51 protein-coding genes and 1 pseudogene (2 of these 52 only partly in view) are annotated in these 56,653 nt (G+C 70.1%); 26 read left to right on the top strand and 26 right to left on the bottom strand.

Features of this window, described 5'->3' with window-relative positions:
- Positions 1-553, bottom strand: partial view of a hypothetical protein gene (locus AB0B96_RS20190; protein ID WP_362900647.1) — the 5' portion only. It extends 23 nt beyond the left edge of the window; 553 of the gene's 576 nt are visible here — the first part of the coding sequence; it begins with the start codon at positions 551-553; its stop codon lies beyond the left edge, outside the window.
- A gap of 327 nt (positions 554-880) precedes the next feature.
- Positions 881-1,249: a MerR family transcriptional regulator gene (locus AB0B96_RS20185; RefSeq protein ID WP_362900645.1), complete on the bottom strand. Its 369-nt coding sequence runs from the start codon at positions 1,247-1,249 to the stop codon at positions 881-883.
- Between the two features lie 127 nt (positions 1,250-1,376).
- Here AB0B96_RS20185 and AB0B96_RS20180 point away from each other — a divergent pair, with 127 nt between their 5' ends.
- Positions 1,377-2,450, top strand: a complete 1,074-nt coding sequence (locus AB0B96_RS20180; protein ID WP_362900643.1) for an alkene reductase — start codon at positions 1,377-1,379, stop codon at positions 2,448-2,450.
- A gap of 229 nt (positions 2,451-2,679) precedes the next feature.
- Here the strand turns inward: AB0B96_RS20180 and AB0B96_RS20175 are convergent, their stop codons facing one another.
- Positions 2,680-3,162: a hypothetical protein gene (locus AB0B96_RS20175; protein WP_362900641.1), complete on the bottom strand. Its 483-nt coding sequence runs from the start codon at positions 3,160-3,162 to the stop codon at positions 2,680-2,682.
- 168 nt (positions 3,163-3,330) lie between these two features.
- Between AB0B96_RS20175 and AB0B96_RS20170 the strand changes: the two genes are divergently transcribed.
- From AB0B96_RS20170 to AB0B96_RS20150, 5 genes are all read left to right on the top strand, one after another.
- On the top strand, positions 3,331-6,600 hold the full coding sequence (locus tag AB0B96_RS20170; RefSeq protein ID WP_362900639.1) for a BTAD domain-containing putative transcriptional regulator: 3,270 nt from the start codon (positions 3,331-3,333) through the stop codon (positions 6,598-6,600).
- Positions 6,601-6,911: 311 nt separating this feature from the next.
- The gene (locus tag AB0B96_RS20165) at positions 6,912-7,442 is read left to right on the top strand and encodes an EF-hand domain-containing protein (protein WP_362900637.1); all 531 of its coding nucleotides are present in this window, start codon (positions 6,912-6,914) and stop codon (positions 7,440-7,442) included.
- A gap of 50 nt (positions 7,443-7,492) precedes the next feature.
- Complete coding sequence (locus tag AB0B96_RS20160; protein WP_362900635.1) at positions 7,493-8,563, top strand: isocitrate/isopropylmalate family dehydrogenase; 1,071 nt, start codon at positions 7,493-7,495, stop codon at positions 8,561-8,563.
- Positions 8,560-9,183, top strand: a complete 624-nt coding sequence (locus tag AB0B96_RS20155) for a cysteine hydrolase (RefSeq protein ID WP_362900633.1) — start codon at positions 8,560-8,562, stop codon at positions 9,181-9,183. The genes AB0B96_RS20160 and AB0B96_RS20155 overlap by 4 nt, the downstream gene beginning before the upstream one ends.
- Complete coding sequence (locus AB0B96_RS20150) at positions 9,153-10,028, top strand: class I SAM-dependent methyltransferase (protein WP_362900631.1); 876 nt, start codon at positions 9,153-9,155, stop codon at positions 10,026-10,028. Before AB0B96_RS20155 ends, AB0B96_RS20150 begins: the two co-directional genes overlap by 31 nt.
- 2 nt (positions 10,029-10,030) lie before the next feature.
- Here the strand turns inward: AB0B96_RS20150 and AB0B96_RS20145 are convergent, their stop codons facing one another.
- The 5 genes from AB0B96_RS20145 to AB0B96_RS20125 form a co-directional block, all read right to left on the bottom strand.
- Entirely contained in the window at positions 10,031-12,400 is a 2,370-nt protein-coding gene (locus AB0B96_RS20145; protein ID WP_362900629.1) for an AAA family ATPase, read from the bottom strand.
- A gap of 223 nt (positions 12,401-12,623) precedes the next feature.
- A complete protein-coding gene (locus tag AB0B96_RS20140) occupies positions 12,624-12,908 on the bottom strand; it encodes a hypothetical protein (RefSeq protein WP_362900627.1) in 285 nt (94 codons plus the stop codon).
- Positions 12,905-13,363, bottom strand: a complete 459-nt coding sequence (locus AB0B96_RS20135) for a hypothetical protein (protein WP_362900625.1) — start codon at positions 13,361-13,363, stop codon at positions 12,905-12,907. Before AB0B96_RS20135 ends, AB0B96_RS20140 begins: the two co-directional genes overlap by 4 nt.
- Positions 13,364-13,386: 23 nt before the next feature.
- A complete protein-coding gene (locus tag AB0B96_RS20130; protein WP_362900623.1) occupies positions 13,387-13,704 on the bottom strand; it encodes a hypothetical protein in 318 nt (105 codons plus the stop codon).
- A gap of 42 nt (positions 13,705-13,746) precedes the next feature.
- Positions 13,747-14,406, bottom strand: coding sequence for a DJ-1/PfpI family protein (locus AB0B96_RS20125; protein ID WP_362900621.1), 660 nt, complete (start codon positions 14,404-14,406; stop codon positions 13,747-13,749).
- 121 nt (positions 14,407-14,527) lie between these two features.
- Between AB0B96_RS20125 and AB0B96_RS20120 the strand changes: the two genes are divergently transcribed.
- The gene (locus tag AB0B96_RS20120) at positions 14,528-15,481 is read left to right on the top strand and encodes a helix-turn-helix domain-containing protein (RefSeq protein WP_362900619.1); all 954 of its coding nucleotides are present in this window, start codon (positions 14,528-14,530) and stop codon (positions 15,479-15,481) included.
- A 462-nt stretch (positions 15,482-15,943) separates the two neighbouring features.
- On the opposite strand, the gene AB0B96_RS20115 is transcribed toward AB0B96_RS20120, so the two are convergent.
- From AB0B96_RS20115 to AB0B96_RS20100, 4 genes are all read right to left on the bottom strand, one after another.
- Positions 15,944-16,441: an HAD domain-containing protein gene (locus AB0B96_RS20115; protein WP_362900617.1), complete on the bottom strand. Its 498-nt coding sequence runs from the start codon at positions 16,439-16,441 to the stop codon at positions 15,944-15,946.
- 100 nt (positions 16,442-16,541) lie between these two features.
- Entirely contained in the window at positions 16,542-17,234 is a 693-nt protein-coding gene (locus tag AB0B96_RS20110) for a hypothetical protein (RefSeq protein WP_362900615.1), read from the bottom strand.
- An 82-nt stretch (positions 17,235-17,316) separates the two neighbouring features.
- On the bottom strand, positions 17,317-17,601 hold the full coding sequence (locus AB0B96_RS20105) for a hypothetical protein (protein ID WP_362900613.1): 285 nt from the start codon (positions 17,599-17,601) through the stop codon (positions 17,317-17,319).
- A 245-nt stretch (positions 17,602-17,846) separates the two neighbouring features.
- Positions 17,847-19,142, bottom strand: a complete 1,296-nt coding sequence (locus tag AB0B96_RS20100; RefSeq protein WP_362900611.1) for a hypothetical protein — start codon at positions 19,140-19,142, stop codon at positions 17,847-17,849.
- Positions 19,143-19,856: 714 nt separating this feature from the next.
- Between AB0B96_RS20100 and AB0B96_RS20095 the strand changes: the two genes are divergently transcribed.
- From AB0B96_RS20095 to AB0B96_RS20080, 4 genes are all read left to right on the top strand, one after another.
- Positions 19,857-20,426: a GNAT family N-acetyltransferase gene (locus tag AB0B96_RS20095; protein WP_362900609.1), complete on the top strand. Its 570-nt coding sequence runs from the start codon at positions 19,857-19,859 to the stop codon at positions 20,424-20,426.
- A gap of 259 nt (positions 20,427-20,685) precedes the next feature.
- Positions 20,686-21,234: a hypothetical protein gene (locus AB0B96_RS20090; RefSeq protein WP_362900607.1), complete on the top strand. Its 549-nt coding sequence runs from the start codon at positions 20,686-20,688 to the stop codon at positions 21,232-21,234.
- 904 nt (positions 21,235-22,138) lie between these two features.
- A complete protein-coding gene (locus AB0B96_RS20085) occupies positions 22,139-22,495 on the top strand; it encodes a hypothetical protein (protein ID WP_362900605.1) in 357 nt (118 codons plus the stop codon).
- Between the two features lie 58 nt (positions 22,496-22,553).
- Complete coding sequence (locus AB0B96_RS20080; protein WP_362900603.1) at positions 22,554-23,063, top strand: hypothetical protein; 510 nt, start codon at positions 22,554-22,556, stop codon at positions 23,061-23,063.
- A 194-nt stretch (positions 23,064-23,257) separates the two neighbouring features.
- On the opposite strand, the gene AB0B96_RS20075 is transcribed toward AB0B96_RS20080, so the two are convergent.
- The 3 genes from AB0B96_RS20075 to AB0B96_RS20065 all read right to left on the bottom strand — a co-directional run bounded on the left by AB0B96_RS20075 (position 23,258) and on the right by AB0B96_RS20065 (position 25,757).
- Positions 23,258-23,944, bottom strand: coding sequence for a response regulator transcription factor (locus AB0B96_RS20075; RefSeq protein ID WP_362900601.1), 687 nt, complete (start codon positions 23,942-23,944; stop codon positions 23,258-23,260).
- Positions 23,945-24,361: 417 nt separating this feature from the next.
- Positions 24,362-24,745 carry a hypothetical protein gene (locus AB0B96_RS20070; RefSeq protein WP_362900599.1) on the bottom strand — a complete coding sequence of 128 codons (384 nt, stop codon included), beginning with the start codon at positions 24,743-24,745 and terminating at the stop codon, positions 24,362-24,364.
- A gap of 157 nt (positions 24,746-24,902) precedes the next feature.
- Complete coding sequence (locus tag AB0B96_RS20065) at positions 24,903-25,757, bottom strand: helix-turn-helix transcriptional regulator (RefSeq protein WP_362900597.1); 855 nt, start codon at positions 25,755-25,757, stop codon at positions 24,903-24,905.
- A 558-nt stretch (positions 25,758-26,315) separates the two neighbouring features.
- On the opposite strand from AB0B96_RS20065, the gene iscB reads away from it, so the two are divergent.
- Genes iscB through AB0B96_RS20050 form a run of 3 tightly spaced genes read left to right on the top strand, consistent with a single transcriptional unit; the run spans position 26,316 to position 28,031 of the window.
- Positions 26,316-27,020, top strand: coding sequence for an RNA-guided endonuclease IscB (gene iscB / locus AB0B96_RS20060; protein ID WP_362900595.1), 705 nt, complete (start codon positions 26,316-26,318; stop codon positions 27,018-27,020).
- A complete protein-coding gene (locus tag AB0B96_RS20055) occupies positions 26,932-27,669 on the top strand; it encodes an HNH endonuclease (RefSeq protein ID WP_362900593.1) in 738 nt (245 codons plus the stop codon). The genes iscB and AB0B96_RS20055 overlap by 89 nt, the downstream gene beginning before the upstream one ends.
- Positions 27,670-27,671: 2 nt before the next feature.
- Complete coding sequence (locus AB0B96_RS20050; protein WP_362900591.1) at positions 27,672-28,031, top strand: nuclear transport factor 2 family protein; 360 nt, start codon at positions 27,672-27,674, stop codon at positions 28,029-28,031.
- 127 nt (positions 28,032-28,158) lie between these two features.
- Here the strand turns inward: AB0B96_RS20050 and deoC are convergent, their stop codons facing one another.
- Positions 28,159-28,902, bottom strand: coding sequence for a deoxyribose-phosphate aldolase (gene deoC / locus AB0B96_RS20045; RefSeq protein ID WP_362900589.1), 744 nt, complete (start codon positions 28,900-28,902; stop codon positions 28,159-28,161).
- Between the two features lie 123 nt (positions 28,903-29,025).
- Here deoC and AB0B96_RS20040 point away from each other — a divergent pair, with 123 nt between their 5' ends.
- The 4 genes from AB0B96_RS20040 (at position 29,026) to AB0B96_RS20025 (ending at position 36,127) form a co-directional block, all read left to right on the top strand.
- Positions 29,026-29,790, top strand: coding sequence for a GntR family transcriptional regulator (locus AB0B96_RS20040; protein WP_362900587.1), 765 nt, complete (start codon positions 29,026-29,028; stop codon positions 29,788-29,790).
- A gap of 155 nt (positions 29,791-29,945) precedes the next feature.
- Complete coding sequence (locus AB0B96_RS20035) at positions 29,946-31,163, top strand: hypothetical protein (protein ID WP_362900585.1); 1,218 nt, start codon at positions 29,946-29,948, stop codon at positions 31,161-31,163.
- Positions 31,153-32,505: a hypothetical protein gene (locus tag AB0B96_RS20030; protein WP_362900583.1), complete on the top strand. Its 1,353-nt coding sequence runs from the start codon at positions 31,153-31,155 to the stop codon at positions 32,503-32,505. Before AB0B96_RS20035 ends, AB0B96_RS20030 begins: the two co-directional genes overlap by 11 nt.
- Positions 32,506-32,659: 154 nt before the next feature.
- A complete protein-coding gene (locus AB0B96_RS20025; protein WP_362900581.1) occupies positions 32,660-36,127 on the top strand; it encodes a chromosome partitioning protein ParA in 3,468 nt (1,155 codons plus the stop codon).
- 114 nt (positions 36,128-36,241) lie between these two features.
- Here AB0B96_RS20025 and AB0B96_RS20020 read toward each other — a convergent pair whose 3' ends face one another.
- Positions 36,242-37,168 (bottom strand): NmrA/HSCARG family protein, encoded by a 927-nt coding sequence (locus AB0B96_RS20020; RefSeq protein ID WP_362900579.1) that lies wholly within the window; start codon positions 37,166-37,168, stop codon positions 36,242-36,244.
- Positions 37,169-37,272: 104 nt separating this feature from the next.
- On the opposite strand from AB0B96_RS20020, the gene AB0B96_RS20015 reads away from it, so the two are divergent.
- Positions 37,273-37,842 (top strand): TetR/AcrR family transcriptional regulator, encoded by a 570-nt coding sequence (locus AB0B96_RS20015; RefSeq protein WP_350944141.1) that lies wholly within the window; start codon positions 37,273-37,275, stop codon positions 37,840-37,842.
- Positions 37,843-38,126: 284 nt separating this feature from the next.
- Here AB0B96_RS20015 and AB0B96_RS20010 read toward each other — a convergent pair whose 3' ends face one another.
- A complete protein-coding gene (locus tag AB0B96_RS20010; RefSeq protein ID WP_362900576.1) occupies positions 38,127-38,954 on the bottom strand; it encodes a metal-dependent hydrolase in 828 nt (275 codons plus the stop codon).
- Positions 38,955-39,168: 214 nt separating this feature from the next.
- Here AB0B96_RS20010 and AB0B96_RS20005 point away from each other — a divergent pair, with 214 nt between their 5' ends.
- The 3 genes from AB0B96_RS20005 to AB0B96_RS19995 all read left to right on the top strand — a co-directional run bounded on the left by AB0B96_RS20005 (position 39,169) and on the right by AB0B96_RS19995 (position 42,027).
- Positions 39,169-39,960, top strand: a complete 792-nt coding sequence (locus AB0B96_RS20005) for a carboxypeptidase-like regulatory domain-containing protein (RefSeq protein ID WP_362900574.1) — start codon at positions 39,169-39,171, stop codon at positions 39,958-39,960.
- Positions 39,961-40,250: 290 nt separating this feature from the next.
- Complete coding sequence (locus AB0B96_RS20000) at positions 40,251-41,414, top strand: cytochrome P450 (RefSeq protein WP_362900572.1); 1,164 nt, start codon at positions 40,251-40,253, stop codon at positions 41,412-41,414.
- A 217-nt stretch (positions 41,415-41,631) separates the two neighbouring features.
- Positions 41,632-42,027: a VOC family protein gene (locus AB0B96_RS19995; protein WP_362900570.1), complete on the top strand. Its 396-nt coding sequence runs from the start codon at positions 41,632-41,634 to the stop codon at positions 42,025-42,027.
- 50 nt (positions 42,028-42,077) lie between these two features.
- Here the strand turns inward: AB0B96_RS19995 and tnpA are convergent, their stop codons facing one another.
- Positions 42,078-42,506 (bottom strand): IS200/IS605 family transposase, encoded by a 429-nt coding sequence (tnpA, locus tag AB0B96_RS19990; RefSeq protein WP_362900568.1) that lies wholly within the window; start codon positions 42,504-42,506, stop codon positions 42,078-42,080.
- Positions 42,507-42,529: 23 nt separating this feature from the next.
- Between tnpA and AB0B96_RS19985 the strand changes: the two genes are divergently transcribed.
- Complete coding sequence (locus AB0B96_RS19985; RefSeq protein ID WP_362900566.1) at positions 42,530-43,792, top strand: transposase; 1,263 nt, start codon at positions 42,530-42,532, stop codon at positions 43,790-43,792.
- A 215-nt stretch (positions 43,793-44,007) separates the two neighbouring features.
- Here AB0B96_RS19985 and AB0B96_RS19980 read toward each other — a convergent pair whose 3' ends face one another.
- The 3 genes from AB0B96_RS19980 to AB0B96_RS19970 all read right to left on the bottom strand — a co-directional run bounded on the left by AB0B96_RS19980 (position 44,008) and on the right by AB0B96_RS19970 (position 47,149).
- Positions 44,008-45,531, bottom strand: a complete 1,524-nt coding sequence (locus AB0B96_RS19980; RefSeq protein WP_362900564.1) for a serine/threonine-protein kinase — start codon at positions 45,529-45,531, stop codon at positions 44,008-44,010.
- Positions 45,532-45,573: 42 nt separating this feature from the next.
- The gene (locus AB0B96_RS19975; protein WP_362900840.1) at positions 45,574-46,272 is read right to left on the bottom strand and encodes a response regulator transcription factor; all 699 of its coding nucleotides are present in this window, start codon (positions 46,270-46,272) and stop codon (positions 45,574-45,576) included.
- Positions 46,273-46,378: 106 nt separating this feature from the next.
- Positions 46,379-47,149, bottom strand: coding sequence for a histidine kinase dimerization/phosphoacceptor domain-containing protein (locus AB0B96_RS19970; RefSeq protein ID WP_362900562.1), 771 nt, complete (start codon positions 47,147-47,149; stop codon positions 46,379-46,381).
- A gap of 165 nt (positions 47,150-47,314) precedes the next feature.
- Between AB0B96_RS19970 and AB0B96_RS19965 the strand changes: the two genes are divergently transcribed.
- On the top strand, positions 47,315-48,322 hold the full coding sequence (locus AB0B96_RS19965; protein WP_362900560.1) for a DUF418 domain-containing protein: 1,008 nt from the start codon (positions 47,315-47,317) through the stop codon (positions 48,320-48,322).
- A gap of 87 nt (positions 48,323-48,409) precedes the next feature.
- On the opposite strand, the pseudogene AB0B96_RS19960 reads toward AB0B96_RS19965, so the two are convergent.
- Positions 48,410-49,189 (bottom strand): annotated as a pseudogene (locus AB0B96_RS19960) (EamA family transporter); the annotation flags it as partial.
- Between the two features lie 75 nt (positions 49,190-49,264).
- On the opposite strand from AB0B96_RS19960, the gene AB0B96_RS19955 reads away from it, so the two are divergent.
- Positions 49,265-49,780, top strand: coding sequence for a MarR family transcriptional regulator (locus tag AB0B96_RS19955; RefSeq protein ID WP_362900558.1), 516 nt, complete (start codon positions 49,265-49,267; stop codon positions 49,778-49,780).
- A 154-nt stretch (positions 49,781-49,934) separates the two neighbouring features.
- Here the strand turns inward: AB0B96_RS19955 and AB0B96_RS19950 are convergent, their stop codons facing one another.
- The 3 genes from AB0B96_RS19950 to AB0B96_RS19940 all read right to left on the bottom strand — a co-directional run bounded on the left by AB0B96_RS19950 (position 49,935) and on the right by AB0B96_RS19940 (position 55,834).
- Complete coding sequence (locus tag AB0B96_RS19950; protein ID WP_362900556.1) at positions 49,935-50,231, bottom strand: hypothetical protein; 297 nt, start codon at positions 50,229-50,231, stop codon at positions 49,935-49,937.
- Positions 50,232-50,497: 266 nt separating this feature from the next.
- The gene (locus AB0B96_RS19945) at positions 50,498-54,706 is read right to left on the bottom strand and encodes an SMC family ATPase (protein ID WP_362900554.1); all 4,209 of its coding nucleotides are present in this window, start codon (positions 54,704-54,706) and stop codon (positions 50,498-50,500) included.
- Positions 54,707-55,834: an exonuclease SbcCD subunit D gene (locus tag AB0B96_RS19940; RefSeq protein WP_362900552.1), complete on the bottom strand. Its 1,128-nt coding sequence runs from the start codon at positions 55,832-55,834 to the stop codon at positions 54,707-54,709.
- A gap of 83 nt (positions 55,835-55,917) precedes the next feature.
- Between AB0B96_RS19940 and AB0B96_RS19935 the strand changes: the two genes are divergently transcribed.
- Positions 55,918-56,653: the 5' end (the start) of a prolyl oligopeptidase family serine peptidase gene (locus tag AB0B96_RS19935; protein WP_362900550.1), read on the top strand. The gene runs 842 nt beyond the window's last position; only the first 736 of its 1,578 coding nucleotides appear in the window; it begins with the start codon at positions 55,918-55,920; the stop codon falls past the right edge of the window.

Genomic DNA, 56,653 nt, shown 5'->3' with positions numbered 1-56,653 from the left:
CGTGCTGGTAGCGGGTGTTGCCGTTCTCGTCCCCGGAGTGCGCACGACCGATCAGGACCCGCTGGGTGCCGGCCTGGTAGTTGTGTCTGCTCTCCTTGAGGTCGCCGGTCCACACCGGATCGATCAGCCGCACCGTCTGCCCCCGCCACGACAGGGAGGCGGAGCGGTACCGGGTCCAGCCGTTCTCGTCCAGGATGTGCCGGCGCCCGACGAGCGCCTGGTCCGGCGGGGAGGAGTAGTTGGAGTTGTTCTCCCGGTATTCGAGGCTCCAGTCACCGATTTTCACCTGCACCTGCTCGTCGTTGATGAAAATCCAACTACAGGTGTACGTCGTGTCGGCGTTCTCGTCCCCGTAGTGCGACCGTCCCGTGAGCACCTGGTTGGTGGGGCAGACGAACCAGGAGGAGGACTCCTCCTGGGTCTCGGAGTAGGCCGGCACGACTCTGATCGTCACCGCCGCCGCGGACGCGGCCGGTGCGGGCGAGACCACGGCCAGGGCCGCCGCCGAAGCGGCCACCACCGCGGCGTGTACTGCCTTGCTGTACGTCCTCATTTTCTTTGGTTCCTTTCCGCATAGGAATACGTCCAGAGAGGCGGCGCAGCGCAGGCCAAAGTATGAGTCGCGCACAGCGGAGACGGCGTCCGCCTGGCGGGTGATCAACTATCCGCCCGCCTGCGGACGACTCCTCGTCATCCACCGGCGGGACGGAGCTCCGGTCCTCTTTCCTGCGGGGGCCGGGGCTCCGCTGTTTCGTTCGGTCGGTTGTCGTGGTGACCGCTCACAGCGTGGTTCGCCGGGGATGAGCTGTCCGACCTGGTAAGGACGCCTCCGAGGAGGGGAAGAGCTCAGTGATCGACGCTGCCCCGGGAGGACTCGAGGTCAGTGAGTCGTCAGTCGATCGTGGTGCGCTCGATTGGCGTCGATGAGCCGGTCGAGGGCGTCGCGGGCGCTGAGGATCTCCTTGATGTGCTGGTCGATCCGGCCTCGCTCGTACACCAGCCGCTCGAACGCCTCCTCGGAGTTCTGCTCGCTGGGCGAGTCGACGCACGGCAGCAACTCGACGATCGTACGACTGGAGAGCCCGGCGGCGTACAGGCGCTGGATGAACACCACCCGCTCGACCTCGTCGTCGGTGTAGTGGCGCTGGCCGCTGGAGCTGCGCGTGCTGGTGAGCAGGCCCTGCTCCTCGTAGTAGCGCAGCGAACGGACGCTCACCCCGGCCCTCGACGCCAACTCACCGATCCGCATCGCGCCTCCTCTCGAAAATCCTCGACCAAAACACTTGCCTCTGACGTCAATGTCAGGTTCTAGCGTAATCGTCGTGTCCAGCCGACGGACGCGACCGTTCTCAGGAACCTCGGAAAGGCGTACGCAGATGACGACCCTGTTCGACCGCTACCGGTTCGGTGCGCTGACCCTGCCCAACCGCGTGGTGATGGCCCCGATGACACGGGTCCGCGCGGGTGCGGGCGGCCTGGCGACGCCCTCGATGGCGACCTACTACGCCCAGCGCGCCGCCGCCGGGCTCATCGTGACCGAAGGGGTGCAGCCGAGCCTGGTCGGGCAGTCCAATCCGGGCACCCCCGGTCTGTACACCGACGAGCAGGTCGCGGCCTGGCGACCGGTCACCGACGCGGTCCACACCAACGGCGGTCGTATCTTCGCCCAGATCATGCACGGCGGCCGGGTCTCCCACCCCGACACCACGGGGACGCGGCCGGTGGGCCCCTCGGCTGTTCCCGCCACCGGGGAGGTGTTCACCCCGACAGGCCCCAAACCGGCGCCCGTGCCGCGGGCGCTGGAGACCGCCGAGGTGCCCGAGCACGCCCGGTCCTACGCCGAAGCCGCCCTCCGGGCCGTCGACGCCGGTTTCGACGGCGTGGAACTGCACGGCGCGAACGGCTACCTCATCGCCCAGTTCCTCTCCAGCAACGCCAACCTGCGCACCGACGTCTACGGCGGATCGATCGCCAACCGGATCCGATTCGCCGTGGAGGCGGTGTCCGCGACCGTCGACGCGGTCGGAGCGCACCGGACGGGCATCCGGCTCTCCCCCGGCGCGGGCATCTGGGGCGCGCAGGACACCGACGTCCCCGCCCTGTACGGCGCGCTGCTCGCCGAACTCGCCACCCTGGACCTGGCGTACGTCCACCTCGAGGCCACCACCGACGAGGACGTGCTCGTCGGGCTGCGCAAGTCCTGGCCCGCCACGCTCATCGTCAACCCGGTCTTCCCGATGGGCCCCCGACAGACCGACAGGGCCGCCGCCGACCACTGGCTCGGCCTCGGCGCCGACCTGATCAGCTTCGGCCGCGCCTTCATCGCCAACCCCGACCTCGTGGAGCGGCTGCGCCAGGGGCTCCCGATCGCGCCGCACGACGAGTCCACCTGGTACCAGGGCGGCGATGCCGGCTATCTCACCTACCCCGCCTACCGGCACACGGCGTGAATCTGAGCGGCTCAGGGCTCCGGCGTAGCGGATCGGTCCGGCCTTCTCGCACCAGAGGGGCGCTGCGGAGCTCGAACATGACGGCGATGTCGCGCGGGCCGAGGTTCTGTCCGCGCAGGTGCAGGGCCATTGACGGCATTGACGGCACGGCTCGTCGACGACGGCCGCGCCGCCGATGCTCGTGCCGCGCTGCCCCGCGGCGGCAGCGCGGCCTCAGCTCCGAGGGCGGTTACAGACCGGTCATCTCAAGGCTGACCACGTACGAGTAGTCCGTCTGCTCGGTCCCGGTGAGGGTCCTCGTGATGATCCTGACGGCGCCCGTGGCGAGCCCGGCGCAGGTGCTGCCGAGGGCGGTCACCGTGCCGAGCCGGTCGCCCTGTCCCCAGACCGGGCCGTCGACCTCGCGCAGGTCGAAGACCACGTCCTGGGTGTTCAGGATGATCGACGTCGGGTATTCGAAGTCGCGGGGATCCCCGTCGTCACCGGCGTTCATGCCGTAGTAGTTGGCGTTGATCCTGGGAAACAGGTTTCCGTCGACCAGGAACCGGAGCTCGTCCCGGCCGTCCCGGTCGGCCACATTGCCGGCGTCGATGTCCTCCAGTTCCACGCGGCACGAGCCTGCCATGGCGGCCGCCGGGGTCGCGGCCAACGCCATCGGCGCCACCAGACCTCCGGCCAGGGCGAGTGCGGCGATCACCTTACGAGAATGCATGCTGCTCCTCCTGGAGACGCTGACGTTTCGCGACCGTCGCGAAACGCGGCATCAGAGTCGCGGGCGGAGCGTGAGCACATCGTTAGATCGCAGGTCAATGGCATAGAGCATACGAACTGCGTGCCTTCTGACACAGTCGGTCGGCGGGCACGCGCCTACTGTCTTCGCATGGGAGACTCCTTCAGTCTGCTGCTGCTCGGCACACCCGAGCTGGCTGTCGGGGGAAGGCCGGTGCGGATCCGTTCCGCCAAGACCCAGGCACTCCTCTGCTACCTCGCCACCGTGCCGGGGGCGCGCTCGCGGGCCGAGCTCGCGGGGCTGCTGTGGGGCGAGCGTCCCGACACCAACGCCAGGGGCAGCCTGCGGCTGGCGCTGTCGGAGCTGCGCAAGGACGTGGGCGGCCGGCTCGACATCACCCGCGACCACGTCTGCTTCCGCGCCGACGACGACTGCTTCGTGGACTACCGGCAGCTCACCCGGGACCCGACGGTGGCGGGGGCGCTCCGGTTGTGGCGCGGGGAGTTCCTCGACGGTCTCTCCTTCGGGGACGCGCCCGCGTTCGCCGGGTGGCTGGAGTGCGAGCGGCAGCGGGCCCGGCTGGTGCTGCGCGAGCTGCTCGTACGCGCTGGGCCCGCCGCCTCCGAACACGTCGTACGGCTGGCCAGGATCGTGACGGAGCTGGACCCGTACGACGAGGAGGCCCACCGCGTGCTGATCGCCTCCCTGGCCAGGACCGGAAACCGGGCCGCGGCCCTGGCCTGCTACGAGGGGCTGCGCCTGCGGCTGGCGCGCGAGCTGGGCGTCGATCCCGTACCCGAGACCCGCGCGCTCCGCCAGGGCCTCACACCCCGGCCCGCGACCCCCCGCAAGGCCGCCCTGCCGGTCCCCGGATCGGAGCTGATCGGCCGCGAGTCCGACATCCGCCGCCTACGTGCCCTGCTGTCCCGGGAACGCCTCATCACCCTGTCGGGCCCGGGCGGCATCGGCAAGACCCGCCTGGCCATCGCCGTGGCGGAGGCCGGGAACCGGGATGCCTCGTCCCTCTCCTCTGCGGGGACCAGGAAGCACGACATCGCGTCCCTGTCCTCCGTATCCTCCGCGCGAGCCGGCGAGCGCAATGTTGCCCCGCTTTCCTCAGCGAATGTCGCGTTCGTATCTTTTGTCGGGGTGCAGGCGGAGGCGGCTGTGACGACGCTCGCGCGTCGGCTCGGCGTGGACCTCTCGCCGCCGCGACCCGCCGCCGAGCTGCTGCTCGCCGCCCTCGCCGGTCGCTCGACGCTGCTGGTGCTCGACAATCTCGAACATCTGCCGTCCTTCGACGGGGTGATCGCGGAGATCCTGCGGGTGGCGCCGGGCGTGCGGGTACTGGCGACCAGCCGGCGGCGGCTGGACGTGCCCGGACAGGTGGTCGTCCCGGTGGAAGGGCTTGCCGAGCCGGCCGCCGAGGCGTTGTTCGTCGTGCGGGCGCTCAAGGTCCAGCCGGGATTCGACTCCGAGCGCGAGGCCCCGCTGGTGGCCGCGATCTGCGCCGCGACCGGCGGGCTGCCGTTGGCGATCGAGCTGGCGGCCGGCCTGCTGCGTGCCGTGCCGTGCGCCGACCTGGCCGAACGCCTCGGCGTGGACACGGCGCTGCTCTCCACGGCCGGGCCCGCCGCACGGTCCAGGCACACGAGCATGCGTACGGTCTTCGAGACGTCCTGGCGGCTGCTCGACCCGGCGAGGCGGGCGGCGCTGGCGGCGTTGTCGGTATTCGGCGGCGGCTGCACCCTGCGCGCGGCCCTGGAGGTCACCGGAACCAGCCCCGAGGTGCTGGTCCACCTGGTCGACCACAGCGTGCTGCAGCTCACCCCGTCCGGCCGGTACACCCTCCACCCTCTCATCCAGCGGTTCGCCGCCGCCCGTTTGGAGGACCCGGAGGTACGCGAACGGCACGCCCGCCATTACGCCCGCCTCCTCGACCGGCACGCCACCGCGCTCCAGGACGGCTCGGACGCCGAGGTCGTCCGCGTGCTCGGCGCCGAGATGGACAACATCCGCCTGGCCTGGCGGGTGTCCCGGCAGCCGCGCTTCCTGGACCACTACTGGACGTTGTGCCTGCGATTGCGCCTCTACGAGGAGTCGGTGGCGATCGTCCGCGAGCACCTCGACCGTCCTCAGGAAGACCTGTGCCTGCGGGCCCGCCTGCTCCGGATGGCCGCGGTGAGCTCCCACCAGCTCGCCAGGGAACGCGCCGCCACCCGCCTGGCCCGCGCCGCCCTCGACACGCTCGGCGAGTCACTTCCCACCACCCCCACCGACCTCGCGACCGCTCTCCTGACCGCCGCCGCCCGCCAGACCGCCCACCGCCTCCTGCCGATCACAGCCGCCCGCCGTCTCCCTCCCGTACTCCGTCCATGCGAGGCCGAGGCCGCGCAGGCGCTGACCTTGCTCGCCCGGCTCGCCTACCACCGGCGGGACCTCCCCGTGATGCTGGTGACCTCACTGCGCCAGCTCAACGCCGCCGACCGCGGCACCGACCCCGCCCTGCGCGCCGAGTCCTACGCGAACTTCGCCACCATCGCCCGCCTCGCCGGCCGCCACCGGATCGCCACCCTCTACGGCAGCCTCGCCGACCAGGAACTTTCCGTCATCGACCACCCGGACGAGGCCGTGCACCGGGCCCGGCTGGCCCGCGGGATCGACCTGCTCCACGCGGGCCGTTTCGAGGACGCCAGGCGGTCGTTCGCGGAGGGACGGTCGCGGGCGATCGCCCCGCGGGTGGCCGAGAACTGTGCTGGCATGCTCGCCGAGACCGCGCTGTGGCAGGGCGAGTTCGCCGCGGCGGCCACCGGGTACGCGGAGACGGAGGAGTTGGCGGTCGCGCGGGTGGGCGGGGACGACATCGGCCGTCACTGGTGCCTGACCGGCCGGGCGGAAGCGCTGCTGCGCCTGGACGGGGTACCGGTGGAGCGGATCCGGGAGCTGCTGGCGGCCGCCCGCGCCTCACACGAGCGGCGGCGTACGCACGCGAAGGAGATCGGCCTGCGCGACAGCCCGGCGAGCCGCACGATCCAGGAGCTGCGCCTGCTCACCATCGCGGCCCGCCTGGACCCGCCGCGGGCGCCCGCGGCGCTGGCCGAGGCGCTGACGCTGGCCGAGCGGCTGCCGGCGGTGCAGCCCGGCATGCTGGAGTGCTGGACCGGCCTCGCCGAGTTGCTCGGGGACGCGGGACAAGACCGGACCGTGGCCCACCTCCTGCTCGGGCACCTCCACCGGTACGCCGCCCGCAACCCCGGTGCCGCCGCCCGGATCGGCTGGGCCCTCGCGCTGATCCTGGCCGCCCTGGGCAGGCGAAGGCAGGCCAGTCGGGCGGCCGAGCAGGCGATGGCGACCGCCGAACACCTGGCCGCACCGTACGACCGCCGCAGAGCCGAGTCCCTGGCCCGCACCCTTGGATGAAGGTTCACCGTCTTCACGGACGGATGGTGCGCACGCGGCGGAATTCGCTGCGCATGAGATCAGCCACGTCAGGCGGACCTCTGCCGACACAGAATCGACCATAGGCCAGAACCAGCACAAACAACCAAACAAATGACTGGAATAATTATGCTATTTAATGTTTGGTCGCATTCATTTTAATAGTCGCATTTGACTTCTTTGGCGGCCAGTCATGTCGCAGACCGCGAGTCACAACTCGACATAGTCATGTACAGTCGGGGTCAAGATTTCAGCCCTCGTTTCGAGTGGCAACCAAAGAAAGGTCATGGAATATGCAGAAAGCGGCTATTGATCGAGTAGGTCTCGTCTTCACCCTGCTCGACGCCGACGGCACCGGCTTCCTGGAGGCCGACGACTTCGAGCTCATGGCGAGCCGGGTCGTCGCGGCGGCCTCCGACTCCGACGACACGGCCAAAGCCGCCGTGCTGGCCGCCTTCCGGGGCTACTGGGCGGCCCTGTCCTCCGAGCTGGACGCCAACGACGACGGCCGCATCAGCTTCGAGGAGTACACCGCGTGCGTCCTGTCCCCGGAGCGTTTCGACGCGGCGATCACCGACTTCGCCGAGGCGCTGGCCGAGCTGGGCGACCCAGACGGCGACGGGCTCATCGAACGGCACGTCTTCATGGCGCTCATGACGGCCATCGGCTTCGAGCGCGCGAACATCGACGCGCTCTTCGACGCGTTCGGGCCCTCGGAGACCGATCAGATCACGGTCTCGGTCTGGGCCGCCGGCATCAAGGATTACTACCGCCCGGAGAAGACCGGAATTCCCGGCGATCACCTGGTCGGCGGGCCGATCTGATCGGAGTCTCGGCAACCCGACATATCCGGTCTTCGACGTAAGGAATATCCGTGGAACCAGTCATCGGACTTGCCGTCGGCCGAGGAACGGGCCCCGAACTCGCGACGGTCTTCGAACGGGTGCTGACCGGAATCACCGACAGATATTCGGCCGGAATCAACATCACCCGGTCGAAACGGATTTACCACTCCTATTTCTCGTTGAAGGCCGACGCCGGGATCGAGCGGGTCCGTGAACTCACCGGGGAGGACGCCGACCACTACGCGGACTTCTGCCGCACACTGGCCGCTCTCGGCGTTCCCGCCGTCTTCCGCACGGCTGTCAACGCCCAGTCGCTCTACCTGGTCCGCCGACGCCTGCAGGCGGTGAAGGTCGACGTCATGACCACCCCGGACGCGTCACTGCTGCTGGTTCGGGACCAGGCCCAGGGCTTCTACACCGGGGAGAACACCCACGTGCCAGGCGCGCTGGTCCGCACCATGGCGTTCAGCCGGGAGATCACCGAGAAGGTCATCGCCTTCGCCGTGCGGCGTGCGCGGCAGGAGTGGCCGGACGGCGGAATCGGCCAGATCGTCATGGCGTACAAGTTCCACCTGCTCGACGGGGCCCTCGACGAGTGGGTCGCCGAGAGCGCCGCGCGGCACGGCGTCGAGATCCGCCTGTTCCAGCCGGACACGGTGAACCGCAATCTGATCGAGCACGGCCCGCATCCCCGCACGCTGATCATCGCGGGCAACGAATGGGCCGACATCATGCACGTGGTCCTGCTGGACCGCTTCGGCTCCGAACGTCAGGAGAACCGCTGCACCGAGAACGTCTACCTGCACCCCGACGCGGCCGGACTGGTCGAGTACCAGACCGTGCACGGCTCCGCCGACGACCTGGCCGGAACGGACACGGTCAACCCGGTGGCGACCGTACGCGCCGCGGCGGCGATCGCCGAGCGGCACGCGGGCTGCGCCGGGGCGGTGCGGATGGTGGAGCGCGGTCTCGAATCACTCGTCCGCCGAGGCATCGGCACCCCGGACCTCGGCGGACGGCACTCGACCACCGCCATGGTGGACGCACTGCTCGACGCGCTGGAGCCCGCGGGGCTGCCGACCGCGGCGGTGAACTCATGACCACCGCGCTGGTCGTCGTAGACCTGCAGAACGACTTCTGCGTCGGGCCGACCGCTCACGCCCGCTACTCCGGCGACCCCGCGACCCTGGAGGCCGTCGCGACGCGCACCGCGCTGGCCGTCGACCGGGCCCGTGCCCGCGACATGGAGGTGATCTTCGTCCGGTTCGTCGGCGACGCCGAACATCAGGGTCCGAGCTGGCTGCGCCGGGATCGCATACAGAACAAGCCGCTCAAGTGCCGGGAAGGTTCGTGGGGGGCGGAGTTCCACCGGGTGTCACCTCTGCCGGGAGAGCGTGTCTTCACCAAGCGAGCGTGCTTCGACGCCTTTCTCAGCACCGGGTTCGAGCAGCACCTCGTCCACAGGGGCGTCGAACGGCTCGTACTCGCGGGCCTGTACACCGACGTCTGCGTGGACTCCACCGCCCGGACCGCGTTCCAGAAGGGCTTCCACATCACGGTGCTGACCGACTGCACCACCGGCCGGCACCTGCCGGACGCAGACGTCCTGCGCTTCATGGCCCGTCTCTATGGCGCTCACCTCAGCACCCACGACCACCCGTGGGTGCCCCAGGCCGGAGAGGAGGACGCGTGCCAGGTGTCGAAGGCGGCGTCGGCCTGACCGCCCTCATGGTCGCCGCCGCGCGGGCGATCGAGACCCACCGGCCCGACGCTCTGGCCGCCGACACCTACGCCGAGCACTTCGTACGCGCCGCCGAGGCGTCCGCGGCCTGGCCGGTCCGCCCGGCACAGGTTCCGGGCGGGGACGCCAACCCCCTTTGGGGCAGGCTGGGGCGCTACTTCGGTCTGCGCACCCGAGTCCTCGACGACTTCCTCGTCCGCTCGGTCCACGCGGGCGCCCGGCAGGTCGTGCTCCTCGGCGCGGGCCTCGACACGCGGGCCTTCCGGTTCGGCTGGCCACCGGACCGAGTCGTCTACGAGATCGACCGCGACGGCGTCCTGACGTTCAAGCACCACGTGCTCGACGACCTCGCCGCCGTCCCGGCGACCACCCGCCGCCCGATCGCGACCGACCTGCGCGAGGACTGGGCCCGGTCGCTGCTGAACGCCGGCTTCGACCCGGCCGTGCCGACCGCGTGGCTGGCCGAGGGCCTGCTGCTCTATCTCCCGTCGGCCGCCGAGCGGCGTCTCATCGACACCGTGGACCGCCTGAGCGCCGGGGGAAGCACCCTGGGCTTCGAGGTCAAGCTCTGGGCGGAGTCCCCGCAGGTCCGCGCCAGCCCCGTCTACGTCGCGACCAGGCAACAGATCGGCGTCGACCTGCTCGCCCTGTTCGACGGGGAGCCGCGCCCAGACTCCGCCGGCCGCCTGCGGGAGCTGGGCTGGTCCACCGCGATCCACACGCCCTTCGACTTCACCCGCCGTCACGGTCACGGCCCGCTACCCGAACCGAACGACGCCCTGGCGAGCAACCGCTGGGTGTTCGCCGACAAACCCGGCGCGTAGGTCTAATCAGCTTCCTGGCCGTAAACACCTGATGTCAGCGCACGCGGCACGGGCCGCGACGGCGTGTGCAGCACGCCCAGCCGCTGGGTGGCGCGGGTCAGGGCGACGTAGAGGTTGTTGAGCCCGCGTGGCGACTCGGCCACGATCAGACCGGGCTCGACCACCAGCACCTCGTCGAACTCCAGGCCCTTGGCCTGCCGCACGTTCAGCACGACAACGGGCCGGGGCGCATCGGGGTTCTCGCCCACCGACGCCTCCGGCACGCTCGCCACGATCGCGAGTCCGAGCGGCTCCAGCAACGAGTCCGGCACGATGACCGCGAGTCGCCGGTCGGTCAGCTTCGCGGCTTCGGCCGCGACGACCTCGACCAGCCGGTCGGTGAGCTCCTCCTGCGGCACGCGAAGTGCCCATGGCCCGACCCCGCTCTCCCGTACCGAGACGGGTGCCTCGAGGTCGGCGTCGATCTCCGTCAGGACCTCGGCGGCGACGGCCATGATCTCCGCGGGCACCCGGTAGTTCCTGGTGAGGTTCTCGAGTCGCCAGCGGCCCTTGACGTAGGGGTCGAGCACCCGCCCCCACGACAGGGTGCCGCCCGGCTCGCCGCTCTGCGCGGTGTCCCCGACGACGGTCATCGACTTGGCCGGACATCTGCGCATCAGCAGCCGCCAGGCCATCTCCGACAACTCCTGCGCCTCGTCGACGATCACGTGCCCGAACGTCCAGGTCCGGTCGGCCGCCGCGCGCTCGGCCGAGGTGCGGTGGTCCTCCTCCTCGTGCCGCCCGGCGAGCGTTTCCGCGTCGATCAGGTCGTTGACCGTGAGGATCTCGGCCTCCTGGTCGTCCTCCAGGTCGGTGGCCCGCGACCCCATCGCGACGTCCAGCACTCCCTGCGCGTAGCGGACCCGCTCACGCCGCTCGCGCTCCCACCGGATCCGCTCCGCCCTGGTGTCCTCCCCGAGCAGTTCGGCCGCCTCGTCCAGCAGCGGCACATCGGCGGGCGACCAGCCGCCGCCGGGCTCCCGCAGCAGCGACGCCCGATCCTCGGGGGTGAACCCCGGCGTCGCCGAGGCGATGCGTTCCGGCGAGCCGAACAGATCCGTGAGCAGTCGCTGTGGCGTCAGGTCGGGCCAGAGCTCGTCAAGTGCCGCGAGGACCGCCTCGTCGGTGAGCATCTCCCTGCGGATGCCCTCCACCTGGTCGTCGTCCAGCAGGAGCTCACCGTCGAACGGATCGGTGGCGATGCGTTCGGCGTACTGCTGGGCAAGGACTCCGCTGATCTCTCGTACCACGATCGGCCTGGCCGGGTTGTGCAAGAGCAGGGAGGACCGCGCCAGGTCGCGTACCCGCTCACAGGTCCGCCGGTCCAGGCGCAGTGTCTGTCCCTCGTACTCCACCTCAAGGTGGTCCTCGGGCACCCACTCACGGTCGCGTACCGCGGCGGCGACCACCTCGGCCATCGCCGACCGGCCCTTCACCTCGACGGTCTCCGGTCTTTCCTCCCGTTCCGCGGTCAGGCCGGGATACAGCTCGCCGATCGTCGACAGCAGCACGCTCGTCTCCCCCAGCGCGGGGAGCACGTTGCCGACGTAGCGCAGGAACGTCGCGTTCGGCCCGATGACCAGCACCACCCGCCGCGCCAGCTGTCGCCGCCGGGTGTAGAGCAGATAGGCCGCGCGGTGCAGCGCCACCGCGGTCTTTCCCGTCCCCGGCCCTCCCTGCACGACGAGCACTCCGGTGTGCTCGGAGCGGATGACGCGGTCCTGCTCGGCCTGGATCGTCTGGACGATGTCGGTCATCCGGCCGGTTCTGCCTGCGTTCAGCGCGGCCAGCAGGGTGGCCTCGCCCGCCAGCCCCTCGTGCCTCGCCTCCGCCGCGGATTCGAGGTCGAGCACCTCGTCGTGGACCTCGACCACCGTACGGTCGCGGTCCTTGATGTGCCGGCGCCGCCGGACGCCCTCCGAGGTGACCGCGGTGGCGAGGTAGAACGGGCGGGCGGCCGGTGCCCGCCAGTCGATGAGCAGCGGGGCAGCGTCCTCGACGTCCTCGACGTCCCCGGCGTCGTCGGTGCCTTTGGCAACGGATGCGGTGGTGGCGTCGTCGGCGAGCAGGCCCATCCTGCCGATGTGGCGACGCTCGCCGTCGAGCATGTCGAGCCGTCCGAAGCACAGGCCGTGCTCGGCCGCGTTGAGCTGGGCGAGGCGTTCGGCGTGGGCGGCGTGGGCGGCCTCCCTCTCGACGCGCGCCTGGGCGTTGCCGCCGGTCGTCGCGAGCACCCGGGTCAGCCGTTCGGTGACGTGTTCGCGGAGCTCATCGAGCCGGCCGTACAGCATCGACACGTACTCCTGCTCCTCGCGCAACGCCTCGATTGACAATGGCACTCCTCATGATACAATTAACCGGTAGACGTGTCTGTTTTTGCCTTTCGAACGGCCAGCAGTGTAGCTTTCGCCGACGTGCCCGTCTACCTTCTCCCCTCTTCAGTCAATGCCGGGCAGCGCCCCTTTTTTGCGGGCCGATCCCCCTGGACCCGAGCATCGCCGGAGAAACGGCCGACGTGGTCTCGGAACGTGGCGTGACGAGGTGTCCTGTGGTCACCTACAGTTCGTTGTCCAATAGCCACCGTTCCAGTCGCTCCGGTGACGCGGCACGCGACGCGAGGAGGCCGCCGATCCCGGGGATGAGCGCGAGCATCCACACCCTGCGGCGTCCGTCCATGACGAGGACGGCCGTGATGACCGTGGCGGTGTAGGCCAATCCGTGCACAGGACCAAGGACTCGTGAGACTTCCGGCAGGTGGACGGTGACAATGTTGGCGAGCATCAGCACGAGCGTGGCGAGTTCCACCGTACCGACGATTTGCAGTGTGCGACGCGGGCTCATAGTCCGACTCCCGTGGTCGAGCCGGGCCGGTAGATCATGAGGACGACGACGATCGCCCATAGCAGGTTGAACACGCCTGTCAGCATTCCGAGTCGGCGGGCGATTCTGTCAGGCACCGCCTCGTCCACGTCGTCCGAGCCCGCGTCGAGTGTGCGGACGACGCGCGTCTGATGGGGCAGGATGAACGCGATCAGCAGCGCAGCGGCGGCGGCGGTCAGGATCATGGAGACGATCAACCATATGTCGCCGAGCACACCGATGCTCGCGCCGGTTGCGATGCCGAACACGGGAACGAGCACTCCGATCACTGTGTAGACGCGGGTGATGCGGTGCAGGATGCGCACCACGGCAACGTTTCTCGGGTCATCGGGTGCGGCGAGGGCGAGGCGCGCGAAACGTGGGAACATGCTCGCCGCGACGGCGACCGGGCCGATGGTGAGGATCGCCGCGAGCACATGGACCGAGAGCAGGAATGCGCTCACGCGCTGGTCCGCTCGCCGGTCACGCGCGTGCGTGGCAGTCGCCCGGCGCGGGACTCGCCGGTGAGGACATCGCCGTTGACCGTGACGTCGTATTCGAGGTTCAGTCGTAGCGGCTTGGTGATGCGCTGTCGCCAGGTGACGCGCTGACCGGCCGGGCCGTCCTCGGCCGCGACGTCCGTGAGGGGCGTGGTTTCGCCGCCACCGCTCGCGCTACCGCGGATCCCCCCGTCCTCTTCCTCGAAGCTGTAGTCGGCTTCGATGGTGCCGACGGGTGTCTTCATGCGCAGCAGCCAGGTTCCGGCGATGGCGCTCATTTGTTCGGGACTTCCGTTCTCTGAGGGATCGAGGTGAATGGATCAGGCCGCAAGTCGGCGCGCGCTCTTCCAGGTGGTCCCGCGGCGCTCGTACTCGAAAAGCTCCTCGACCGCGTGCGCGGTGTGGGAGCCGAAGTCGCGTTCGAGCAGGTACAGGGCGACGTCGAGGCCCGAGGTGACACCACCTCCGCTGATGAGGTCACCGTCGTCCACCACGCGTGCGCGGATGGCGTTCACTCCCGTGGCGTCGAGCATGTCGATGCCGAGCACATGCGTGGTCGCGGTGCGCCCCTCGATGAGGCCGGCCATCGCAAGCGCGAGTGAACCCCCGCAGTGGGCCGCGACGGTGATGTCCGGGTTGTCGAGCGCGCGGCGAATCAGGGGCATCGCGTCGCTCGACGCGAACCGGCCCAGAAGTACGGGAATGGTCTCGGCTCCGGCATCGGGATCTCCATCGACGGGACCGGCCGCTCCTGGGACAAGCACATAGCCGGGCGCATCAGGGTCCAGCACGGCGACGGCCGTGAGGGATATCTGGGGCGTACCGGATCGCACGATGCCGGGACCGCTCGCGCTGACGAGTTCCACCGCGAACGCTCCGCCGAGGAAGTCACTGCCGGCGGTGAGCGCCTCGAACGGGGCGATGACATCGAGCGGGTCGAACCCGTCGAAGAGCACGAACTGGGCGCGGAGCTGAGGCATGGATGGTTCCTTTCAATGGACGCTCCTTCCATCCTCGCCTTCGCCGGCAGGTCAGACCAATGGCTATCAAGACAGAGAACACCTGAATCCAGCCACAGGCTGAGATGGCTATCATGCGAGGATGTACACGGTCGTCGTGCTCGCGCTTCCCGATGCGATCGCCTTCGATATGGCCACACCCATTGAGACCTTCGGACGCGTACGCCTACCGGACGGAAGGCCCGGATACCGGCTTGTCGTTGCCGGCCACGAGCAGTCGATCCAGGCAGGCCCCCTGCGCCTGGCAATCGATGAGGGACTGGACGCGCTCGAACGTGCCGACCTCATCGTGGTACCGGGGAGGAACGACCCGTTGCAGCCGTCGCCGCCCGCGGTTCTCTCAGCCCTTCGTGCCGCGGTGGAGCGGGAAACACGGATCGCGTCGATCTGCGTCGGCGCCTTCACTCTGGCCGAGGCGGGCTTGCTCGACGGCCGGGACGCGACAACCCACTGGCTCGCCGCGGACCAGTTCGCATCCAGGTACCCCGCTGTCCGACTCAACCCCGACGTGCTCTACACGGACAACGAGAACATCCTGACGTCCGCCGGCGCCACATCCGGTCTCGACCTGTGCCTGCACATCGTCCAGCGCGACTACGGAACGGCGGTCGCGGCAGACGCCGCCCGCCTCGCGGTCGCGCCGCTGCACCGCCCGGGCGGGCAAGCACAGTACATCGTCCGGAACCGAGCGACCTACCGGACGACGACCCTTGAACAGGCACTCTCATGGATCGAGGCGAACGCGCACCGCGACGTGGCGCTTGCGGACATCGCCGCCGTGGCCGGTATGAGCGTGCGCACACTTACCCGTCGATTCAAGGACGAGACAGGGCAGAGCCCTATGCAGTGGGTGTCGGGCGTGCGCATCCGTCACGCGCAGGAACTGCTCGAAACCACCGACCACACCATAGACCGAATCGCCGCCCAGACCGGATTCCCGACGACGAGCAACTTTCGTTCGCAGTTCGGCCAAGTCCTCGGCGTCACACCGGGCGCGTACCGCAAGGTGTTTCGCCCACAGGTGTCCAGGACATGAACGGCCTTGGATACGGAAGGAACCGCATCAGTCCTTTAAGGATAGGCGGGCCCAAGTCGAACAGAGCCGGCAGAACAGCCGCATCGACCTCGTCCGGCGGCAGACAGAGGCAGAGCGCCAGTTGAACGACCGGCACAGCGCCGCCGTACAGGCCGGCGAACAGGCGCTCCAAAGGGCCAATCAGCGACTGGCGGCGTTACGTGCCGAGCATCGCACGGCGGTTCAGGAGGAGCAAAGACTCGCTCGCGAACTCACCGCTTATCGCAAGATTTCCTATGGGCGTTTTCTACGCACGGTCCTAATCGGTCGCTGACGCTGGACGTACTACGCCTGTCACCATGATCGCACCTACTCGTCGAGCGGCAGAAAGGACCTGCTGGCTCAGATCAACGACACCGAACTCCAACACTCATCATCGAGAGGATCTTCCAGCGTGCTGGGCGCACGAAAAGGGGCAGGGGCTTACAGAGCTCGAAGCCATCGATCGAGGACTGCGAAGTCTTCGCTGGTGAGCCCTCGATATGACTCCACTCGGTGCAGGAGAGCCCGGCCGCCATGGTGCCTGGACACCCACTCCCTGTCGGCGTCGGTGATCTCGTCGTCGACCCAGGCGAATGGGCGTCCGTCCGCCCACTCCACCAAGGTCCGGGTCTTCCAGCAAAGCCCGAACCATTGGTCTTCACGTTCATGCCGGCCGTTTGACTCCGGCCAGCTCACGACGGGTAGCCGTGACAGCCCGACTCGGGGCGCTATCTCGGCATTCGCCGCGTCTTCCCAGGTCGTCGCCCAGACGAGTTCACAGGGCAGCGCCGCCAGCCGACGCCCCGTCTCGGAGGTGAGCCGCGCCAAGCCGGAGTCCGGTGCGGTAGCCCGTGGTGCGCGTTGCGGGTCCTCCCCAAACGGGAGAAGTGGCCCGTCGACGTCGAGGAAGAGCAGCGGGCGTACGGTATGGCCGGTCATGCCGCGTTGCCTCGGTCACGTTCGATGAGTACGCTGCGCTCGAAGCGGGCTCCGGCACGTACGAGAGCGACCAAGCGGGGCCCACAACGCATCGGGACTGTCAAGATTCCTCTAGAAGCTCGGCGGCGGCCTTGGGATCCATGATGTTGGACCAGACCTGTTCTGCGGGCAGGAGGTCACGTTCGGGCAGTGCGTATTCGGGGAACCAGCCGTCTGCCTCGCAGCCGGGAACCCGGCCCAGGATCATCGCGACCAGGTTCGCCGGGACTGAGCCGGTAATGCGAATCGCCGCGTAGGTTTCGTTGCCGTTGTCGGCGCGGACCTGGATCCCGAGGCGGAAGCCGGAGAAGTCAGCAGCGTGTTCGTGGCCGTCGTGCAAGGATCCACGTGCGAGAGCGCGGATCGTGGAGTTGAGTCGTAGGGCGAATCTGGTTGCCGCTTCGAGCTGGTAGCGGTCATGGTCGTCACGGGTGGGTAGGAGATGCCCGCTGTAGGTGCCGGTGGTCAGGGCATGATCGTGCTCGGCGTTGTAGCGGGCACGGGCCGCTTTCCCGCTGGTTTCCAGAGCGGTGTAGAAGTCATCATTGGAGCCGTCCTCGCGGGTCCCGGCGGCGACCATCCACATTGGGATCTCGACCTCGGGGTCGTCCGCCCATACGGCTCCACGCCAGCGTTGCACCTTCACCCTGAACAGCACCACATCATCGATGGCACGGATGCGCTCATGCGCGGCGCCAGGATCGGCGAACTGTTCGGAGGCCTTGTCCAACAGCGGGTGGCAGACCATGTCCAACGGAGTCCGCGCGGACGGTATGGGCAGTTTCAGGTCGTCACAGAGGGCACGCAACGTAGGACGGACGCGGTGCATGGAGATTTCATTCCTCCCAATCGCCGGTGCCACCGAGTTCGTTGATGCGGTCGGGCGTCAGGCCGGTGAGCAAGGACACATTGGACGACAGGGAGCCGTCCAGGACCTTCATCGACTCGACCATCCCGCGGCGGATCTGTTCGCGCTGCTGGTCGAGGTAGACACGAACCGCAGCGGCCACCAGGTCTTTCTTGGTCATCCCGAGGAAGTGGGCCGCCTGGGAGATCAGTTCGTCGGTCGCCGGGTCGACTTTCAGCGGTGATTGCCGCTTGGCCGGGTGGGGCGTCGTCATGACTTCCTCCTTTCGCTCCCACGGTACCTAGGTACCTCAAGGTGAGTAAACACAGAGGACCAGAGAGTGAGAGTCAGACCGGCACCTCAGGCGAGAACTCACCGAGTGCCGGCAAGACCCTTTGGAATTTCCCTGCCCCCTCAGCAGTCGTACCGCGATGATCAGGATTTTGCGTGTCGATCGCGCTTCTTGAGGGCCGTCGGGGCGTCGGGACTTGGTGTGTCCGACGCCCCGGGTTGGCGAGGTCATGCGGTCAGGGCGGCCAGTCGCTGGTCGAGGTCGCTGCGGCGGGCGTCCTTGGGGAGGCGGTCGCGGGCGGCGAGGAGTCTGCCGATGTTGCGCTTGGAGGGGGCCTGCTCGACCATCGGGATCACCTGATGCAGCAGATCGGCGGCGTGGTCGGCGTTGCCGAGGTCGTTCTGGACCTGAGCGCGCCTGATCAGGTAGGTGGCATAGTCCCTGCGCCTTGTCCGGGAGAACCTCTCCTGCGCCTGGTCCAAGAGGGAATCCGCACCTCGTGGGTCCCCCAGATCAAGGTGGCACACGGCGGCGTGGTCGTGAAGAGCTCCTTCGTCGAACCAGTCGACCCATGGCGAGTCGTCGTCGTGGGTGCCACGCTCGAACTGGGTGTGAGCAATGCCCAACAGGCGATGGGACTCGGTTTTGTCGCCTACGCTCGCGTGGGCACAGGCCAGGCGTGCGGCCAGCATGCTGGCGGTTCGCGGCGTGACACGCCCCGCGCTCTCGTAGGCGGTACGGGCAATGCTCACGGAGCCCGGGAGATCTCCAAGATCCTTGCACTGCAGGGACATCGACCTGAGGATGCTCGCACCCACGGCACGGTCACCGGCCGTATGTGCCGATCGAATGGCCGCGACCCAGTAACGCTGGGCCGCAGCGTGCAGGCCCGTGTCGAAGGAGGCGTAACCGGCCAGTTCTCCGATTTCCGCAGCCAGGCCATGAAGGCGCTGGGCAAGATCCTCGCTGTAGGAGGACTTCTTCAGCACCTTGACGACCACGCCGAGTTCGGCGTCAAGCAGATTGCGTGCCTGTTCTCCGCCGTACATCGCTTCCAGCCTGACCAGGCGTGGCAGGCCCGCCTCGATCTGGGAGACGAACTCCTCGGTGATCCGGTCGCCGCGCAGCACCGAGGCGAGCTGGGCCGGTTCGACGTTGAGCCAGTCGGTCGCGAACGCGGTCAGGCTCATTCCGGTCAGTTGCATGAAACCGCGCCGATCCATCATCGCCTTCTCCAGTGCGTGGTCGAGGGCGAGCAGGCTGCCCGCCTGGTCCCAGGGGAAGTCGACGCGAATGGCCTCACCGACCGGCAGCCAGGCGGGCCAGGGGTGCGTGACGAGCATCTCCTCGCACACCCCGAGCTCGGCCGCCAGCGCGAGCTGCGTGTCCCGATCGGGAACAGTGCCCCAATGCTCCCAGCGCCACGCCTTTTCTTTTCTTCTCGCCATATTTCCGACTCGCCGGGCGATAATGGTGACCAGATCCTGGTACGTCCAGCCACGCTCGGCACGGACGTAACTCAAGGGGTGTACGAAAACACCACCGGTCGGCGGGAGAACCGGTCGAGGCATTCGCATCTCCTCCTTCCTTCTTACCTGGACTGTAAATCCGATTAACCCAGCCGCACAGGCCACCCGAACCTTCCCTCCGGGTGCGGACAACCATGAGACAACAAACCCTCTTTCCATCCGACTTTCCAGACCGGGCTGAACCAACCCCCCTCACCACATCACACTCTGCAATCAATACGCTACGCTCAGACAGCAAGGATCATCGATCTCACGAACACTCCGATGAGACAGGACTCGTTGGAGCCCTTTCCCTCGCAGACGCGACCAGAGCACACCAAAAGCCAAATCGCTATTATTTGCGCTGTCCACTCTTGGACCGAACACCCCGAAATCCATGTCGAGCCTCCAACGGCGAAGACCCTCTGCAGTTACTCCTCAAACGAGACCGGCTTCCTCCGCCCACGCATTCACACCGACCCGCAAATCCATCCTGCCGGAGAAAGGCAGGTAACACCTTGGGGCTTTTCATACCGGGCCGATTCGGAGCAACTGCCGGCCCTCGGCCAAGGGCTCCAGTCCTGCGCGGAAAGAAACGCCCGCAGCACACGCACAGCTCGCGACGACGGGAACCTCATGTTGTCGGAGACGATCCCCCGCCGAACGTCCGGAAACCCGCGCCACCTCTCGTCGACCCGCCGCATGATCCCCGGTGGTTAGGATCGCGGCATGCCCGCCTTCCTTGAGACCGAGCGGCTCGTGTTGCGTCCGTTCACCGAGGCCGATGCCGAGCAGCTTCTCGCGCTGGACAACGATCCCGACGTCATGCGCTTCATCAACGGCGGCCGGCCGACGACTCTTGAGACGATCCAAGCACGAAACCTGCCACGGCTCCTGCATGTTCACCCGTGCTTCGGGACCCGTGGCCACTGGGCCGCGGAGGAGAAGACCGACGGCGTCTTTCTGGGCTGGTTCGAGTTCAGGCCCCTGGCCGACGACAGTCCCGCCGTGGTCGAACTCGGCTACCGCCTGCACAAGGCCGCCTGGGGCAACGGCTATGCCACGGAAGGGGCGCGAGCCCTGATCCACAGGGGGTTCACCGACCTCGGAGTGGAACGGGTGATCGCGAACACCATGGCGGTCAATGCGGGATCCCGGCGGGTGATGGAGAAGGCGGGCCTGTCGTTCGTCCGAAGCTTCACCGAGGACTGGCCGGAGGCCATCGAAGGTTCCGAGCACGGTGACGTCGAGTACGAACTCACCCGGGCCGAGTGGGAGCAACGAGGCCGGGACAAATAACCCTGAGCTTCCCGTGGCAACCCGACTCTGGGTGCTGTCTCGGCATTCGCCTCGTCCGAGTGGTGCCCACGCTTCATGCCTGAAGGCGTGGGTCGCGTCGCGATCGCGGATCATCCGGCTTGATCCGGACGTCTTGTGATCGCGGTTCGCAAGTCTCCGTAGGCGGTGCTCAAGCCTCCGGTAAGCGGGGCGCCGTATCACTGGAGGCACGACGCCCGCAGCGAGCAGAACGGCGGGTCTCACCTTCCAGGAGTCCACCATGAACCGTCGCGCGATCCTCTCGGTGACCACCGCCTTCGTCTCGGCCGCAGCCCTGGCCGTCGCCCTCCCCGCCCACGCCGAGACCACCAAGGCAAGCGGCTGCAGCATCCAGCCGTACGGTCTCATCGGTGCCCGCTGGGCACAGCTCGGCGGCGAGAACGGCAAGCTCGGCTGCCCGACCACGACAGAGCGCGACATCTACCAGAACAACGTCGGCTGGGCGGGCCGCCGCCAGACGTTCGCCCGCGGCCAGATGGCCTGGTCTCCCAAGAACGGCCCCAACCTGGTGGTGGCCGCCTGGTCGAGCAACGGCTACGCCTACTTCGACTGGCGCACGACCGATCGCGCCTTCGACAAGTTCCTCGTCCGCTGGACCAGTGCCGCCGACCCGAACGGCGCCCAGGAGGACTTCATCGGCGGCATCCGGGGACGCTCCTACACGCGCATCCGTACCAACAGCGGCTACCGCTGGAACGTCAAGGGCTGTGACACCGGTGTGTTCGGCTCCAGCTGCCAGAAGACCTGGACCATCTCCGTCACCGGCTGAGCTCCCCCTCCGGTGTGCGATCCTTCACTTCCGCCCACCTCGCATGGCCGACCCTGCCGGGAAAGACCGGCCGGCCGATCACCTCGTGTCCTGAGCGTGCGTGTCGGCGAATTTTCAGGCTCGTATCAGAAAAGCTCCGACGAAATCGAAGAGTGCGAGCCGTCGTATGACGCCCCACTCCTTGAAAGGCTCATGCGATAGGGGCCGTCTCCGAGAGAGCGCCCCCCTCCTTTATGAGCCGGTGATTTCGCCTGCCGAAAAAACTAACATGACAAAAACGCTCCACTTCGTTGATCAACGGTCTCCGAGTCGGCGATTTCATCGCCATGACCGTCAGGCGACTCGATCGCGGCACCCAACTCGAACAGTGGCGATCACATCGGGCGGTAAGCCACCCCTCGGCCCGTTCGCCGGCACCATGTCAGACCGGATCAGCGGCGCCGAGCCTGCCACGACGGCGATCGCGCCCCGACGTCGCCGCCGTGTCCGGCTGTAAAGCAGGCACGAACCTGTCACGACTTCGAACTTTGTCTTCAGCGAATATCCCAGCTCCGACCTGCGCATTCTCGCCTTCGAACAAAAATCTTACAACTTCTTACAAGTATCGCGGTTTGCACCCGTTCGTCGGCGACGGTACCAATGGAATCCGACCAGCACGGCTGTGTCGACATCGGCGCGGGCCCCGCCATTTCACGTCCTCACATCCAGCAAGCAGCGAACTTCCTGGAAAGGAAATGATCCAACAATGGGGCGAAAAATTTCCACCGGAATGGCACTCGCGGTCGTACTGACGGGTACGCAGCTCGCAATGGTTTCACCGGCGTCGGCAGCGGCGGGGAAGACCGGTGTCTTGGAAACTCGGGCCGCAACCGCGCCCGGGTGGTCTGGCAAGAAGACACTCCGGATGGGCTACCACGACAAGTGCAAGGGCTGGCACCGCCTGATCACTCCCTACAAGTCCGGTGGCTCCATCAAGACGAGCCGGCAGGTCCACTGCGCCAAGGGCGAGTGGAGCAGGAAGGCCGAGGTCAAGGTGCTTCTCCAGCAGTACCGGGGAATGGGCTACTGGCGGACCAAGGCCACCAAGAGCGTGAAGAAGGGCAGGGACGCGTTCACCGTGAGCCTGACCGCTTCCTGGAAGTGCTCGGGGGGCAGCCAGCTCTACCGTAACCAGACCAGGGTTCACCTCTTCTCCGCCCTGAACGGAAGCAAGACGAGCACCCTGCACAACCGCGCGGAAGAGCGCCGGATCCGGTGCTGAGTTCCCAGAGTCGTCCGCCCCGGCACGGTAGGTGCTGAGGTCCTCTCCCTGGATTGGCATGAGGTCGCTTAAGAGAAATTCCCTGGTGGTCACCGCCACCGTGGGAGCGGCGATCCTCGCGGTCACGGCGTGTACGTCGCGGGCGGAACCCGCCCGCGACGTACACGCTGACGCGAAGGCCCGCTACATCGCCGCCGCCGACGCCCTGTGCGCGGAGGCGGCCCAGTCGTCGGCCTACACCGAAGAACCTCCCTCTGGCCTACGCGGGGAGGTGGCCGAGCTACGGCTGGCCGCGGAGACCCTCACCGTGACCGCCACCGGAATCGCCGCTGTCCCACCGCCCGCCGACGACGCCGAGCAACTGCGCGAGGGGTTCGTGGAGCCCGCCGAGGCCCTGGCCGCACGACTGCGCGAACTGCGGGATCGGGCGGAGGCGGCGCTACGGGCGGGTGACGAGGGCGAGGCGAGGAAGGTCGTGGAACTGTCCCTGGCTCCCGATGCGAACGAGGTCGCCCTGAGTGCTTTCGCGCTGAAGTACGGTATGCGCACCTGCGCCGGAGAGGAATAGGCCTGGACCGGGAGACGTCCTGCTCCGGCCACTTTCGGCGATGGCCCCGAGGATGACCGTGCGCTTCCTCGGACCCGCCACGCACCGGCTCGAAGCGGTATGTCCGGCCCGGGTGAGGATTCGAGACAACCGGTCCCTCGCGCCCTTCGGCATTCGACGACCCGGTAGGTCGGCGGTGCCGGGCCGACGGAGACTCATCGAACCTGATGCGCCCGGCCGGATGGACCACCCGTGTCCCGGCAGCGGATCAGGGCGAGTTCCGTCAGGTCGTCGAACCACAGCCAGCCCGCCTCCCTGGCGATCCGCACCGCCTCGACGCGCGTGCGGGCGTCGACCTTGTTGAGGATCCGGGCCAGGTAGTTGCGTACCGTCCCGCCGGACAGGCAGAGACGGTCGGCGATCTCCCCGACCGGCGCCCCCTCGGCCGCGGCCTGCAGGACCTCCAGTTCGCGTGCGGTGAGCGGGTTTCTCTTCGCGTTGAGTGCGGCGACGGCCAGCTCGGGGTCGACGACCCGCTCACCGGCGGCCACGCGGCGTACGCAGTCGGCGAGCTGGTCCGCGGGGGCGTCCTTGACGACGAAGCCGCGCGCCCCGGCGTCCAGCGCCCGGCACAGCGCGGCCGGGGTCGCGAGCCCGGTCAGGATCACCGTCCCGCACTCGGGAAGCCTGCGATGCAACTCCGCCGTCGCGGTGAGGCCGTCGGTGCCCGGCAGACCGATGTCGACGAGCGCGATGTCCGGGCGGTGCAGCAGGCAGGAGCGGACCACCTCGTCACCGTGACCGACCTCGGCGACGACCTTGATGTCACTCTCCGTGGAGAGCAGGGCGACCATGGCTCCCCGGACGAGATGCATGTCCTCGGCGATCAGGACACTGATCATGAATCGTCTCCCCTTGCTGCATCGCGCGCTCTCACCCGGCCCGGGGACACTACCCAAGGAAGTCGGGTGACTACCGCAAGTCCGAGTTAAACACGAAACAGAGGGCGTTGAACCGTGATTCGCGCAGGTAGGAGACTTCAGCGCGCGGAAAATAGGGGTAGGCGGTCATCGAGTGCGCTTTCAAAAAGTACGCGCTACCCGTACGAAACGACCTAAAAGGCCGTAAGAATCAGGGACAAAAAGCGGTGCACCCCCTTCCCAGGAGCGGTCGGTTTCGTGTTCACCGGACGCCGGACGCCGATTCCGGGGAAGGGCTTTCGACTGCGGTCCGTTACCGGAACGCCGCCACGCCGGACGCGGTCGGACCGAGACGCCCCCGATGGACGCGGTCAGACCGGCGCACCCCACTGTGCGCGGTCAGACCGGCGCCGCGGCCTCGTGATGTTCCAGTAGGACGTCGGTCAGCAGGTAACCGCCGTGGATCAGGTGGGCCAGCGGGCGGGTGCGCAGTTCCCGGTAGTGGTCGGCGATCCGGACCGCCGCCGCGGCCGGAGTGGCGGCACTCGTCCACAGCGGCCTGTCCCGTTCCTCGGAGACGGGGACGATCCACCAGAAACGGCACGCGTCGTCCAGGCGGGCGACCAGGCCGTAGTAGACGGAGATGACGACCTTTCCTGACGGCAGGCGGTGGACGTCCGCCGGGATGTTATGGGATCTGGCCAGCAGGGCCGCCAGCTCACGAGCCCGGAGTTCGACTGAGGGGCACTCAACGTCTTCTGGGGTTCTGTGATCAACGGTCACGCTGGCGAGAGTAAAGATCCAGAGGCTCCCGCCTCAACGATGTTGCGTGATGTTGCGAGTCCGCTCCTCGCGAAGAATCGCCCATCACGAGACCGCACCGCTCAAAAGGGCGTCTCGCGGGGCATCGTTCTCACGAAACTCCGCTCCTGATGGCGCTTCACCTCTCGCGGAACGCACTCGCCGCGGTTCGCAGCAGTGCGCGGGCCTCCTTCCCGTACACCGCGGCGCCGCTCAGCGCCTGGAACGCCTTCTCGTACACGACCACGTCGCCCGGCGCCTTGTGCTGGATCTGACCCGGCACGGTGTCGACGCGGACGCGGTTGGCGTCGTATATCCAGAAGTTCTCCGGTGGCATGAGCGGCGGCCTGATCGTCGCGGGGACGATACCGAAGGACACGTTCGCGGTGCCGGAGGTCAGATCCGCCAGCCGGTCGAGTTGGGCGACCATCTGCTCGGGGCCGACCAGTGGCATGCGGAGCGCCTGTTCCCCGACGACGAACGCGAAGCGCTTGCTCCCGTTGCGCAGGATCTCCTGCTGTTTCAGCCTCGCCGCGACCGCGGCGTCGATGTCGTCGGGGATGCCTCGGAAGTCGATGACGGCGCGCAGGTGACCGCGGGCGTAGTCGCCGGTCTGGAGCAGGCCGGGGACGGCCGAGTGCTGCCAGACGCGGAACTGGTGGGTCTTGTCGTACAACGGCTGGAACGAGCGCTGGACGTGGCCGAGGCCGCTCTCCTCCAGGCGGCGCCACTCGGTGTACATCGCGTCGATGTTCTGGGCGGCCGCGATGAGGTCGACCACCTGCTCGTCCGCGTCACAGGCCTCACACCAGGTGCGGATGTCCGCCTGGTTGGGCATCTGGACCGCGTTCTCGATCTTGGAGATCTTGGTGTGGTCCAGGCCGGTCTTCGCCGCCAGCGCTCGCCCCGTCAGCCCGGCGTCGGCGCGGAGCGCCCTGAGCCTGGCGGCGAGAATGCCTTTGGCCTCGTCGATGCGTGCTGTGGAGGTCGCCATCTCCATCACCTTGTCACCGCGAAGGGTTGGTGCTCCGACAGTACGGCGGATGTTGCGACCTGTCTCAAATGTTGCAAATAGTTGCGAGCACGCTCCCATCAAACCCGACACCCGCTCACCGACGACCGGAGTCCCCGGATCGGACGGTCAAGATCAGCCGAGCGTGAACGTCCTGGCACGGATACGGTGTCGGCTGGAAGAGTGGCCCTCGTCAACGACCCCCTCCTGAAGGAGGGGGCTTGAGGCGCAGCGATGCGCTTTGAAGCCCCGCGTTGACCAGCCCTGGTCATCAGCTCAAGGAGGTGCATTTTGATGGCCACGTTGAACACAAGATCGCAGACCCACCGGCGGGTGCTTCCTCAGCCTGCCGCTCTGGAATCCGTGGGAGCAGACACGCCCGAGGGTGGGCACGAAACGGCTCACGGAGACCGCCGCCAGGCGGTACCTGGTGTTCAACCCGGGCGAGGGGAGATCGAACGGACCGGCACCCGGCCTGTTCGGCGTCACCCCCAGGGCGCTTCGGCGTCCGAGGGAGCGAACCGTGAGGTTCACCCGGCCGTGTTCGTCCTGGACGCCCACGGCCACCCGCTCGACCCGTGCCATCCCGCCCGTGCCCGCCGCCTACTGGCGTCCGGGCGGGCGGTGGTGGCCCGTCACACCCCGTTCGTTATCCGCCTCAAGGACCGGCTCGTCGCCGACTCCACCCTCCAGGGCGTCGCGGCCGGTATCGACCCCGGCTCCAAGCACACCGGCATCGCGGTGTTCACCGACCAGGCCGCAAGCAGGACCGGACGGTATGCGATCCAGCTTGACCACCGAGGCGGGCGGATCCGTGACAAGCTCACCACCCGCTCGCGGTATCGAAGGCGACGCCGTAGCGCGAACCTGCGCTACCGTGCCCCCCGCTTCAACAACCGCACCAAACCGCAAGGGTGGCTGACACCCTCCCTGCGCCACCGCGTGGACACGACGATGTCGCAGGTGCTCCGGCTGGCCCGGTGGGCTCCCCTCACTGCCGTGCACGTGGAGAAGGTCTCCTTCGACACCCACACCCTGTCGGCCGGAAGGCCGCTCGAAGGAGTGGAATACCAGCGGGGCACCCTCGCCGGGTACGAGGTCCGCGAATACCTGCTCGCCAAGTGGGGGCGCTTGCGCCTACTGCGGTGCGAGCGATGTGCCGCTGAACCTCGACCACATCCACCCCCGCGGCCGGGGCGGCTCCGACCGTGTCAGCAACCTCGCCCTGGCCTGCATCGGCTGTAACCAGGCCAAGAACGCCACCCCGATCGAGGAGTTCCTGAAGGGCAGGCCCGCACTCCTGGCGAAGATCCTCAAGCAGGCCAAAGCGCCGCTGCGCGACGCCGCCGCCGTCAACGCCACCCGCTGGGCGCTGTGGCGGGCACTGCAGGCGACCGGCCTGCCGGTCGCGACGGCCTCCGGCGGGCGCACCAAGTGGAACCGGTCCCGAACCGGCGCCCCGAAATCGCACACGTTGGACGCCCTGCACGTCGGCCACCTGGAGACCGTGACCGCCTGGCCGTCGAAGGTCCTGGTGGTCACGGCGACCGGGCGCGGCACCTACGCCCGCACCCGCACCGACCGCTACGGCTTCCCCCGCCTACGGCTACCCCGGACCAAGCAGGTCAAGGGGTTCGCCACCGGCGACCTGGTCCGCGCGACCATCCCGACCGGCAAGAACACCGGAGTCCACACCGGACGGGTCGCGGTCCGCACCACCGGCAGTTTCAACATCACCACCCGGCACGGCACCGTGCAGGGCATCGGCCACCGCCACGTCCGCCTGCTCCAACGAGCCGACGGCTACAGCTACACCACCCACCCAGAAGCGCGGCATCGTGCCGCGTTTCCTCCCCCGCCTGAAGGCGGGGGTATCCACGCTGGAGGTATCTGATGATGGAGGACTTGCGGAACGCCGAGCGCCGGCTCCAGACCGCGCAGCTCGCTGGAGATGTCGAGGCGCTGGATCGGCTGCTGGACGATCGGCTGATCTTTACCTTCGGTGCGAGCGTTGCGACCAAGGCGGACGACCTGGAGCTGCACCGCACTCGGACGCAGGTGATGACGAGGGTGGCCGAGGAGGAGTTGACCGTGCTCGCCGATGGGCGCACCGGAGTGACGTGGTTTCTCGGCACCGTCGAAGGGACCCTCTCCGGCGCCCCGTTCGCGGCCAGGATGCGCTACACCCGTACTTGGCTGTACAGCGAGACGCACGGCTGGCGAATCATCGCCGCGCACGCCGGCACGACCGATTGACACAGCCGACACGTTGTCCGACGAGCGGCCGGCCGGATGGTCGCCGGCGAGGTTCGACCGCCCCCGACTCCGGGCCTTCACGGCCCAGGACCCCTGAAGCCACGACAAGCCACAAGGTAGCCCGCCGTCAGTTCGGCGCGCTCGCGGTGGGCGGGTTGCCGTTGCGGCGGCTTTCGAGGTCGTCGAGGATCGCCGCGGTGGCCGTGGCTCCGAAGCGGGTGGCGCCGAGCCGGTGCAGGTGCAGGAGCGCGTCCAGGGTGCGAACGCCTCCGGCCGCCTTGACCTGCATGTGAGAGGACACGGTGCGTCGCATCAGGGCGATGTCGGCGGCCGTCGCCCCACCGGGGGCGAACCCGGTGCTGGTCTTGACGAAGGCCGTGCCCGCGGTCTCGGCGGCCCTGTACCCGGTGGTCTTTTCCTGATCGGTCAGGTAGGCGTTCTCGAAGATCACTTTTACCGGGCGCCCCTCGGCGGCCTGGGCGACGGCGGCGATCTCGTTCTGGACGAACGCGACGTCGCCGCCGCGTAGGCGACCAATGTTGATCACCATGTCGATCTCCTCCGCCCCCAGGGAGATCAGTTCGGCGGTCTCGAAGACCTTCGCCTGCGTGGTGCCGCTGCCGTGCGGGAAGCCGACGACCGTGCCGACGAGAACCCGGCTGCCGCGCAGCGTGGCGACCGCAGCCGCCACATCGGCGGGTCGTACGCACACCGACGCCGTGCGGTACTCCAGGGCGGTCGCCAAGCCGTCCTCGACCTCGGCCGGAGTCAGTTCGGGTCGCAGCAGCGAATGGTCGATCATCTTCGCCACCTCCTCGCGTGAGGGCAGGGGGCCCTCCCAGCGCGGTACGTCGATCGAGGCCACGGACATGATGTTCTCCTTCAGGTCGCCTCGGGTAGGCTGTATATACAGCCTATACAGATCTCGATGACGGTGTCGACTGACGTCACACTGGGAACCGACACCATCCGACCGAGGAGGAGCACACCCGCCATGGCCGCGTCGCAACCGCTGTACGAGCGCATCGAGAAGCAACTGCGACGGCGTCTCGAAGGCGCCGCCGACGGCGATCCGTTCGCCTCCGAGTCGCAGCTGGCGCAGGAGTTCGGTGTCTCCCGGATGACGGCGCGCGCCGCTATGGTCCGGCTGGAACGCGACGGCCTGCTGGAGCGGGTGCCGGGACGGGGCAGCTTCGTGCGCCAGGTCGCCGCCGCCCGGCCGGTCGGCACCCTGCTGAGCTTCCACGACCAGGCCCTCGCCCTCGGCAAGACGCCACGTTCCCGGGTCCTGGAGGCCGCCGTGCGCCCTGCCTCTCCTCAGGAGGCGGCCGCCCTCTATCCGCCGGCCCTCACCACGCGACCCGCGTCCGTGGTCGTCATCAGCCGTGTCCGGCTCTTCGACGACCTGCCCGTGGCCATCGAACACGCCACCTTCCCCGCCACCCTCGACGCGCTGCTCACCGCGGACCTGGAGACGGGATCACTGCATCAGACCCTCCGCCGCCTGGGACTGCATCCGACTCTCGGCTCCTCCGTCCTCACGGCGCGCACAGCCGACGACGACGCACCCGAACTCGACGTCGACCCCACGACACCGATGCTCGTCGAGACGCGCTCCATCGTTGACCAACACGGAAACCTCCTCGAATACACGACCAGCTCCTACGTGGCGCACCGCTACGCGCTCAAGGTCGACTTCTCCGTCTCCGCGCCCGGAAACCCCGCGCGCCCGGCCCTGCCACCCGCGGCCACGTGGTGAGGCGGTGAGGCGGTGAGGCGGTGAGGCGCCACGGTCCGCTGTTCTTCGCCGCTGCCCACCGTTTCCTACGGCCCGTGTTCGGCCGCGTCTCTCCGTGGGGCGCTTCTCCGCGGTCCGGGTCAGGATTGTCGGGCACAAGCCTTACGGTAGGGCGCGTGCCAGAGACGAACCACGAGATCACGCTCGACTCGGCCCTCACCGAGGAGGCCGTGCTCTCGACCTACCGCCGCATGTTCGCGGCGCTCGCCCGCGACAGCGGCGCGGTGGTGGACGACCCCGCGCTGGTCGACATCGCCGAGACGCTGTTCGCCGCGTTCGCCGAGGCGGGCGAGGAGTGGCTGACCCACGAGCAGATGCGCCACGTCTGCCGGGCCTACCCGCTCGACCGGTTCGAGAACCGGCTCAGGGTCCTGCGCGGCCTCGGCGCGATCCGGGAGGTGTTCCCCAAGCCCAACCAGCTTCGCTACCGCGCGTCGTTCACCAGCGTGGTGGGGCTGATGTTCATCCGCAGGATGATGGACGACGGCGGCCAGTCGGAGATGCACCGCCTGCTCGCTCTCGAAGACCTCAACGTGGCCGACCCCCGCACGACGATGGAGGAGGCTCGCGCCAGCGCGCAGAACCTGTCGCGCGCCTTCCGGCTGTGGGCGCTGGAGCTGATCACGCTGACCGGCGGCACCATCGAGGAGCTGCGCGAGCAGGCGCCCAAGCTGTGGGGCACCGAGGAGATCGCCAGGCGGGCGCAGAGCCTGCACGGCACCATCCTCACCCGCTGGCCCGACCTCGACCGCACCTGCACCGAGCTGCGCGCCGCGATCTACTCCTACAGCGACGCCTCGCGCCGCGCCGCCGGGCGCCTGGCCGACTCGGCGGGCACGACGAGAAACCTCACGCTGCTTCCCGCGGAGACCTGGCGCACCTTCGCGCAGACCGCGAGCAAGGAGCGTCTGGCCTCCGTGCTCGACGGCTTCGTCTTCGACGCCCCCGCCCCCTGGCACGACCCGGCGGCGATCGTCAGGGCGGTGGACGAGAGCCCTCGCCCGGCACCCGCCCAGCCCACTCCCCCGCGTTCGGCCCTGCCCGACCCCGGCACCGCCGACACCCACGACCCCGGCACAGGCGGCCTCGACCGCCTGGCCGCGGTGGCCGAGGCCGCGCTCGCCGGGCGCTCCGCCGCCCGCCTGGAGGAGCTGCTCACCGCCGACGGCGAGTGGGTCTCCGCTCGCAGGCTGCTCGCCGACCTCGTCTCGGCCGACCTGCGTCCCGACTCCCCGTACCGCCTGCGCTGGTCCGACGGCCTCACCGCCGCCCCCGGCGGCGAGCCCGCCTGGCTCTCCCACGGCCATCTCGAAAGGACCGGCGGTGCCGACTGATCCGCGACACACGTCGTCCACGACGTCTCCCGCGCACGACCGGGTGGTCGTCACCGGGGTGGCGCACGAGCGGGCGGCGGGATCGGCCGACGCCGAGCCGTCCGGGATGGCACATGTCCGTGCCAGGGCGGGCGGACCTCTCACACTCGCGGCGGGGGAGGCGGCTCCCGCCGGGATGGCGCGGCTGGGGCGCGGCGACGGCACGGGGCTCGCGCTGCCGGTCTGGCCCGACGGGGCGACCCCGTCGCTCCTGGAGGAATACCAGGTCGCGCCGGTCGCGGTGGAACGATCCGGGGAGACCCGGCGGGTGCTGGCCGCGGCCCTGCGATGCTGCTGGACCGATCTCGCCTCCGACCCCTGGCCGGGCACCCCGGCCAGGGTGGACGACGTGCTGTCGGCGTACCGTGCGCTGATCGGGCGCGGCGACGACCTCATGCGCAACTGGGCGGTCGGCGCGCTGCGCCGCCTGCACGACTCGGCCTGGCTGGAGGTCGCCGACGGGCTGGTACGGCTCGGCCCCCGGTGCGCCGCCTGGCCCGCGGCGTCCCACGCCCAACTGCGGGAGCTGATGCGCCGCCTGCCCACGGGTGAGGAGGTTCCCGGCGGCCTGGAGGTGCTCCCTGTCGTCGCGGAGGCTCTCGACGACGCGGAGGCGGGAGCCGCTGTCACGATCCCCGAGGAGGTCGACGAGGATCTGCTCGGTCCGTTCGACGAGCGGCGCAGGGCAGAGGTCGTGGCTGCGTTCATGGCGGTGGAGCACGCGGCCGAACCGGTGCACGAGGCCCGTTTTCCCGCGCTGCGCGACCCGGTGCTGCGCCGTACGCTCGCCGAGATGCTGGAGCGTCGCGGCCGGGTCCTGATCCACGACCGTGACGCGTGGATCTCGGGTTACGCGCCCGAGACGCTCACGGGAACGGGAACGGGAACGGGAACGGGAACGGGAACAGGCTCGGGGACGGGGACGGGAGCAGGCTCGGGCTCGGCTCTGGGTGAGTCCGAGCGGGCGGTTCTGGTCCTCGTGCTGATCCACTCGGTGGCGATCCCGCGGGCCGACGGCCTGCTGCCCGCCGACAGCTGGCTCTCGCCGTTCCCCGCCCAGGTCGACGAGCTTCGGCGGCACACCAGGTTGCCGATCGGCGAGCTGGACGCCGCGCTGCGCACCCTGCGCCACGCGGGTCTGGTGACCCAGATGAAGGCGGGCGAGGAGGCGGGGGGTTACGTGCCGGGGCCGCAGTTCCACCGGCTCACCCCGCAGGCCAGGCGCCACCTGCAGGAGGAGCTGATCCTCGCGGCGGGGCCGCACACCCCGCTGGCCGCGGCCGTACGGGCCAACCGGCGGTGAGCGGACCCGATGACGGAGTGCCGGGGTCCCGCCGGGCCGACCGCCTGGCGGGCGTGAGGTGGCCCTCTCTCATGACGAGCCGAAACCGGAACGAGGTCCCGGAGATCCGGTGCTCCGGGCGCCGGAAGCCGGATGGAAGAAAGGAACGACGGGGTTGACCGAGCAGCGGAACCAGGCCGCGAAGAGCTCGCGCGAAAGCCGAGCCCGGGGCGCGGAAACCCGCGCCGACACGGCCGGGGCCGAAAACGCCCAGGCTGCAACCTCCCAGGGCGAGGTCACCGGAGCCACCCGCGCCAAGAAGGTCAGGGCGGAGGGCACTCGGAGCGAGGACGTCAAGGACTCCCGGGGGGAGAGCGGCAGGAGGAATCGGGCAAAGAGCACCCTGAGCGGGGAGGTCACGGTCTCCCAGGGGGAGGGCGGCGGAAAGGCCCGGCGGAGCGGGGAGAGCGGAGGCTCCGGGGACACGGGCGGGACGCAGGCGACCCTGGTCCCCGTGGAGCCGGCCCGCGCCACCGCCCCGAGCGAGAACGTGGTGGGCGACCGGGTGCTGATCGCCGTGCAGCCGGTCAACATCTCGCGGCTCTCGACCCATCCGGTGCCGACCGTTCCCGGCACGCTGATCGTGGTCGCGGGCGCGGGGCCGAAGGACTCCAACGGCGCGGGCAAGTCGTCGTTCATCGCGATGATCACCGCGCTGCTCGGAGACGAGCAGTGGCGGTTCGCCTCGGGCGCGAAGGCGGTCTCCGAGCTGCTGTTCAACGCCGAACTCGCGGCGGGCGGGGGTGGCCGCACGTGGGCCAGTGCCGACCACGGCTACATCGTCGGCGTTTTCGCACCGGCCGACTCCGTGCACACCGGACGCAACGGCTCCTCGCGGAGCGGTCCCGTCCGCACCGGCTCCGGCCACACCGTTGCCGGAAGCGCCGACCCCGTGGACGACACCGGTCCCGCGAACGGCGACTCCCCGGGCATCGGCCACCCGAATGGCGACTCCCCCGACCACGCCTCCCTGGACGACGCGGTGACCGTGTGGCTGCGGGTCAACCAGGAGGCCCCGCACCTGGAGATCCGCTGGATCCAGGGGGTGCACCTGGCGGTGGCGGCCTCAGAGGCGGAGCGGGTGACGCGGGCCGACGCGCTGTGGGCGACGCTGCCCCGCTCGGCGGGACGCCGCGACGTGGTGGCGCGTGATCTGACCAGGTTCCTGTACGGCGACCGCGTCAGGTGCGTGTCGTTCCTGTCGACCTCGGTACGCAGCAAGGTCGCCACCAACCTGCTCTCCCAGCCGCTCAACGAGATCTCCCCCGAGCGGGTCTTCGAGGCGATCGCCGCGTTGACCGGCCTGGACGCCGAGCTCGACCAGGAGCGGGAGGCCCGCCGCGACGAGCACGCCAGGCGGGTGCGGGCGACGCGGGCCGTGGAGCTGCTGCGGGAGTTCGAGGCCGAGTCCCACACGCTCCTGGAGACCTTCGACAGGCGTGACCGTGCCCGCGTCCGGCTGGCCGGTGCGCTGCGCTGCTGGCGAGGGCGGCTGGCGCGCAGGCTCACCGACGCCGGGCAGCGGGACGAGGCGCTCGCGGCCGAGCTGGAGCGGGTCCACGCGGCGGGCGCGCGTGCCACCGAGGCGATCGGTGAGGTCAGGGCCGAGATCGCCACGCTCAAGGACGACACGCTGGAGCGAGGGCTGGCCGAGGCCCGCAGGGAGCTGAGCGCGCTGCAGGCACGCGCGGCGAAGCTGGACGCCGACCGCGCGGTGGCGGAGAACTCGGTCGACGAGCTGCGCGGCTGGATCCCCGGTCTTGAGGAGCAGCGCCGCCTGGCCGACGGGCGCGACGTGACGACGGCCGGTGCGGAGCTGACCGAGGCGAGGACGCGGCTGAACGAGGCGCTGAAAGCGCTGGGCGTGGCCGACCGGGAGGCCGAGGGGGCGAAGGCCGCGCTGGACGACGCCGAAGGTGGCCCGGCGGCGGCCCAGCTCAACGCGCTCGCCGCTGCGGGTCTCGGCGCGACCGGCCTGCTCGACGCGATCGACGTCGCCGAGCAGGCGCGCGACGAGGAGGGCGCGCCGGGCCGGGACGGCCGGGTGGGGCCCGCGCTGGGAGCCCGCGGATGGCCGCACGAGCACACGGTCGTCGTCGACGCGGCCGACCTGGAGGCGGCGGCTCGGGCGCTGGACGCGCTGCCGGGGTCCGTGCTGGTCAGCGCGGCGGGCGTCACCGTGGTGGGATCGTTCGAGGTGGCCGTCACCGGCAGGGAGGCCCGCATCAAGGCGGCCGAGCAGCGGCTGCACCGGGCGCGCGACGCGCAGGAGAGCGCGGCGGCGGTCGTGCGGGCCGCCGAGGACGCCGTGGCCGAGGCGGGCAGGAGGCTTGAGGGGGCGAAGGCGTCCGTGCAGCTGGCCGACATCGAGCGGCGGCTCGCCGAGCGCAGGGGCGCGCTCACCGAGCTGTCCGAGGCGCTGGCCACGATCGCGCCGAAGGTCGACGAGGCCGAGCGCCGGGCGAGCGCCCTGGACTTCCGCGCCCGTACGAGAAGCATGGAGATCGAGCGTCTGGAGGGGCGTAGGGCCAGGTACGAGTCCGACCGTGACCAGGCCGCGGAACAGGCGGCGAGGATCACCGCCGACCGCGACGCGCTCGGGCTGGACGCGCTGGCCGGCGACTGGGGCGGCACCCTCGACGGAGCCCGCGAGTGGCTGGGCGCCCTGGAGGAGCAGGAGCGTCCGCTCACCTCCGAGGAGTGGTGGCGGGCCGCCGAGCGCCACCTGGACGAGGCGCTGCGCGACACCTTCCCCGCCTTTCCCGGCGAGGACGAGGAGATGCCCGAGGAACTGCGCTTCCTGGTCGGCGAACGGACCGCGCCCGGTGCCGGGCGCACCGCCCGCGAGCAGGCGACGTTCCCCGGCGTGTGCTCCACGCTCGCCTCCTACCTGCGCGGCCAGGAGGAGTACGAGCGGCATCGGCGCCGCCAGATCGAGACGCAGATCGTCACCCGGCAGCGCGACCTGACGGCCGCGGCCAGGGGTGCCGAGGAGGCCGCCCAGTCCACCGCCGTGCACCGGGCCGCGCTGACCGCCGCGATCAAGGCGCGGCTGACCCGGGTGGCCGAGGAGTTCGACAAACTCGACACCTCCTACGGTGGTTACGGCGCGACGCTGGAGTTTCCCGTGCCGCCCGCGCCCGCCGACCCCGAGCAGCGCTGGGCGTGGCGGGTGACGCCCAAGTGGCGCAGGGGCGAGGGGCAGGGCTTCGTGCCGTACAACCGGCGGGCCAACACCGCGCTGATGGACGAGAAGGCGGTGAAGCTGGTCTGCGCGGCGGCGATCGCGTCCTCAGGGGGCGGGCACCTGTGCCTGGTCCTCGACGAGCTGGGCCGCAACCTCGGCAAGGAGCACCGCAGGGAGGCGGTGGCGCTGTTCCGCAGGATCGGCGAGACGTACGGGATCACGGTGATCGGCGCGCTGCAGGACGACATGGAGCCCTACGCCGTCGACGCCTGCGGACAGTACGTCAAACTGCGCCGCTCCTCCGACGCCATGCCGTACAACGAGCCGCCGGTCGTCATCGGCCACGACCTGCACGCCGAACGGGTGCGCGCCCTGGCCTCCGCGGTGAGCAGGTGAGCGTCCCGCGGTCGCGGCGCGGACGCGCGCCGCGACCGAGGACCACCCGCCGGAGGCCGGGGCCGCCGAGCGGGGACGGTCGGGGCGACCGTCCCCGCTCGGCGTCAGGTGGTGTCAGGCGGCGAGCCGCATGTGCTCGTACGCCCATTCCTCGAAGGTCGTGAGCGGGATGCCGAAGGCCCGCGCGTACTCCGGACGGGCGGGCTGCTCGACCGTGTTGAGGAACTCGTGGGAGGAGACGCCCGCCCACGGCATTCCGGCTGCGACCGCCTCCTCCATGGTCATGTCGGGCGCGGTCACCTCGGTTCCCAGGGTGCGGGAGAGAACGGCGGCGACCTCGGCCATCGTCAGATAGTCGCCGGCCAGCTCCAGTTCGACCTTGTGGAAGCGTTCCGGCTCGGCGATGGCCGCGGCGGCGGTCGTGCCGACGTCGGCGGCCGCGACGAGGGAGAGCCGGGTGCCGGGCTTCAGCACGGTCGCGAGGCCGCCCCCGATGCCGCGCGGGAACAGGTACGCCAGGGACGGGAGGAAGTTCTCCATGAAGAAGCCCGGTTTGATGATCGTCCAGTGCGTGAAGCCCGCCTCACGCACCCGGTCCTGTGCGCCGGACTTGGCGGCGAAGCCGGGCTCAAGCATCGCCCAGCGGCCCTCGGCCCAGCCGGGGGTCTCCACGTGCTGCCCCGCGCCGGTCACGGAGGTGTGCACGAACTGCGGCACGTCCGCGGCCAGCGCTCCCTCGACCAGGTTGACGGCCTGGGTCAGCTCGCCCTCGAAGTCGAAGGCGTCTCCCTTCAGCGCGGGCATCTGCATCGAGAAGACGGCCCGGGCTCCTCGCGCGGCTCTCACCAGGGAGTCTCGGTCGTCGAGGTCGCCGGTGACCAGTTCGGCGCCGAGCGCCTCGACCGCCCGTGCCCGGTCGGTCGTGGGGTCGCGGACCAGCGCCCGGACGGGAACGCCGTTGGCGAGCAGGGCGCGGGTGGTGGCGCCCCCCTGCCGTCCGGTGGCGCCGGTGACCAGGACGGGTGCGGGATTGGTGGGCATGAGGCCTCTCCTCGGGTGATCGCCGATTAAACGGCGGACCCCGCCGTTTATATTCGAGTAAGATACGGCGGGCCCCGCCACTTAGCAAATGTTGAGGTGAGACCATGCCCGTCAAGCGGGCGGACGCCCGGCGCAACTACGCGCGCCTGCTCGCCGTGGCCGAGGAGGCGGTCGCCACGTACGGCGCCGACGCGTCCCTGGAGGAGATCGCCCGCACCGCGGGGGTCGGATCCGCCACCGTGCGCCGCCACTTCCCCAGCCGCCACGCACTGCTGCAGGCGGTCTTCCGCGAGCGGGTCGAGGCCCTGTGCGCCCGTGCCCGCGCGTTGACCGAGAGAACCGACACCCGGGCCGCACTTCTGGAGTGGCTACGCGCCGTCACCGCGGACGCCGCGACCATCCGAGGGCTGGCCATCGCACTGACCCGCGAACGGGCGGCCGGCCCCGACGTGGCTCCCGAGAACTGCTGCTCGGCGCAACTCACCGAGGCGGGCGCCCCCCTGGCGCGCCGCGCCGCGGACGACGGCGCCCTCGCACCGGGCGTGACCATCACCGACCTGCTCAACCTGATCACCGGCATCGCCCTGGCCACGGAGCACCACCCGGACCCCGCCACCGAGGCGGACCGGCTGTTCGCCCTCACCGTGGCGGGGGTGAGCCCTCCTCGGCGGTGAGCGCCACGCTCCGGAGTGAACGCCGGCGCGTGGTCACCCCCATCCCCCGCCACCGCGGCGTTCCCGTCCACCCTTCGCATCACGGAGCCCTCACAGCCGCCGGACGCGTGACGCCAGGTGCCTCCAGACGACCGGCTCGCCCCGGTAGCGGCTGAGCACCGCGGGGTGCGGGGAGGACCGATCCGTTCAAGGGCAGCGGACCGGTGAGCGCGTTCGAGCGCTGCTCACCGACCCGGACAGTGCCGTTTCGGGGCGATTCAGCGCCCTTCTGCGTCCTTCAGCTGTTACGAGGGAGGGCTCACGATGCTGCGCATCGTGAACTCCGCGTCCTGGAGGGAGAGGGAGACGCGCACGGAGCCCAGTTCGGAGGTTCGGGAGACGTGCGTCCCACCGCAGGGGATGCTCGCCTCGCCCTCGGGCAGCGAGCAACGCCACGTCCGCCGCCCCGACAGGGACGGAGACGGGCTGTCGACCGTGACCGGCGCGTCGGCCGCGATCCACTCCACGAGCTGCTCGTCGATCCGCCGGGTGAGGTCGCCGAGGTCGAGGTCCCCCGCCTCGAACCCCTTCCTCCGCAGGGACTTGCCCAGGCGGTAGACGTCGCTGCTGCCGTGTTCCACGATCCGCGACGTGGTGATCGCAGCCTGGTCGAAGTCGGGACGGCCGAGCGAGTCGGGCTTCACCTCCTTGCGCCACCGGTCGGCCAGTGCCGCGTTGAGGGCCAGGGCGGTGAGGTGGCACGCGGTGTGCCCGGCGGAGAGCGCCGAGCGGTACGCCTCGTCGACGGCCAGCACGACCGGTCCGGCGTCCCCGGTGACCGGTTGCTCCAGCACGTGCACCACGAGCCAGTCCCACCCCTCGGCGCCGCGTCGCACCGGGATCTCCTCCCCCAGATAGAGCCGCTCGCCGTCCGACGCACCGGTCACGCAGTCGAGGACCGGCAGCCCGTTCACGGTCCCCCGGTCGGCGGGCTGGTCAGGCCAGGTGTGGTCCAGGGGATGGAACGGAGTCTCCGCCGTCACCACCCCGTAGCCGCCGTCCAGCGGTGTGGCCGAGACCACTCTCGAAACCCCGTGCACGTCGCCGTGCGGATAGGTGACCTGGGTGTCCATGACTGATCCGTGACTCCAATCGTTCCGTGTCGTCCCCCGATTCGTGAGGACCGCGCCGGACACGATAGGGCCTCGCGGTCCCCTCGATCCGGACTCCTCCGAGCATCAGGCGGTCTTCGCGGCAGCGGCACCGACGAGGCGGGCGGCGCGCGGACGATCCGCGGGATCGTCACTTCCAAGTGAATTACAAGATCGTGCGCCTAGGGTCACCGACGTGCGAGAAGTGATCGTCGTGGGTGTTCTCATCGCGGCCCTGAGTGGCTGCGCGTTGGAAGGCGAGGAGCGGATGACGGGTACGGCCGATGCCGGGCGAGAGACCACCGCGGAGCGGCAGGCCGGGGCGGAGCAGGTCGAGGCCGGAGTGCTCAAGGGGCGGGTCGTCGACGCGGCGGGCAGGCCCGTCGCGGGCGCGGAGATCGTCGCCGACAACCAGCTGCTGTACAACAGCAACCTGGTCGTGACGACCGACAAGGACGGCCGCTACCGGGTGAGCAGCGACGTCGCCGCGGCCACCTTCCGGGTGACCGGCACCGTGACCCGCCGCTTCGAGGGCCGCGCCTACACGATGGACCTGACCCCCCACGACGACGCCTCCTTCGCCGGTGCGGACGGTGCGATCCGCGACTTCACCTGGCGGCTCACCGGTGAGCGATCCGACGGGCTGGGTTCCTACGGCGGCATGGTCCTCTTCTACCTGGAGTTCTACAACCCGCAGAACCCGCAGACCTTCCTGCAGGACGAGGACGTCACGCTCACCCTGACTCCGCAGGGGCCGTTGATCGACGGCTCGGCCGGCGAGGTCATCACCCGCCGAGCCGAGCGCGGCGGCGACGGCTGGGGGCTGCTGGACGTGCCCATCGGCCGCTACCGGATCACCGCCGAGCATCTCGGGCACCCTCTGAAGATCCGGATTCGCGACACCGGCGAGTACGGCGAGTCCGTCGTCGCCGACTTCGAGCGCCTCCTGAGCACCGTCTACCAGATTCAGCTCGATCTCAAGCCTTGACGAGGCGTCCAAGGCGCCCGGGCGCATGGCCGACGGGAGTCCGAAGGGCGAAGGTCGCGCTGGAGGACGCCGAGGGCGGCCCGGCTCAACGCGCTCGCCGAGGCGGGCCGGCTGTCCGCCCTCACCGTGGAAGCCCTCCTCAGCGGTGAGCGCCGCACTCCGGCGGCGGGTGCCCTCGCCTCTCTCCAACGACCGCGAAGGACACCATCGAGTGCCGGTTCGACTGGGATTGCACGCTCGTTCCATTGACGAGATCTTGTGGGGGTAACCGATCCCCCTCAGGAGCCGACATGCTGCCCCTTCACATGCGCCGCCGGGAGTTTCACCCCGATCCCGAACTCGCCACCGCCCGCGAGGAACCCGGCCTGCGGCGTGTTCCCACGCCCTACGGCCAGGAGGCCTGGCTGGTCACCCGTTACGACGACGTGCGCGACGTGCTCAGAAACGCCGAGCTGTTCAGCTACGCCAGCGGCATCAACCTGCCGCCGATGAGTGAGGAGCAGGCCAAACGTATCCGCGCGGGCGCGCTGCTGATGATGGATCCGCCCGACCACACCCGGTTACGCCGCATGCTGACCCCCGAGTTCACCATGCGCCGTATCCGTCGGCTGGAGCCCAGGGTCCGCGAGATCGTCGCCGACCACCTGGACGCGATGGAGCGTACCGGCGCGCCGGCCGATCTCGTCTCCCAGTTCGCCACCCCGATTCCCGCGCTGGTCATCTGCGAACTGCTCGGGGTGCCCTACGAGGACCGAGACTCCTTCCAGGCCGGCAGCGTCGCGGTCCTCGACTTCAACCGCTCGCCCGAGGAGCGCGGAAGGGCTCAGATGGAGTTGGTCGCCTACATGACCGGGCTGGTCGGGCGGGCGCGGGCCGAACCGGGTGAGGACCTGATCGGCATGCTGGTCCGCGAGCACGGCGATGACCTCACGACCGACGAACTGGTCGGCATCGGCGGGTTGTTGCTGGTCGCCGGGCACGAGACGACGGCCAACATGATCGGCCTGGGCACGCTGGCGTTGCTGCGACACCCCGACCAGCTCGACCTGTTCCGCGAGGACCCCGGCAGGGCCGGCGGCCTGGTCGAGGAGCTGCTGCGCTGGCTGACGATCGTCCACCAGGGCGCCACCAAGGTGGCCATGGCCGACACCGAGATCGGCGGCGTGCCGATCGCGAAGGGCGACGTCGTGGTGGTCTCCCTGCCCGCCGCCAACCGCGACCCGGCGCTGACCGGGGACCCGGAGCGGCTCGACATCGAACGGCCCGACCTGGCCCACGTCGCGTTCGGTTACGGCGCGCACCACTGCATCGGGGCTCCACTGGCCCGGATGGAGATGCGCATCGCGTTCTCCGCCCTGTTCGACCGTTTCCCCGGGCTGCGAGAGGCGGGCGAGCCGGAGTTTCGTTCGTTCAACGTCGTGTACGGCCTGTCGGCGTTCCCCGTCGCCTGGTGATCCACCGTCCCGGGGGCGCCGGTGACGGCTAACCCGCCGGGCGGCACGGGTTCGGGCGGCACGGACACCCGCCGCCCGCGCTCGGCGAAGCTGCCGGTCCTCATGGACCGGTACGGGCGGCACGGGCACCCGCACCCTTTGTCGTCAGGGGTTATCCGAACGTCTTTCCGGGCAGCACGCGGCCATGCGTGGACGATCAACTGCTCACAGCTGGGGCGTGGTGCTCGACGCACCCGACGCCCAGGCGCTCGCGCGGTTCTACGCGCGCCTTCTCGACTGGAGGATCACCAAGGACGAAGTCGACTGGGTCACGGTCGCACCGGCCGACGGGGGAGCGTATCTGGCGTTCCAAACCTCCACCGACTACGTACGCCCGGTCTGGCCGTCCGCCGACGGCTCGCAGCAGATGATGATGCACCTCGACCTGGAGGTCGGCGACCTTCACGACGCGGTGGCCCACGCGCTCGGAGAGGGCGCGACACTCGCCGCCCACCAGCCGCAGGACGACGTCCGAGTCCTTCTCGATCCCGCCGGGCACCCGTTCTGTCTCTACCAAGTTCGTCGGCAGTGCTCCGGCCTTCAGGCCGGGGGTGAAGCCGGCCGTCCCGCGTAGCGGGGCAGGAATAGCCGATTCGCCGCCAGGCGAACCGGCGTCTGCCTTGCTCAAAGTGGTCGTTGCTGCTGCTCGATGTACTGGCGCAGGACCGTCAGCGGTGCTCCACCCACCGATCCGGCGAAGTAGGAGCCGGACCAGAAATGCCCGCCCCACAGATATTGGCGGACGTGGGAGGTGTATTCCTTGCGGAGCAGGCGCGCCGAGACGCCTTTGAGGCTGTTGACCAGTTTCGAGAGGGCCACTTTGGGTGGGTAGTGGATGAGCAGGTGGACATGGTCGTGTTCGCCGGTGAACTCGCGGAGTTCGGCCTCGAAGTCCGTGCACACCTCCCGCATGATCTCCTCGCAGCGGGTCAGCATCGCGTCGGTGAACACCCCACGCCGGTATTTTGTGACGAACACCAAATGAACGTGAAGGCTGTAGACGACATGGCGTCCGGTGCGGACATCGGGATTCGGTTCCCATCGCGGTGACATAAACCAAACGCTACGATCATCAAGTGAAGCAGGAGAAGCGGGTCCGGGCGCACGTGGCGCGTCTCGCCCTGACCGCCGCGCAAAGCGCGCTGCTGGACGGTCAGGCGCACACCGCTCGCACGCTATGGAACCTGCTGCACGAATACACCACGTTCCGCCAGGGCCGACTGGCTCCGGTGAAAGCGTGCGACCAGGCAATCCGGGTCGCCCGCCACCAGATCGCCTGGATGGCCCGGCTTCCCGCCCAGGCCGCCCAGGCGGTGCTGAAGACCTACCGGCAGGCATGGGTGAACTTCTTCAACCCCGACCATCCGGCCGAACGTCCGACGTTCAAGTCCCGGCGTTCCCGGATGGCGGTGGACGTTCCCCAAGCCCGTGACCTGCACATCGGGAGGATCAACCGGCGGTGGGGAGCGGTCAACCTGCCCAAAGTCGGCCGGGTCCGGTTCCGGTGGACCAAAGACCTGCCCGGCGTCACCCGAGGCGGGCCAGCCGGGCGGATCACCGGTGCCCGGCTGGTCAAGGACGCCTACGGCTGGCAGATCGTCTTTCGTGCCGAGATCCCAGCCGTGATCTCGGCACCGCATCCGGGTGGCCGGATCGGTATCGACCGGGGCATCAACGTCGCCCTGGCCATGTCGGACGGCACCACCCGTGAACATGGGCCGTGGCTGAGTGAGGGGGAGAAAGAACGGCTGCGCCGGTTGGAGAAGAAGGCCGCCCGGCAACGGGCCACCCATCGCACGGGCCAGCCGATCTCGAACCGGCAGGCCCGCACCTACCGCCAGATCGGCAGGCTCCGCGCGACAGCCAAGCGCCGAGCCGTCTGCTGGCAGCACCAGACCAGCACCGAACTCGCCGAAGCGTTCAGTGAGATCGGGGTGGAAGACCTGCAGATCACCAACATGATCCGCTCAGCACGCGGCACCGCCGAGCAGCCCGGCCGTAACATCGCACAGAAAGCCGGGCTGAACCGGGCGATCAGCGGCGAAGCCTGGGGCCGAACCGTCACCATGCTGGAGTACAAGACCGCTGATCGCGGCGGCCGGGTGGTGAAAGTCCCGGCGGCAGGCACGTCGCAGACCTGCCACCGATGCCGTCACCGCGACCCGGCCGCCCGCGACGGGATCAGGTTCTCCTGCACCAACCGCGCATGCGGGTGGACCGGTCACGCCGACACCAACGCCGCGATCAATATCGAAACCGCCGCAGGAACTGTGGTGGCAGGACGTGGAGACTCAGGGGTTACCCGGTCTGTGAAGCGTCAACCCCCGCGCGCCGCTTGACCGCGACGTGACGGGAGAATCTCCGGCCTTCAGGCCGGGGAGGAGTTCAAACGGACGGGTGACGAGCCACCCGGGGAGCGACGCCGCGTGCACACCGGCATGCCGGTGTGCACCAGGGAATCTCCGGCACGGAGCGGACGGTATGGCCTCTCTCCGGAAGGAGAACGGGCCGACGCCTTCGCCTCGTCCGCGAAACGCACGCCTGAGCGGGCCGGCTAGTTGTTCTTGCCGTTCCCCTGGTTCCCCTGGTTGCTTCCTTGGCCTTTGCCGCGCTGCGCCGGATTCCGGTACTTGTTCGGGTTCGCCTTCTTCACGGCAGGTCCGGACGTGCCGGCCCTGGGAGCCCCGGTGTCCGTCCTGGGGGCGGCCTCGGTCTGTCCTGTGCGGCGAGACACGACGGTGGATTGCCGTTCGTCGAGCACCTGCCGTGTCTTCGAGGGCTCCGGGGTCTCCGTGGTCTCTGTGGTCTCCGGGGTCTTCGAGGGCCCCGGGGTACCGAAGGGTTGCGGCGGCGCGACGGAGGCGGCGCCGGAGGGAGCGCCCCGCTCAGGCCCGCCCGCCTCGCTCGTCCCCGCACCGCGCCATTCGGCGGTGACGGCGGCGGCGACGATGACGCCGACGGCCAGGGCCGCGACACCCGCCGCCAGGTGCCGACGTTCGGTGTTCCGCTGACGCACCGGGGTGTGCCGGGCGTCCTCACGGGCGCGGCCCCCCGTGGAACGGCGACCGGCGTCCTCGCGAAGGTGCCGATCCGTGTGACGGTCGGCGTCCTCGCGGAGGTAGTGCCCCGTGGAACGCAGGTCGGCCTCGGACCGGCCGGTGGGCCCCTGGTCGAGGGTCGGCTCCGCGACGCGAGCGGCGAGGAGAGGTGCGTCGGTGCTGCCCACCTCCCACTCCCAGAGCGTGGCCACCTCCTCCAGCTGTGTCCTGGCACGGGCGATGTCAATGCGCCGGGCGGGATCCTTTTCGAGCAGGCCGGTGATGACGGGCGCCAGGGGGCCGGCGTTCCGGAACGGTTCGGGGTCGGCCGTCAGTACGGCGGCGAGGGTGGCGAGTGCGCTGCCTCGTCCGAACGCGGAACGGCCCTCAACGGCGGCGTACAGGGTGGCCCCGAAGGACCACAGGTCGCTTTCCTCGTTCGATTCGAGACCGGCGGCACGCTCGGGGGCGATGTAGGCGGGCGTGCCCACCACCATTCCCACACTGGTGAGCGACACGTCCTCGTCGACGGCGATGGCGAGCCCGAAGTCGGTCAGGATCGCGTGCCCGTCATCGGTGAACAGGATGTTGGCGGGTTTGACGTCGCGGTGTGTGATGCCGACCTCGTGGGCGGCCTCCAGCGCCGACAGCACCTCCAGCCCGATGCGCGCGGCGGTGGGAGCGAGCAGAGGTCCCTCCTCCGCGAGGATCTCGGCGAGGTTGCGTGAGCGCACGAGCTGCATCACGATCCACAGGCAGTCGTCGTCGGCCCGCACCACGTCGTACACCGCGGCGATGTTGGGGTGGCTCAGCCGCGCGGCGAGGCGAGCCTCCCGCATGGTGCGCTCCAGCAGGACCTCGCGCTCCGGCACGGTCAGGTGGTCCGGGATCGCGACCTCCTTGACCGCGACCTCACGATCGAGCAGCTCGTCGTGGGCCTGCCACACCGTGGCCATGCCGCCTTTGCCCAGCCCTGCCACGAGGCGGTACCGCCCAGCCAGTAACCACCCCTCGTGCCGTGAGGAAGATGAAGAAGCCATGGGGCATGCCTACCCGATGATTGATCCCGCATGTCGCGGTTATCACCGCATCCGATGCCGACCGGTTATCGGATCGTCCTCCAAGGCGCCCTCGGCACTCCGTGTCATCTCGCGGCTCTCCCAGGCCCAGGCCACGATCTCGACCCGGTTGCGCACACCGAGCTTGACCATGATGCCCGAGACGTACCCCTTCACCGTGCTCAGCGAGATGAACAACCCGTCGGCGATCTCCTGGTTGGTGTGTCCCCTGCCGATCGCCCGGACGATCTCGGTCTCCCGCGCGGTCAGGGGCCGCGCGGGCACGCGGATCTCGGTTCGGGCTCCGCGGTCGGCGAGGTGGTGCAGCAGTCGCAGCGTGATGGACGGCGAGATGAGCGCGTCGCCGGTGTACGCGGCCCGCACGGCCTCGACCAGCAGGCGCGGGCCCGCGTCCTTCAGCACGAATCCGGCCGCGCCGCAGCTCAGTGCGCCGTGGACGTACTCGTCCAGGTCGAACGTGGTGACCATCACCACCTTCGTCGGGGCCTCCGCCAGGGTGCGGGCGACCTCGATCCCGTCGAGGCGGGGCATCTGGATGTCCACCAGGCACACGTCCGGACGCGTCCTGCGGGCCTGCTCGATCGTTTCGACACCGTCGCCGGCCTCGGCGACCACGGTGATGTCCGGCTGGTCTTCGAGAATGGTCCGCAGGCTGGCCCGGATCATCGCCTGGTCGTCGGCGAGCAGCACCCGGATGGTCATCCGCGCCCCCTGCCGGGCTCGGGCGATGTCGTCCGACGCCGAGGTGCCCTGACGGACACGAACGGCACCGTACGGCACCGACGCCCTCCGGCGGGTGCGGGCGGTGTCATCGGTGCTCGCCGAGCTCGCCGAGCCGTTCGCGGCCCCCGGCGTCGGGAGCGGCGGCAAGAGCGGCGTCGCGCAGGAGACCGACCGCGCGACGGGTGGCGGCCAGGGCCTCCGAGCCCGCCGTTTCGATGTCGGCGAGGGAGTCGGTCGCCTTCTCCGGGTGCCTGGCGGTGACGAGCTGGGCGGCCTGGGCCTGGAGCACGATGCTGGTGACATGGTGGGCGACGACGTCGTGCAGCTCTCTGGCCAGTTCAAGGCGTTCGGCACGCCGTATCCGCTCGGCGACGGTACGCCGCCGGACGGCGAGCAGCCGGAGACCGGTCCCGGTCACCACGGCGGCGAGCCAGAGCAGACCGTTCAGCACCGGCACGGCCGAGCCCGGGTTGGCGAGAAAACCACTCGCCACCACGGCCAGACCTCCGGCGCCCACCGCGCAGGCCGCGCGGACGGGCAGTGTCCTGACCGCGGAGCCGACGAGCACCGCGAGCCCCAGGAACGCGGCGGGACTGGGTTCCGCGGGCAGGTGGACGAGGCGGGTGGCGAGGACGGCGAGCGCGGCCACGGCCAGACCGGCGACGGCGATCCACAGCGGGGCGCGGCGGCGCATCAGGGCGAGCGCGCACACCGAGGCCGCGACCACCGCGCCGAACGGCGAGTGCTCGGCGCCCCAGCTGTCGGCGATCTGGTACGCCTGGAAGGCCACGGCGACCGCGAACACGACGCCGAGCCCGGCGTCGGCCGCCGTCTTGAACCGATCGGGAACACGCACGGCGTTCAGGCTAGGCGAGGCACCCCGCCGGCCAGTACCGGCCGAAAGTACGGTCCTTTCCCTGCTTTCCGCCGATATGGGAGCGAGCTCGGGTCCGCAGGATGGGGTCCCATGCCACCCGAAACTCCTCCCCCGACGCCGGATGCCACCGGACAGGGACACCCCATGACGACCTCCTCCGGCCGGTCGCGGGTCGTCGCGCTCGACGTGCTGCGCGGGTTCGCCCTGTGCGGAATCCTGCTCGCCAACGTCAAGCCGATCGCCCACATGATCCACACCACGGACGCCATGCGGCCGGTGGTGACGGCTGGTCAGGACGACTCCTGGCTGGGGCTGGGCCTCTTCGTCGACCAACGCTTCTTCCCGATCTTCTCCGTGCTGTTCGGCGTCGGCTTCTCGCTGCTGCTGGACTCCGCGGGACGCCACGCCCCGCGCCCCCGGGTGCTCCTGCTGCGTCGGCTCCTGGTCCTGCTCGCCGTGGGCCTGGCGCACATGTTCCTGCTGTGGCGGGGCGACATCCTCACCGTCTACGCCGTCGTCGGCCTGGTGGTGCTGCTGCCCTCGACCTGGTTGCCGCGTCGGGCCGTCGCCTGGCTCGCCGCCGTCCTCGTCGCGACGCCGTTGATCCTGGGCGGCAACGGGGTGCCGCTGGTGCCGGGACTGTTCCTGCTGGGCTCGGCGCTGACCCGGTACGGCGTGATCGACCGGCTGGAGCGCTCGGTGCGTGTCCCGGCCGCGCTCGCCCTGCTCTTCGCGGCGGGGGCGGTGCCCGCCGTGTGGCTGCAGGTCGGGACGCGGGCCGACGAGGCGTACTTCAACACCTGGTTCGGCCTCGCCGGACTGCTGATGGCGGGCGGATACGTGTGTGTGCTGCTGCTCGCGCTCAAGACGCCGTTCCGGCCGGTGCTGCTGGGGGTCTTCTCGCCGCTGGGCCGGATGGCGCTGACCAACTACCTGTCGGCCACGCTCCTCGTCCTGGGGACCGCCCACCTCGTGGGCGGCTCGCCGGACGACTGGTCATCGGCGACGGTGCTCCTGATCTCGGGAGCCGTTCTCGTCCCCCAGTGGCTGGTGTCCACGCTCTGGTTGCGCCGCTACCGCCAGGGCCCGCTGGAGTGGCTCTGGCGCTGGGCCACCTGGGCCCGGCGTCCGTCCCTGCGCCGCACCCCCTGACCGGTCCACCGGGCGCGTCCGGTGTTTCCTGCCGGCCGGGACGAACGCGGCGAGGCGTGCCGCGATGGGTTGCCCGAGGAGGATTCCGAGGAGGGCCAGCGCCAGCCCGCAGAGCTGTCGCGCGGTGAGCACCTCCGCGGCGATCACCGTGCCGAGCAGCACCCCGGTCACCGGGTTCAGCAGCCCGACGAGTCCCACCGTTCCCGCCGTCAGGTGTCGCAGTCCGGCGAACCAGGCGACGAAGGCGAGCGCCGTCGCGACGACGCTGAGATAGACGAACCAGAGGGTCTCGGGTCCGTCCAGGCTCGGCGGGGCGCCCTCCACCGCGACGGCGAAGGGCAGCAGGACGAGACCTCCGGCGACGAGCTGCCACGAGGTCGTGGAAAGCACGTCGACCTCGGTGCTCCACCTCTTGGTCAGCACGTATCCGAACGACGACATCACCATGGCCGCGACGGACGCGAGAACGCCGAGGGGGTCGACGGCGGTCGCACCGGTGAGCAGCATGAGGCAGACCCCCGCGATGCCGACGCCGGCTCCGGCCAGGTGCAGGACCCGCGGGCGCTCCGAGAGCAGCGACCAGGCCAGGAGCATCATCACGATGGGCGACGTCGCCATGATCGTCGAGGCGACGCTTGTCGGGAGCAGCTGGGCCGCCAGGTAGACGAGCGCGAAGAACGCGCTCATGTTGAGAGTCCCGAGGACCAGGGACTTCCACCACCACGCCCCCCGGGGAAGCCTCCTGCCGATGAGGAGGAGCAGCAGTCCCGCGGGCAGCGCCCTGATGACCGCCCCGTACAGCGGATAGCCGGGCGGGAGGAACTGGTGGGTGACGAAGTAGGTCGTCCCCCACGCGATCGGCGCCATCGCCGTGACCGACGTCCAGCGGAAATTAGCTTCCATGGAAGTCAATATAGCTTCCCTGGAAGCTACACTCCAGACATGAGCGAACCCCTGGACCACGTGGCCCGCATCCAGCAGGAATGGGCCCGCGAGCGGCCGGACCTGGATGTGAGCCCGCAGGGGGTGATCGGGCGCCTGCACCGCCTCGCCGGACACCTCACCGAACAACTCTGTGTCGTCTACCGGCGCTACGGGCTCGGCGAGGGAGAGTTCGACGTCCTCGCCACCCTGCGACGCGGCGGACCACCCTTCGAGCGCGCCCCCGGAGAACTCGCCGCCTTCACCATGGTCACCACCGGCGCGATGACCAAACGCATCGACCGGCTCGAACGCGACGGACTGGTCACCCGCCGCCCGAGCGAGAGCGACGGCCGCGGACGGGTGGTCGCACTCACCGACGCCGGCAGGGAACTGATCGACCGGGCGTTCGCCGAGCACATGCGCAACGAACGCCGCCTCCTCGACGAGTTGGCCCCCGAGGAGGCCGCACACCTCGAGTCACTGCTCACCACCTGGCTGGCCCGCTTCGAGGCCCCGCTCCGGACGGACATCTGAACCGATCACGGGCGGACGAGAGCGGGCCCTCGCTGAAGAGCGAGGGCCCGCTCGTCGTTCGAGGTCGTTCGGACGGCGGACACGTCCAAGGTCGTTCGGACGGCGCGCATGGCGCGCGTCGACCCACGTACGGGGCTGTCAGCCGTTGGGTCTGTCAGCCGTCCAGACGGACGGTGACGGTGACACGACCCGCTTCGTCACGTCTCGCGACCGCGTGCCCCGCACGATCGACGCCGTCCAGCTGCAGCGATATCGGCCCGCCCGCCCCCAGGAAGTTGCGCCACCACGTCTTGGCGTTGGGAAACTGAACACCGATCGTGACGGTGTCGGCCACACGCTGGAAGGCGACGGGTGTGCTGAAGGTGCGTCCCGAGCGGCGTCCCGTATAGGTGACGACCGTGAGGCGTTCGCTGATCCGCCGGCCCCATCGAGGAGAGGAGCGCAACGTCATGACACACGAGTTGAAACGGCCGATCGCCCGCTTCGGAAGCGGCGCCCGAAATACCACAGAACCTCCACACGACGAGTGTCTCTTGCCGACCATCGTAACCGGCTAAGCGGAGGACCCATCCGTTTAGCCGGAAATGGGAAACACAGGCACCGAGACATCTCAGATGTCCTCCCTCCGACGCGCCCACAGGGTCCGCGCCGACGCGCGGCGGAGTCGCGCCGGAATCCTGCACCGACCGTCCCCGGGCCGTGTCGTCGTCGGGCGCGTCACTGACGGACCGTCGAACCTCGGCGTTCCTTGCGGATGTGCAGCTGCGCGGGCACCCGGGTGCGCAGCTCGGCGACATGGCTGACGATGCCGACCGCACGACCGCCGTCGCGCAGGCCGTCGAGGATGTCGAGCACCCCGTCGAGGGTGTCCTCGTCCAGGGTGCCGAAGCCCTCGTCGACGAAGAGCGTGCCGATCTCCACTCCCCCGGCCTCCGCGCTCACCACGTCGGCGAGGCCGAGGGCGAGGGCGAGCGAGGTGATGAAGCTCTCGCCGCCGGAGAGGGTCGCCGGGTCGCGGCCCACACCGGTCCAGCTGTCCAGGATGTGCAGGCCGAGCCCGCCGCCGGACCTGCTCCGGTCTCCGGCGGAGCGGTCACGGTTGTGCTCCAGGAGATAACGCCCGCCCGACATGTGGTCGAGTCGTTCGTTCGCCGACGCGACCACCTGGCCGAGGCGCTCGCCGAGCACGTAGGACGACAGCCGCATCTTCCAGCGGTTGTCGGCGGAGTTGCCGCCGGTCAGGGTGGCGAGCCGTTCCGTCAGACGGTGTCGCTCGTCGGCCGGCTCCCAGCGTCGCAGGCATTCGGCCAGTTCGGTGCGGAGCGCGGCCAGCCGCGCGAGGCGGGCCTCGCCCCGGTCCCGTTCGGACAGCAGGCGGGCGTGGGCGGCGTCGGCCGCGTCCCGCGCGTCACGCAAGGCCGCGAGGTCGGGTTCCGGCTCGGCCGCCGCGGCTACCAGCTCGGGGTCGGCGAGCATCGCGGCGACCGCGGCGCCCTCCTGGGCGAGCTCGCGGAGCCGGGCGGTCTTCTCCCCCCGCTCGGCGGAGGAGCGGACGGCCGCGCGGGCGTCGTCGAGCCCGAGGAAACCCACCTCGACGACGGCGCCCAGCGCCTGGTTACGGGCCGCCACGAGCTCCTCGGCGGCGACCCGCTCGTCCCTGACCGCCTCGACGGCCTCCCGCAGCAGCTCGGCCTCGTCGGCGAGCCGGTCCAGCCTGGCGACCAGCGTCGGGTCCTCGCCGCGCGCCTCGTCGAGGCGCGCGGTCAGCCGCTCGGCCTCGGCGGCGAGCCTTTCCGCGTTCGTCCGGCGGGAGGCCAGCCCGACGGCGAGCTCGCGTGAACGCTCCCCGAGCCGGTCGGACTCGGCGGCGACCTTCTCGACCTCGGCCGCCAGCGCCGTCTCGGCCCGCGCCGACTCGCGCAGCGCGGCCAGTGCCCGCTCCGCCCCGGTGAGCTCGTCCGCGGCGTCCCGTACGGCCAGGCCGGTCCTGTCGCTCGCCTCGCGGTGGGCGGCGGCGAACTCGATCACGCGGGTCGCGGCGGCGAGCGCGGCGGACAGGTGCGCGATCTCCCGTGCCAGGCGGTCGCGGCGGGCCCGCACCGTGGGGTCGGCGCCCCGGGCGTCGTCCAGGCGGGCGGTGAGACGCTCGCGCTCGGTCTGCCAGCCCGCGCGGCGGGCGCGTCCCTCGGCGAGCCGCCCGGCGATCTCCGCCGCCCGGCTCCTCGCGTCCTCCAGCTCGGCGGTGATCCGCTCCACCTCGGCGGCGAGGGTCTCCTCGGCGCCCGCCGCAGAGGTCAGCGCCTCAAGCTTCCTGCCGGCCTCGGCGAGGATCTCCCCCGCTTCCTCCCCGGTCGTCTCACCCGCGACGGCGAGAGCCTCGTCGAGGCGCAGGGTCAGCGTCGTGACGGTGTTTTCCGCGGCCTGACGGCGTTCCATGGCCGCCTCGTAGGCGCTCTGGGCCACGCGCTCGTCGTCGGCGGTGGGTGCCTCGTCGGCAGGGGCGGCGGGAGCGGGGTGTTCGGGTGAGCCGCAGACCGCGCAGGGGTGGCCCGGGGTGAGCTTCGCGGCGAGTTCCGCGGCCATGCCGTCGATCCTGGACTGCCGGATGTCCAGGTGCCGGTCACGGAGCGTCTGGGCGAAGTCGGCGGCGTCCGTCCGCGCGGCGCGGGCGGACTCCAGTTCGGCGCGGAGAATCTCGCGGCGCCGTGCCGCGGCGAGCACCGCGGTGGCGGTGTCGACGCTCGCCCGCGCCGCCGGGACCCCCGCCGCTGCGGCCCTGGCCTCACCGAGCCGAGCCGACGCCTCCGCCGAGGCGGCGGGCAGCCTCTCCAGGATCTCGCGGACCTCGGCCTCCTGCCGGACTACCTCCGGGAGCTCCGCGTCGAACGCGGCGATCAGCCCGTCGACCTCGGCCAGCCGGTCCTCCTCGGCCCGCAGCCCCTCCAGCGCGGCCAGTTCCCGCCCGCACTCCCTCTCCCGGACGGTGAGAACCTCACGAACCTTCCCGGGGTCGAGGTGCTCACGTATTTCCTTGGGGCCGGGAGCCTTGCGGCCCTCGTCGGGGTCGAGAGGCCCACCGGGCCCCAGGGCTTCACGGACGTCCTCGAGACCGAGGGCCTCGCCGAGGCCCAAGGGGTCGCGAACCTCGGGAGAGAGGACGGCCAGGCCGGCGGCGAGGTCGGTGCGGGCCGCGGACAGGTCGGCGGCGAGGCGGTCGCGCTGCTCGGCCGCCCGGAGACGGGTGACGGCGGCCTCCACCGCCGACTCGGCCGCGGGGACGCGGGCCGCGTCCAGGCGTGCGGCGGTGAGGCGTTCGTCCAGTTCCCTGCGGAGGCCGGGGAGGACCTCCAGGCGGGCGTCGGTCTCCGCCTGCGCGGCGGCCAGCTCGGCGATCTCGCGAACGGCCCTCTCCCGCTCCTGGACGATTCCCGCCAGGCGTGACTCCTCCGCTCGCAGCTCGCCCAGGCGGGTGATCTCGCCCTGGCGGTCGCGTTCCAGCGCGACCAGGTGGCCGAGCACCGCGTGGCGGCGGTCCGCACCGGCATCCGTATGGTCACGGACGTCACCGCGAGCGCCCGCACCCGCGTGGTCACGAGCCTCGCCGTAAGCATCGGCGCCCATGCCGGCACGGGCGCCGCCAGGAGCGCCACCGCCCGTGTGGGCGCTGGTCCCGTCGCCGTGGCCCGCACCCGCCACATCGTCACCGTCGTGCGCGGTGCCGGTGCGGTCGCGGACGACGCCCCACCGGCTGACGGGAGCACCGAGGAGGGGAAGGGCGCGGGCGACGGCGTCGGCGGCCAGCCGGTGGGCCTTGGACGCGGCCTCGGCGCGCTGCTCGGCGCTCTGGATCAGCGGCAGCACCCGGTCGGCGGCCGACGCCTCCTCCAGGATGATCTCCAGGTCCGCGCGTTCCTCGGCCGTCTCCTCCAGCGCCCGGCTCCGGGTCAGCGCCTCGGCGTGACGCCGTCGCCGGTCGGCCAGCGCGGCACCGCGCTCCAGGCTCTCGCGTGCCCGCCGTACGGCGCCCTCGCCCTCGGCTCCCTGCCCGTCCAGCCGCGCGGCCTCCAGGCGTGCGAGCTCCTCAAGCGCGCGGGCCCACCCCAGCGGGTCGTCCTCCACGGAGTTCGCGGAGTTCGCGGAGTTCGCGGAGTCCACAGGGTTCGTGGGGTTCGCGGGGCCCGCGAACCCCACCGGCTCCATCGACTCCGCGGGGAGCCCCGAGTCGGGGAGGGCGTCCAGCGCGGCCAGCAGGGCGGGACCCGCGGCCTCCTCCAGTCGCTTGACGGCGAAGTCGACCTCCTTGCGGAGGGCCTGCTGCTCGCGGTACGCCTCGGTGCGCTGCTCGGCGAGCCAGGACTCGGCGGTGGCGTAGACCTTCACCGAGAACAGGCGCTCCAGGACCCTGCGGCGTTCCTCGCCGTCGGCGCGCAGGAACTTGGCGAAGTCTCCCTGGGGCAGCATCGCGACCTGGAGGAACTGCTCGGCGTTCATGCCGAGCAGGGTGCCGACGAACTCCCCGGCCTCGTCGACCCTGGTCGTGAGCCCCACCCACTCCCCGGATGGCGCGAGTTCCTGGAGAAGCGCCTTCTCGTTCTCCCTGGTCGTGCCGGTGCCCCTGAGCTTGGGACGCTGCCAGGCCGGTGAACGGGTGATCTTCAGCCTGCGGCCCCGCACCGTGACCTCCAGCGCCACGCTGGGCCCACGCCCAGGAGGCGCGTGGTCACAGCGCAGGCTCTTGGCACTGTCGCGCCTGCCGGGCACCCTGCCGTACAGGGCGTAGCAGAGCGCGTCCAGCACGGTGGTCTTGCCCGCGCCGGTGGGGCCGTGGATCAAGAACAGCCCCGCCTCGGCGAGGGCGTCGAAGTCGACCTGCTCCTCACCGGGAAAGGAGCCGAAAGCGGTGATCCACAGACGGTGCGGGCGCATCTACGCCTTCGCCTCCTTCATACGGGAGAACTCCACGGCCTCCCGCAGCAGCCGGGTCTCAGCGGGGTCGGCGGCCTCGCCGCGCACCTCGCGGACGAAGTCGAGAGCGACGTCGATCTCGGGGCGCCCGGCCGCCCTGGCGCGGGTCACGGTCTCCTCGCCCCCGCCCTCGGGCTCGAAGGACAGGGCGAGCGTGTGCGGGAAGCGGGCCCTGAGCCGCTCCATCGCACCCTTGGGCCTGATCCGGTCGACGAGCGTCACCTGGAGCCAGTGCTCCTCGTGACGGGCGTGCTCGGGAGCGGTCAGCAGGTCGTCGATGCGGCCGGTGAGGCGGCTGACCGGCCTGGGCACCGGGGCCTCGACGAACTCGGCGCCCCCGTACCCGCCGGGACCGATGTCGACCACCCAGGAGCCCTTCGTCTGACCGGCCTCGGAGAAGGAGTAGGCGATCGGGGAGCCGGAGTAGCGGGCGGTCTCGCTCATCCGCTGGCGGCCGTGCAGGTGGCCGAGCGCCACGTAGTCGACGCCGTCGAAGGCGCGCACCGGAACGTGCGCGACGCCTCCCACGCTGATGTCGCGCTCGCTGTCGCTGCCCCGCCCTCCGGTCACGAACGCGTGGGCGAGGACCACCGACCGGGGACCGCGCCGGGCGAGGTCGGCGCGGACCAGGGACATCGCGTGCTCGATCGCGGCGGTGTGGGTGCGCTCGGACAGCTCCCAGGGGGCGCGTACCAGCTCGGGCTCCAGGTAGGGGATGCCGTAGAAGGCGACGTCGTCGACGACGACCGGCTCGCCGACCCGCCCCGGGTCGGTACGCAGGTGGACGCCCGCCGCGTCGATGAGGTCGGCGCCGAAGCCGAGGCGGCGGGCCGAGTCGTGGTTGCCGCTGATCAGCACGGTGCGCACGCGGGCGTCGACCAGCCGTCGCAGCGCCTGGTTGCACAGATCGACCGCGTCGACCGAGGGAAGCGCCCGGTCGTAGACGTCACCGGCGACCGCGACCACGTCGATCCGCTCCGACCTGACCGTCTCGATCAGGTGGTCGACGAAGACGCCCTGGGCCGCCAGGAGGCTCTCCCGGTGGAACGATCGGCCCAGGTGCCAGTCCGATGTGTGCAACACCCGCATGTCGCACGAAGCTAACAGGACTCAGCGACAAATGTGGCCACTCACGTCACGCCGATCCCCCGCTCTGTTCGGGGATGGCGGCGATGAGTACGCTTGAAGATCGGAAGGAACGATACCGGAGCCGGCGACGAGCACGGAGGCGGATCACCATCGGGGATCGCGGTGACATCCAGGTGGGCCGTGGCGTCCTGAGCGTCGCATCCGGCCTGATCCTGGTGATTCTCGCGACGGTGGGCTACACGCTGCCGCCGCCGTTCGATCCGACCCCTCTGCACGCCGACCCGGTCTTCCAGACCCTTCCCCCCCAGCCGCCCGCAGAGCTCCGGCCGGTCGCCGCGAACAGGCAGATCACCACGCAGGACATCACCGTCACGGCCGAGGACGGTACGCCGCTGGGTGCGACGATCCGCGCGCCGGTCGCCCCCGGACGGCACCCGGCGCTGGTCTTCGTGCAGGGCGCGGGTCCCGGGGTCAGGGGCGAGTTCACGACCCAGGCCGAGTGGCTGGCCAGGTCCGGGATCGTCACCCTCGTCTACGACAAGCGGACCGTGGGCTACGACTTCCTCAAGCGCGACTTCGGCCTCCTCGCCCGCGACGCCCTGCGCGTGCTGAAGGAGCTGCGCTCACGCGAGGACGTCGACCCGGCCAGGGTGGGACTCTGGGGGGTGAGCGAGGGCAGCTGGGTGGTGCCCATCGCGGCCAACGAGAGCAGCGCCGTCGGGTTCACCGTGCTGGTGTCGTCCCCCAACGTCTCCCCCATGCGTCAGGTGACGTGGGCGCTGGGCGAGCAGCTCCAGCGGCTGTACGCGCCCAGCGGGG

This window comes from Streptosporangium sp. NPDC049046, assembly GCF_040649155.1.
Lineage (GTDB): Bacteria > Actinomycetota > Actinomycetes > Streptosporangiales > Streptosporangiaceae > Streptosporangium.
Note: the sequence above shows the minus strand (reverse complement) of the source record. Positions and strands in the feature narration are given on the sequence as shown.

Coding starts and splice junctions, on each gene's coding strand:
- AB0B96_RS20185 (WP_362900645.1), bottom strand. CDS start 1,249: ATGCGGATCGGTGAGTTGGCGTCGAGGGCCGGGGTGAGCGTCCGTTCG.
- AB0B96_RS20180 (WP_362900643.1), top strand. CDS start 1,377: ATGACGACCCTGTTCGACCGCTACCGGTTCGGTGCGCTGACCCTGCCC.
- AB0B96_RS20175 (WP_362900641.1), bottom strand. CDS start 3,162: ATGCATTCTCGTAAGGTGATCGCCGCACTCGCCCTGGCCGGAGGTCTG.
- AB0B96_RS20170 (WP_362900639.1), top strand. CDS start 3,331: ATGGGAGACTCCTTCAGTCTGCTGCTGCTCGGCACACCCGAGCTGGCT.
- AB0B96_RS20165 (WP_362900637.1), top strand. CDS start 6,912: ATGCAGAAAGCGGCTATTGATCGAGTAGGTCTCGTCTTCACCCTGCTC.
- AB0B96_RS20155 (WP_362900633.1), top strand. CDS start 8,560: ATGACCACCGCGCTGGTCGTCGTAGACCTGCAGAACGACTTCTGCGTC.
- AB0B96_RS20140 (WP_362900627.1), bottom strand. CDS start 12,908: ATGAGCCCGCGTCGCACACTGCAAATCGTCGGTACGGTGGAACTCGCC.
- AB0B96_RS20130 (WP_362900623.1), bottom strand. CDS start 13,704: ATGAGCGCCATCGCCGGAACCTGGCTGCTGCGCATGAAGACACCCGTC.
- AB0B96_RS20125 (WP_362900621.1), bottom strand. CDS start 14,406: ATGCCTCAGCTCCGCGCCCAGTTCGTGCTCTTCGACGGGTTCGACCCG.
- AB0B96_RS20120 (WP_362900619.1), top strand. CDS start 14,528: ATGTACACGGTCGTCGTGCTCGCGCTTCCCGATGCGATCGCCTTCGAT.
- AB0B96_RS20115 (WP_362900617.1), bottom strand. CDS start 16,441: ATGACCGGCCATACCGTACGCCCGCTGCTCTTCCTCGACGTCGACGGG.
- AB0B96_RS20105 (WP_362900613.1), bottom strand. CDS start 17,601: ATGACGACGCCCCACCCGGCCAAGCGGCAATCACCGCTGAAAGTCGAC.
- AB0B96_RS20095 (WP_362900609.1), top strand. CDS start 19,857: ATGCCCGCCTTCCTTGAGACCGAGCGGCTCGTGTTGCGTCCGTTCACC.
- AB0B96_RS20090 (WP_362900607.1), top strand. CDS start 20,686: ATGAACCGTCGCGCGATCCTCTCGGTGACCACCGCCTTCGTCTCGGCC.
- AB0B96_RS20085 (WP_362900605.1), top strand. CDS start 22,139: ATGGGCTACCACGACAAGTGCAAGGGCTGGCACCGCCTGATCACTCCC.
- AB0B96_RS20080 (WP_362900603.1), top strand. CDS start 22,554: ATGAGGTCGCTTAAGAGAAATTCCCTGGTGGTCACCGCCACCGTGGGA.
- AB0B96_RS20075 (WP_362900601.1), bottom strand. CDS start 23,944: ATGATCAGTGTCCTGATCGCCGAGGACATGCATCTCGTCCGGGGAGCC.
- AB0B96_RS20065 (WP_362900597.1), bottom strand. CDS start 25,757: ATGGCGACCTCCACAGCACGCATCGACGAGGCCAAAGGCATTCTCGCC.
- AB0B96_RS20050 (WP_362900591.1), top strand. CDS start 27,672: ATGGAGGACTTGCGGAACGCCGAGCGCCGGCTCCAGACCGCGCAGCTC.
- deoC (WP_362900589.1), bottom strand. CDS start 28,902: ATGTCCGTGGCCTCGATCGACGTACCGCGCTGGGAGGGCCCCCTGCCC.
- AB0B96_RS20040 (WP_362900587.1), top strand. CDS start 29,026: ATGGCCGCGTCGCAACCGCTGTACGAGCGCATCGAGAAGCAACTGCGA.
- AB0B96_RS20020 (WP_362900579.1), bottom strand. CDS start 37,168: ATGCCCACCAATCCCGCACCCGTCCTGGTCACCGGCGCCACCGGACGG.
- AB0B96_RS20015 (WP_350944141.1), top strand. CDS start 37,273: ATGCCCGTCAAGCGGGCGGACGCCCGGCGCAACTACGCGCGCCTGCTC.
- AB0B96_RS20010 (WP_362900576.1), bottom strand. CDS start 38,954: ATGGACACCCAGGTCACCTATCCGCACGGCGACGTGCACGGGGTTTCG.
- AB0B96_RS20000 (WP_362900572.1), top strand. CDS start 40,251: ATGCTGCCCCTTCACATGCGCCGCCGGGAGTTTCACCCCGATCCCGAA.
- tnpA (WP_362900568.1), bottom strand. CDS start 42,506: ATGTCACCGCGATGGGAACCGAATCCCGATGTCCGCACCGGACGCCAT.
- AB0B96_RS19980 (WP_362900564.1), bottom strand. CDS start 45,531: ATGGCTTCTTCATCTTCCTCACGGCACGAGGGGTGGTTACTGGCTGGG.
- AB0B96_RS19975 (WP_362900840.1), bottom strand. CDS start 46,272: ATGACCATCCGGGTGCTGCTCGCCGACGACCAGGCGATGATCCGGGCC.
- AB0B96_RS19965 (WP_362900560.1), top strand. CDS start 47,315: ATGACGACCTCCTCCGGCCGGTCGCGGGTCGTCGCGCTCGACGTGCTG.
- AB0B96_RS19955 (WP_362900558.1), top strand. CDS start 49,265: ATGAGCGAACCCCTGGACCACGTGGCCCGCATCCAGCAGGAATGGGCC.
- AB0B96_RS19950 (WP_362900556.1), bottom strand. CDS start 50,231: ATGACGTTGCGCTCCTCTCCTCGATGGGGCCGGCGGATCAGCGAACGC.
- AB0B96_RS19945 (WP_362900554.1), bottom strand. CDS start 54,706: ATGCGCCCGCACCGTCTGTGGATCACCGCTTTCGGCTCCTTTCCCGGT.
- AB0B96_RS19940 (WP_362900552.1), bottom strand. CDS start 55,834: ATGCGGGTGTTGCACACATCGGACTGGCACCTGGGCCGATCGTTCCAC.